We start from the raw sequence: 55,721 nt of genomic DNA, 5'->3' as shown, positions 1-55,721 counted from the left end.
GATAGCGGTCGGGCCGACGAACAGGTCCTCGAGACCCTCGATTCCGGCGTCCGTGGCGGCACGCTGGACAAGGGTGTTCTTCGCGACCCGGTACTTGGCATTGGTGCCGAGAGCGCGGCGCAGCTGGGACAGCTGGGACACGGAGAGGCCGGTGTACTGGGTAACGACTGTGGCCGAGCTGGTGCGGAAGCGCTCCGCGATCTCGGCGACGGCCGCCTCCTTGTCGGGCTTCGCCATGGTCGCCTCCTCTCTTGGCTAGTGGTCCACTGGCCTTGAGAGCCCTGAAACGACGAAACGCCCCAGCGCAGACAGGCGCGGGGCGTCAGGGCGAACGACGGAGTACGTCGCGAGCGAGCCTCGTTCCTCCTGCGCGGGTCGCCCGCCCTAGCGGGGCCTTCGTTCTCCGGGTCAGATGACCAGGAGAAGACCAGCGGTCTTCGGTAGAACCTTGACAAGAATACGTGACCCTGTTTCGCCCCCGGCACGGCCCCCCTCTCAAGTCGCGTTCAGCGGGCTAAACGCGACCGGCGGAGTGCGATGGAGGGCTCGCGAGGCATCATGGTGACGTGGCGGAGCAGCGTGATGACGGAAAGCCGGACAACGAGCCCGGCACGGACATCGAGCCCAAGGCGGGAGGTCAGCCCGCGCCCCGGCTGGACGACGAGCAACTGCGTCAGTTCCAGCAGTTTCAGCAGTTCCAGGACTATCTGAAGTTCACTGAGGCGCAGAAGCAGGGCCTCGTGCCGTCGCAACCCGCGCAAGCCATGACCCAGCACTACGGAGGTCAGCCTCCGGCGCCTCCCGGACCGCCGCCCGGCGAGCTCGTGCCGGCCCCTCGGCCGCGCATGCCGCGCTGGCTGCGACGTCTGGGTGGGAAGCTGCTCGCCTGGATCATCGTGATCTTGCTGATCTGCATCGGCGCGACCATCGCCTACCGGCAGATCTTCCCCAGCGACGCCGGACAGGACACGGCGACGTTCGTCCAAGGCGGCGGCGGCAAGCACCGCACCAACCAGGTGCTGTCGACCAACCCGTGGGAGGCCGTGCGGGCCATCTACGACACGATCGGCAAGCCGTACCCGCCCGCCACCCGCGTCGAGAAGGTCTGCCTGTCGATGAGCGAACAGGCGCAGGCCCAGTTCGCCCGCAACCTCGGCTACCCGGACTGCGCGACCGCCGTCCCGGCTCTGAACGCCAAGGTCACCGACATCACGCCGTACATCTACGCGGTGCGCCCGATGTCGAGCGTCGTCCCGCGGCAGAACCTGACGATCCACTCGTGCTGGTACAGCATCCGCGGTGGTCCCCTGCTGGGCAGCTTCACCCTGCAGGAAGTCGAGATGGGCCAGTGGCTGATCACCGGGCACGCGAACTCCCCCGCCCCCTGCCCCGCCCCGCCCACCGGCAACTGACCTGGGTGTTTCCACCCCCAGCTCGCGATTAGGGGGCTAAACGCACGTGCCCACCGGATCGCGTTTAGCCCGCTAAAGGCGACGCGCCCCCGCATCGCGTTTAGCCCGCGAAACGCGACGCGCGGCCCGGATCGCGATTAGCCCGCGAAACGCAGGTCGCGCGCCGGATCGCGATTAGGGGGCTAAACGCACGTCCGGTCAGAAGTCGTGCGACGTGAGGAAGCCGGTCAGCGCGGAGCCGAAGGCGGGGTGCATGACGGCGGCCATGTGGTCGCCGGGGACGCGGACGAGGCGGGCGCCGGCGATGGCGGCGGCCAGGCGTTCGGGTTCCGCGGCCAGCGGGTCGGTGTCCCCGGCCAGGATCAGGGTCGGCACCGCGATCGCCGTCAGGTCCAGTTTCGGATTCGCGGTCCCGCGTGCGACGGCCGCCAGCGCGATCCGGTCCGCCCGCAGGGCGTCGGCCAGCAGCCGAAAAGGCGCCGAAGACGGCGGAAGGGTCGCGGGGTCCGAAGCGAGCAGTGCCTCGCTGATCGCCTCCGGCGTGACGACGCGGGTGTCGACGCCGCCGAAGTCGACGATCCCCGAACCGACGCCCCCGATCGCGAGACACCGGATCCGCGGGTCGGCGGCCACCGCGCCGAGCGCGATCATCGCGCCCATCGAGTAGCCGACCATCGACACCTGGTCGAGGTTCAGCGTGTCGAGCAGCGCCGAGACGTCACGGACCATCGCGTCGTCCGCGTAACTCGCCTCGTCGTGCGGTTTCGCCGACCGCCCGTGGCCGCGCGCATCGAGGCTGATCACGGTCAGCCCCGCGTCCTGGAGGGTGTCGACGACGCCCGGCGCGATCCAGTTGGCGTTCGTGTCCGCGGCGAAGCCGTGCTGCAGCAGAACCGGACGTCCTCCGCCTTCCCAAACGGTGTAGTTCAGCTGAAGCCCGTCGAACGACGCGAAGGTAGGCATGCCCTCAAGCAAACACGAAAAAGGGGCGGCCCCGCCGTAGCGGGACCGCCCCCTTCTCAGTGATGTCTAACTCAGACTCACGCGTCCTCGGAGAGGAGGTTGCGGGTCCGGGCCGGGTCGACCGGGACACCCGGGCCCATCGTCGTGGAGATCGTGACCTTCTTCAGGTAGCGACCCTTCGCCGACGAGGGCTTGGCGCGGAGGATTTCGTCCAGCGCGGCCGCGTAGTTCTCCACCAGCTTCTCGGTGTCGAACGAGGCCTTGCCGATGACGAAGTGCAGGTTGGCCTGCTTGTCCACGCGGAAGTTGATCTTACCGCCCTTGATGTCCGTCACGGCCTTCGCGACCGCGGGGGTCACGGTGCCGGTCTTCGGGTTCGGCATCAGGCCACGCGGGCCGAGGATGCGGGCGATACGGCCGACCTTCGCCATCTGGTCCGGCGTCGCGATCGCGGCGTCGAACTCGAGCCAGCCACCCTGGATGCGCTCGATCAGTTCGTCGGTGCCGACCACGTCCGCGCCGGCGGCCTCGGCCTCGGCGGCCTTGTCACCAACGGCGAAAACGATGACGCGGGCGGTCTTACCGGTGCCGTGCGGCAGGTTCACGGTGCCGCGGACCATCTGGTCGGCCTTCCGAGGGTCGACACCGAGGCGCATGGCGACCTCAACGGTGGCGTCCATCTTCTTGGAAGAGGTCTCCTTGGCCAGCTTCGCGGCCTCGAGCGGGGCGTAGAGCCGCTCGCGGTCCACCAGCTCAAGAGCCTGACGGTAGGCCTTGCTGTGCTTGGGCATTGCTTCTGTCCTTAACTCTTCAACGGATCAGTGTGGTGTTGGAGCCAGCACTTGGCTCTCCCACGGTGGTGCGGGGTGGAACTCAGTCGACGACCGTGATGCCCATCGAGCGGGCGGTGCCGGCGATGATCTTCGCGGCCTGGTCGATGTCGTGCGCGTTCAGGTCGGATTCCTTGGTCTTCGCGATGTCGCGGACCTGGTCCCAAGTGACCTTGGCGACCTTGGTCTTGTGCGGCTCGCCGGAACCCTTCTCCACGCCCGCGGCCTTCAGCAGCAGCTTCGCGGCCGGCGGCGTCTTGAGCTTGAAGTCGAACGTGCGGTCTTCGTACACGGAGATCTCGACCGGGACGACGTCCCCGCGCTGCGACTCGGTCGCGGCGTTGTAGGCCTTGCAGAACTCCATGATGTTGACGCCGTGCTGACCCAGCGCGGGGCCGACCGGCGGCGCGGGGTTGGCCGCACCCGCCTTGATCTGCAGCTTGATGATCGCCGCAAGCTTCTTCTTCTTGGGTGGCATTTCGTTTGTTCCTTCTTACTGACTTGAGTCCCCCGCACACCTGCCAGTACGCGGGGACTGCCGGCCGTCTGGCGGCCGTCAGATCTTGGAGACCTGGTTGAACGACAGCTCGACCGGGGTCTCCCGGCCGAAGATCGACACCAGGACCTTCAGCTTCTGTCCGTCCACGTTGACCTCGGAGATCGTCGCGGGCAGCGTCGCGAACGGGCCGTCCATGACGGTGACCGACTCGCCGACCTCGAAGTCGACCTCGACCGCGGGCGCACCGAGCTGGGACTCGGCGGAAGCGGACTCACCCTTGCCGGGCTTGGCGGGGGCGGCCGTCTCGACCTTGGGCGCGAGGAACTTGAGCACCTCGTCCACGGTCAGCGGCGACGGACGCGAGGTGGCGCCGACGAACCCGGTGACGCCCGGCGTGTTGCGCACCGCGCTCCACGAGGCGTCGTTCAGGTCCATGCGGACCAGGATGTAGCCGGGCAGCACCTTGCGCTGCACCTGCTTGCGCTGGCCGTTCTTGATCTCGGTGACCTCTTCGGTCGGGACCTCGATCTGGAAGATGTAGTCCTCGACGTCCAGCGTCTGGGTCCGGGTTTCGAGGTTGGTCTTCACCTTGTTCTCGTAACCCGCGTACGAGTGCACGACGTACCACTCACCGGGAGCGGCGTTGAGTTCCGCGCGCATCTTCGCGACCGGGTCGACGTCCTCGTCGGCCTCGGGCTCGGCGGCGGTGTCGTCGGTCTCGGCGGACGCCTCGTCGGCCTCCGCGGCATCTCCGGCTTCGTCGACCTCGTCGCCTGCGGCGGGCACCTCGACGGAGTCCAGGTGCTCGGACTGCTCGTCGCCGAGTGCCGCGTGCACCTGCTCGTCGGAAAGCTCGGTCAGCTCATGACCGGCTGCTGTGCCGTTGTCGGAGGTCACGTTCCGTCCTCTCAGTTGATCGGTTGCCGTGGCGCAGGCCTCCGTACGGTGCCCTCAGGCGCCGCGAACGGCTGCCTCAGCTGCCGAAGACGGCACCGACGACCTCTTTGAAGGCCAGGTCGAGGCCGCTCACCAGCGCCACCATGAACACCACGAAGACCAGCACCACCGCGGTGTAGGTGACCATCTGCTTGCGGTTCGGCCAGATGACCTTGCGCAGCTCGGCCCAGACCTCACGGATGAAGCGCATCAGCCGGGCGAAGATCGACGCCTGCTTCGGCTTGCGGTCGCGCTTCGGGGTCGCCGTGCCTTTGGCGTCCTTGGACTTCTCGGTCTTGTCCCCGGCCTTCGCCTTGCCGGCGGGGCGGGTCTTGTCGTCCGACTTGGCGTCGGCCTTACCGGACGGGCGCGCGGACGCACGGCGCTCACGCCGGGCAGCGGCGGTCACCGGGCGGGACTGCTCGTCGGGCTTCTGCCCGGCGCCGTCCTGCGCCTTCTCACCGCTGGCGTCGCTGTCGCTCACGACCACTCCTCCGCCTTCACCAGTTCGCTAACGCAGGGGTGACAGGACTTGAACCTGCAACCTGCGGTTTTGGAGACCGCTGCTCTGCCAATTGAGCTACACCCCTTTGGAACCCCGATGCTCTGGAGCTCCCGAGGACGCATTCCATCGTCCCCACCGCCGTGGCGGGGATGACCGTAGTGCGTTCCGAGACCAGAAGTCTACGGCAACCCCCGAACAGCTTCGCAACCGCGCCCCTCAAAGCGGCGCGGAGCAGCCTTCCGCGGGGAAACTCCCCCACGGCCGACCCCATGATCGTGCCACGATGTCGCCATGAGCGCTCCCGCACCCTCGCCTTCGACGGCCGACCGCGTCTCGGCTCGCGTCGGCGGCATCACGCCGGCGGTCGACGCGAAGGCCCGGGAGTTCGAGGCGCGGGGCGTCCGGTGATCGGATTCGGCGCCGGGCAGCCGGCCGCGGGCGGACTCCCGGAACGGGCGGTCCACTCGGCGTTCGCGACGCTGCTCGCGCCGTACTGGGCGACGTACTCGGAGTCGATCACCGTCGAGCGGGTCGAGGCGACCGGGCGCCCGGCACACGAAAACGGTCTCTGGGGCATCACCGACGAGATGATCCCGGATGTGGAAACTCTGGTGCCACTCGGTGCTTTTTACGTCTACCCGCCGATGAAAGCCTTGCCAGACAAGGAAATTCGCGGAGTGCGCGCAGCCGATGAAGCGTTCGGGACGCCGGGAGACTTCCGGATTTCCTATGCGCTGGACGAAAACGATCTCGCCGAAGGGATCACCACGATGGATCTTCTGCTCGCGGAAGCACGGTGACCGTGATGCGCCTGGGAATCGCTCTTCCGCAGTACGGCCCCCTCGCGTCGCTGGACGCCGTCACCGGTTTCGCCGCGGCCGCCGAGGAGCTCGGGTACGAGTCCTTGTGGGTCGGGGATCGCGTGCTGGCCCCGGTGTCGCCGTCGGACTTCTACCCCGGCGGCACGCCGGAACGGCCGTACCCGCCCGAGTTCGTCACCTTCGGCGATCCGCTGATCCTGCTGACCGTCGCCGCGAGCGTCACGAACAAGGTCCGGCTGGGCACCAGCACGCTCACCGGAACGGTCTATCCGGCCGTCGTGCTCGCCCGGATGCTCACATCACTGGATCAGGTGAGCGGTGGCCGCCTGGACGTCGGCTTGGGCATCGGCTGGCTTCGCGACGAGTACACGGCGACGGGCACGCCCTGGAAGGGGCGTGGCGCGCAACTGGAGGAGCTTCTCGACGTCCTTCGGAAGTTCTGGACCGGGGATCCGGTCGAGCACGAAGGCGAACGCTGGCGGGTCCCGGCGGCGAAGGTGGGATTGCGACCGGTGCAGAGCCCGCATCCGCCGGTGCTGCTGGGCGGGCTGTCGCCGGTGGCGCTGGACCGCGTGGGCCGCCGCGCGGACGGCTGGCTGCCCGCGGGGCTGCCCGCGCCGTATCTGGCGAAGCTCTGGGAGACCGTGGTGAGCTCGGCCGAGAAGGCGGGCCGCGACCCCGGCACGTTGCGGCGGGTCCTGCGGATCAACCCGAAGCCCGGCACCGATCTCCGAGAGGTCGCCGCGCAGCTGAAGGCGGCCGCCGAGACCGGGATCGCCGAAGCCTTCGTCGACCCGCACTACCTCGCGCGGGACGTGGGCCACGCCCTCGATCTCGCCGCCGAGCTGCGCGACCTCGTCCCCCGCGGCTGAAGGCCCTCCCCGGTCGCCGGGAAGGGCCCTCAACGGGTCAGGATTCGCCGTCGGCGAGCTGGACGAGCGCGTGGGCCTTCGCCGCGTACTTCCAGTTGCCGAGGTCCCGGATGGTCTTGATCTTGAGCTCGGCGAGGAGTTCGTCGTGCTTCTTGGTCAGGCCCTCGAGCGCGGACGGCGGAGCGTCCAGCACCTCGTTGATGCCTTTGTCCTCCCACGCCTTGTCGACCAGCTTGTTCAGGTTCAGGCTCACGTGATTTCGCCTTTCCTCGGGGCAACTACGCGCACCACCTTGAACGTGATCCACGTCTCAGGCAACCGGAGATCACCCGTTAACGCGTCGTTCACCGACGAGCGGACCGATGACAAATGTGACCCAGGTCGCGTACAACGAACGAGTGACGCGGCGAAGAACGGGCGGCGGCTGCCTCTTCCTGGTGATCGTGCTGTCCGTCCTGGGGATCGCGTACCACCTGTGGGAGCGCGGGACGTCGGTGACACCTGCGGGAGTCACCACTTCGGACGGTGCGGGCCGGTACGTGGCGCTGGGCGATTCCTACACGGCTTCGCCGGGCACCGGACGGCCTGTGGGCGAGCCGCCGGGTTGCGACCGCTCGGACAACAACTACCCGAGCCTGCTCGCCGCGAAGCTGCGTCCGGCCGAGTTCGTCGACGCCAGCTGCGGTGGCGCCACGACCGAACACCTCGCCGGCGAGCAGAAGACCCGGGACGGCACGAACGCTCCGCAGCTCGACGTGATCGACGCCGAGACGACTCTGGTGACCGTCGGGATCGGCGGCAACGACGTGGGCTTCGTCGGCTTCGCGAACCAGTGCGCGACGCAGGTGCAGACCGCTTCGCCCTGCAAGACCCAGCTGACCGCTGGCGGGCGCGACCAGCTGGCCGAGCGGATCGCCGCCGCGGCGGGCAGGCTCGGCGGGATTCTGGACCAGATCCGCTCGAAAGCTCCTTCGGCACGCATCGTGGTCGTGGGGTACCCGACGGTACTTCCGGACGACGACGCCGCTTGCTGGCCGGTCCTGCCGGTCGGCGCGGGCGACGTGGCCTACTTCCGCGACTCGCTGAAGCGACTGAACGAGGCGTTGCAGGAGACGGCGAAGGAGCACGACGCGGGCTTCGCCGACATGTCGACAGCGAGCAAGGGGCGGGACATGTGCAGCGCCGCGAACCGGCGCTGGGTCGAAGGCCCCGCTCCTTCCGTGCCCGCGGCGCCGCTGCATCCGAACGCGCGGGGCGCGGAGGGGATGGCGGAAGTCATCGAGAAGCTGCTGAAGCTGGCGTCGTGAGTGGCGATTCGGGTTAGAACCCGAATCGCCACTCACGACCACCTGTACCGAGGTCAGGCGCGGACGATCGCCTGCGCCTTGCCCAGGACGGCCTTGCCCTCGAACTTGGCGGTGATGTCGACGCGGGCGGTGCCGTCGTCGTTGACCACGGCGACCTTCCCGGTGAACTCGATCGTCGCCGCGCCGTCGTTCGGCACGACCACGGGGCGCGTGAAGCGCGCGAAGTAGTCGACGAGACGGCCGGGGTCGCCGAGCCAGTCGGTGACGAGCCGCGCCCCGAGCGCCATCGTCAGCATCCCGTGCGCGATGACGTCGGGCAGCCCGACGTCCTTCGCGAAGGCCTCGTTCCAGTGGATGGGGTTGAAGTCCAGCGACGCGCCGGCGTAGCGCACCAGCTGGTCGCGGGTGACGTCGATGGTCAGCGGGGCCAGTTCTTCCCCGGCGGTGAACGTGCTCACGCGTCCTCCCCTCGGACCACGAGCTGGGCGTTCGTGGTGGCGATCGGGCCGCCGTCGGCGCCGGAGATCTCGGCGCGCAGGTTGATGAAGTCGTTCCCGGCGCGGGTCATGATGTTGTCGATGTACGTGGTGAGCGACAGGACGTCGCCCGCGTGCACCGGCCGCGTGTAGGTGAACCGCTGGTCGCCGTGGACCATCCGCGAATAGTCGAGACCCAGCTCGGGGTCCGAGACGATCGCGTTGATCGAGGCGAGGTTGATGATCGTCAGGAACGTCGGCGGCGCGATGACGTCGGGGTAGCCGGCCGCCTTCGCCGCTTCGGTGTCGCGATAGAGCGGGTTCGCGTCGCCGAGCGCGTCGGCGAACTCCCGGATCTTCTCGCGACTCACTTCATAGGTACTGGTCGGCGGGTACACCCGCCCGGTGAACGACTGGTCCAAGGCCACCCGGGCAGGCTACCGAACCCGGAAAAACCCGAAGCCGCCCTGGTGACCAGGACGGCTTCGGGTGAGACAGGTAGAACCGCTAGACGCTCAGCGGGTCTCTTTGTGAGTCCGGTGCGTACCGCAGTTCGGGCAGAACTTCTTCATCTCCAGGCGATCCGGGTTGTTGCGCCGGTTCTTCTTGGTGATGTAGTTGCGGTGCTTGCACTCCTCACACGCGAGCGTGATCTTCGGTCGCACGTCAGTGGCAGCCACAGCATTTCCTTCTCTACTAGGCCTGGGATACCCAGGATTACCGCGTAGCGGTGGCCGGACTTGAACCGGCGACACAGCGATTATGAGCCGCTTGCTCTGCCAGCTGAGCTACACCGCCTTACATGAACCTGGCCGCGACACGCTTACGTGACGCGGCTGAGGTCGCGAGCCCCTTTACGGAATCGAACCGTAGACCTTCTCCTTACCATGGAGACGCTCTGCCGACTGAGCTAAAGGGGCCTTGCCTCTCGCGAGGACTTGGAAAGATTACCAACTTCGGGGGACCCCGATTTCAGGGGGGTCCCCTTACCGCAAAACCTCAGGTCAGCAGGGTCAGGACGGTCTCGGAGTGCCGTCCCGGCGAGCGGGCCGTCCGGGCCTGCAGCCACGCCTCCAGGCGGTCCTCCGGCAGCGGCCGCGAGATGAGGTAGCCCTGCGCCACGTCACAGCCCATCGCTTCGAGCTGATCCCGCGCGACGTCCTCCTCGACGCCCTCCGCCACGACCGTGAGGCCGAGCGAGTGGCCAAGCTCGACGATGGAGCGCACGACGGCGAGGTCGCCGAGGTCGGTACCCATGCCGAGGACGAAGCTCTTGTCGATCTTGACCTGGTCGACCGGGAGCTGCCGCAGGTACGCCAGCGACGAGTAGCCGGTGCCGAAGTCGTCGACGGCGAGCACGATGCCCAGCGAGTGCAGCTCCCGCAGGATCGGCAGCGCCTTCTGCGGGTCGGACATCACACCGGACTCGGTCAGCTCGAAGGTGAGCAGTTCCGGCGGGATGCCGAAGCGGTCGAGTTCGCGCGCGACCTTCGTCGGGAAGTCCTCGTCGGCCAGGTTCCGCACCGAAAGGTTCACCGCGGCGGAGATGCGCAGGCCTTCGTCGAGCCACTTGCGCACACGCTTCAACGATTCTTCGAGCACGAACGACGTCAGGACGCCGATGAGGCCGGCGGCTTCGATCGCCGGGACGAACTCGTCGGGCCCGAGCCTGCCGAACTCCGGATGCACCCAGCGAACGAGCGCCTCGACGCCTTGGATCTGCCGGTTCGGCAAGGTGATCTTCGGCTGGTAGTGGACGCTCAGCTGGCCTTCTTCCAGCGACTGCCGGAACTGCGTGACCATCTGGAACCGGCGCATGAAGATCTGGCCCATGCTGGCCATGTAGCCGCGGACCTCTTCGCCGCCCTTCGTGGCGCGGACGGCGACGTCGGCGCGCTGCAGGAGCCCGTCGACGTCGACCTGGTCGTCGTCTTCCGCCGACGAAGTGGCGTAGCCGATCATCGCGTTGGCTTCGACGGAGAGCCGGTCCACCGGGTACGGCGCCACGAGCTCGGCGCGCAGCAGTTCCGCGGCGGCCTGGGCGCGTTCCGGCGCGCAGCCGACGAGGAGCGCCGCGAAGGACGCGCCTTCGAGCCTGGCGAGCGGGACGTCGGGGCCGAGCGCGTCGCGGATCCGGCGCCCGGCGGCGATGACCATCCGGTCGGCCCACACGTAACCGAGGGCGTCGCTGACGGTGGAGAAGACGTCGAGGTCGATCCGGAGCACGACCGCGTCGACCTGTTCCCGCAACGGTTCCTTGGCGACCTGGCGGAAGCCCGGCCGGTTGAGCAGTCCGGTCAGCGGGTCGTGGTAGGCGTCGTGGCGCAGGGTCGCGAGGAGGCGCCGGTTGTCCAGCGACGTCGCGAGGTGACTGGCCATCGTGCCGAGCAACTGGACGTCGTACTTGCCGAACCCGCGCCAGCGGGACAGCCTGTCGTGCGCTTCGACGACGCCGAGGAGCTGGTTCGCGCTGCGCAGCGGGACGACCAGCGCCTCCTGCGCGCCGCGGTCGAGCAACGCGGAACGGACGTCGGGGTTGGCTTCGGTGATCCGGAAGTGCCGGACGTGCGCACCGGGCAGGCGCAGCAGCGGGTCGTCGGCGGCCGGGTCGACGGGCGGCAGCTCGTCGCCCGCGACGACCATCCGCATGGTGTCCTTCGGTTCCAGCCGGAGCCTGAGCACGACCCGGCCGGCGGCCAGCTGGTCCTTGATGCGTTCGGCGATGGTCGCCCACTCGCGGACGTCGACACCGCCGACGAGTTCGTCCGCGCGCCCGGCAGGCCGCGCGGCGGCCTGTTGACCGGAGCGCGCGACCATCAGGCTGACGTCGGACAACGCTTCCATGTCGCGCTGCTCGCGCAGGAGATCCGAGTACGCCCAGTACAGCGCGGTGAGCCCGAGGAAGACGGCCAGCACGAGCGGCCAGGCCTTCGGCGTCCCGGAAATGACCAAATATCCCGAAAGACCGACCGAAGCGTTGACGAAGCCGACGACGAGGATGCGGCCGGTCAGCCGGATCGCGGTGCTGACCCGCATGCGGCGGCGCAGCACGCGGACGGCGGCGAGCGCGAGCAGCGTGCTGACCAGCGGCGCGGTCAAAGTGCCCGCCAGCGCGGCGATCCAGGTCATGTCGTGGGCGCCGGAGGCCTGCTTCACCAGTCCTGCCACGGCGAACGCGCCGGTGATCTCCAGCAGGAAGGCGCCGGCGTTGTAGAGCACGCGGCCCGCGACCTTGCGGGCCAGCAGTGTCCCGATGCCCGCCGCGAGATGGGCGGCGAGCACGACTTCGAAGGGAGCGACGAAGAATCCGATGACCAGTGGGATCTCGGTGAACGAGATCGTCCACGAGATGCCGCTGCGGACGTCGACGTTGATGCCGAGCTGTTCGGCGAGCAGGAACGCGAGCGCGAGGATCGGCCCGATCCACAACAGGTCGTCCGAAGCCTCGAAGTCCAGCCAGAGGCTGACCGCGGCCGCGGCGGCGATGCCCATGGTGAGTACCGCGAAGGTGTAGACGCGGAATCGTCGCTCGTCGGTACGAGCCTCCGTAACGGCGCCTCCCTTGCCCGCTGTCGCCTGTGCGGCGCTCCCGGGCCTGCCGTTCGTGTCCGGCATCCGACCTTCCTTCCCGGCTGCCCAACCGGTCTTGTCCTACCGCGACCTCGGGGACGAGGGCAATACAGTACCCCGGAGGGCGTACCCGAGTCCCATTCGAGACAGTATGAGATCACCCCAGGGTTAACAATGGGCGCGTCGCGCTGACCTGCGTGGACCAAGGGGTGAAATGGGAGCGTTATTCGCGTTCCTCCCGACTACCGGAAGTCACCTGACGCCACGCCCCGGCCAATCTCGTGAAGTTCCCGGCGGACCCGTGAGTAGGGGCTTGAATAGCCCTATGAATAGCCACGCCATCGCCGCCGGGCACGCCGAGCGGCTCGCCACCGTGGACGCCCTGCTCCCCGAAATGCCTGCACTGGAGCCTGCGGAGGGCTCCGTGTCACTCTCCGCGACGGATGGCGACTCGGCCGCCGCCGGATTGTCGGTACGGACCGAGGCGGGTCCCGATTCCGTTGACTCTCCGTGGCGGGCCCTCGTCGAGCATCGCCTAGAAGCGCGGCTCACCGGTCCCCGCCCGGAAGCGGCCCTTGACGCATTACTCACCCGATGGGATGAACATCTGAAGACCGTGGCCCCACCTGGGGATGTCGAGACCGCGGCGACCGTCGTGCGGCCGAGCCGGGACTCCCCCGGCTCGGCCGAATTGCTGCGCCGCGGCTTCGCGCCGGTGCTGGTGATCGCGGTCCGCCCAGCCGACCGGCTCGCCGCGACGGGGCCGCCCGCCACGCCCGGGGTGCACATCCGGCCCGCCGAAGCGGATGATCTCGAAACCGCCGTCGGACTCGAACTGGAATTGCAGCGCTACGACGCGCAGTTCGGTTCTGTCACTTTGCGCGAGGGCGCGGAGGAAACGATCAGGGCGGAGCTGTCGAAACACGTCGGCCGCGAAAATCCGACGTTGTGGATCGCCGAACTGTACGGACGGCCGCTGGGCATGGTCCGGGTGCAGTTCCCCGGCGAGACGGGGTGGATCGACGGCCGGGTCGCGGCCGAGCGCGTCGGCTACCTGTCTTCGCTGGCGGTGGCCGAACCGGCGCGGTCGAGCGGGGTGGGGACGGCGCTCGCCGCGCACGCGCACCAGGTCTTCGACGAATGCGGCACCGAAGCCGTGCTGCTGCACCACGCGCTGGCCAACCCGCGCTCGACGCCGTTCTGGTACGCGCAGGGCTACCGGCCGCTCTGGACGTACTGGCAGCGGCGACCGGCGGTGCCCTGATCCCGATAGGCTCGTTTTCGTGAAGAAGGACGAGGACGCGGCCCCGGTGGCGCCGACCGGGGTCGACACCGAGAAGCCGTCCGCGGCGAGGATCTACGACTGGTTCCTCGGCGGGACCCACAACTGGGCGGTCGACCGCGAGTTCGCCCGGGCGCTGGAGAAGCAGTGGCGATGGGTCAAACCAGGCGCGCGGCACAACCGCGAGTTCATGAACCGGGTCGTGCGCGCGGCGCTGGACGCCGGGATCCGGCAGTTCATCGATCTGGGCTCCGGTGTCCCGACCGCCGGGAACGTGCACGAGATCGTCCAGGAGGAACTGGAGCCGGGCGATACGGCGAAGGTCGTGTACGTCGACTACGAGCCGGTGGCGGTGGCGCACGCGGAGCTGATCCTCGAACGGCACGAGGCGACCGAGTGGGCCGGGATCATCCAGGCCGACATGCGGCGGCCGAAGGACGTCCTGCGGCATCCGGAGACGCTGCGGCTGATCGATTTCGATCAGCCCGTCTGCCTGATGATGATGGCCGTCCTGCATTTCGCCGGACCGCACGACGATCCGCCCGCGCTGGTCGCGGCGTACCGGAACGCGCTGGCGCCGGGCAGCTGGCTGGGGTTGTCGCATATGAGCTTCGGCGGCCAGACGGGCGAGGACGCGGACGGGCTGCACTGGATGGTCGAGCAGTACCGGAAGACGAGCAATCCGGTGTGGATGCGGGACCGCGAAGAGATCGAGCCGCTCTTCGGGGACTGGCCGCTGCTGGAGCCCGGCGTCGTCCACCTGCCCGACTGGCGACCGGTGCGGGAGCTGCGGCGGGACGAGGAAGGTGCCCGGCCGTTCGCGTGGTGCGGGGTCGCCGTCCACCCCTGACATCCGACCTATCGCCGCAACGCGTCGCGTTTAGCCCGCTAAACGCGACGCGTGGGCGTTAGAGGTCGGAGGGAAGGGTGATCGCTGACGGCGAACGCGCGGAGGAAACAAACGGGTCGATCGGAGAGTTGAGCTAGACAGACTCAACTAACCGAGGAGTGCACAGATGACCGACAACCGCCTCCTGCCCGTCCTCCCGCTCGATGACGACGTCGTGCTGCCGGGCATGATCGTCCCGCTCGACCTCGCCGACACGGAGACGCGCGCCGCGGTGGAGTCCGCCCAGGCCAACACGCCTGCCCAGGCTTCCTTCCCGGGGATCCGGTCCAGCGCCGCCACCAAGGCCGAAGTGCTGATCGTCCCCCGCGTCCACGGCGAATACGCCGAACTCGGCACCATCGCGACCGTCGAGCGCATCGGGCGCGTGCCCGGCGGCAAGACCGCGGTGCTGCTGCGCGGCACGCGTCGCGCCATCGTCGGCCGCATCGCCGACGGCCCCGGCGCCGCCCGCTGGGTGCACGCCGAGGTCGCCACCGAGACCAGCGACGACAACGCCGCGAAACTCGCGTCGGAGTACAAGTCCGTCGTCATCGCGATCCTCCAGCAGCGTGGCGGCTGGCAGATGATCGACGCCGTCCAGGAGGTCGAAGACCCGTCCGCGGTCGCCGACCTCGCGGGCAACTCGTCCTATCTCAAGACCGAGCAGAAGCTCGAACTGCTGACCACGCTCGACGTCTCCACCCGGCTGGAGAAGGCCCTCGAATGGAGCCGCGAGCAGCTGGCCGAGCTCGAAGTGACCGACACCATCCGCAAGGACGTCCAGGAGGGCATGGAGAAGCAGCAGAAGGAGTTCCTGCTGCGCCGCCAGCTCGAAGCGATCCGCAAGGAGCTGGGCGAACTCGACGGCACGGCCAACGACGACGACTACCGCGCCCGCGTCGAGGCCGCCGAACTGCCGGACGCGGTCAAGAAGGCCGCACTGTCCGAAGTGGACAAACTGGAGCGGACCTCCGACCAGTCCCCCGAGGGCGGCTGGATCCGCACGTGGCTGGACACCGTCCTCGAACTGCCGTGGAACGAGCGCACCACCGACGTCCACGACATCGCCGCCGCGCGTGACATCCTCGACGCCGACCACGCCGGTCTCGACGACGTGAAGGAACGCATCATCGAGTACCTGGCCGTGCGCAAGCGTCGCGCGGAGTCCGGGCTCGGCCCGGTCGGCGGCCGTCGTTCGGGCGCGGTGCTGGCGCTCGCCGGCCCTCCCGGGGTCGGCAAGACGTCGCTTGGCGAGTCCGTGGCGAAGGCGATGGGCCGCAAGTTCGTCCGCGTGGCGCTCGGCGGTATCCGCGACGAGGCCGAGATCCGCGGTCACCGCCGCACCTACGTCGGCGCGCTGCCCGGCCGGATCGTCCGAGCCATCAAGGAAGCGGGCTCGATGAACCCGGTCGTGCTGCTCGACGAGATCGACAAGGTCGGCGCCGACTACCGCGGCGACCCGACGGCCGCGCTGTTGGAGGTGCTGGACCCGGAGCAGAACCACACTTTCCGCGACCACTACCTCGAGGTCGAGCTCGACCTGTCCGACGTCGTGTTCCTGGCGACGGCGAACGCGCTCGAGACCATCCCCGGCCCGCTGCTGGACCGGATGGAGCTGGTCACCCTCGACGGCTACACCGAGCACGAGAAGGTCACCATCGCCCGCGACCACCTGCTCCCCCGCGAGCTGGAGCGCGCCGGGCTCGGCAAGGACGACGTCACGCTGACCGACGGCGCGTTCAGCCGCATCGCCGCCGAGTACACGCGGGAAGCCGGGGTGCGCAACGCGAACCGGACGATCGCGAAGGTTCTGCGGAAGGTGGCGACCAAGGTCGCGCTGGACGAGGTCGAGCTGCCGCTGACGATCGACGCCGATGGGCTCGAGACCTACCTCGGCCGTCCGCGGCACCTGCCGGAGTCCTCACTGCCCGCGTCGACGCAGCGCACGTCGACCCCGGGCGTGGCGACGGGGCTGGCGGTGACCGGCGCCGGCGGTGACGTCCTCTACATCGAGGCGTCGCTGGCGGATCCGGAGTCCGGCTCGACCGGGCTGTCGCTGACCGGCCAGCTGGGTGACGTGATGAAGGAGTCGGTGCAGATCGCGTTGTCGTACCTGCGTTCGCGCGGCGCCGAGCTGGAACTGCCGGTCGGAGACCTGAAGGACCGCGGCATCCACGTGCACGTCCCCGCGGGCGCGGTGCCCAAGGACGGGCCGAGCGCCGGCATCACGATGACGACCGCGCTGGCGTCCCTGCTTTCGGGCCGGGTCGTGAAGTCGGACGTCGCGATGACCGGTGAGGTGTCGCTGACCGGGCGGGTCCTGCCGATCGGCGGGGTCAAGCAGAAGCTGCTGGCCGCGCACCGGGCGGGGATGAAGACGGTGATCATCCCGCAGCGCAACGAGCCCGACCTGGACGACGTCCCGGCCGAGGTGCTGGCACAGCTGGACGTCCACGCCGTGGCGAACGTCCGCGAGGTGCTGGACATCGCGCTGGCCCCGGCGACGGCCCCGGTCGCCCAGGCGGCGTAACGACGTGAGCCCTGAAGCCCCGGATCCTGCCAAGGATCCGGGGCTTTCGGCTTTCCGAGATCCGGACGAACCCGGACATTGCTCAGCCTTAAACTCCCTATCACGTTTTGATAACGTGTATTGCGTGCCACCCAGCCGGGGTGCGTGATCCTTGAGAGGGCAAGGTCATGAGTCAAGAAATTCTTTCCCCGTTGCGGCCGAGGCGCAGGTGCGTTTCGGCCGGTCAGATCGTCTGTCTGAGCATTCTCGCCGGTTTCACCGCGGCGCTGACCTTCGCCGGCACCAGCGCCTCGATCGCCGCGGGCATCGCCATCGCCCTGTTCGGCGCCGTTCTCCGCCACCCCGTGCCCGCCAGGGCACACCGATGAACACCGAATCCGAGTTCATGGCGCGACTGCGTGAACTGCGCGACCGAAGCGGCCTCAGCATCCGCGCGCTGGCCGCCGCGACCGGCTGGTCCCGCAGCACCTTGGCCGACACGCTGGCCCGGAACACCTTGCCTAGCAACGAAAAACAGCTGCGGGCGCTGTTGTGCGCCCTACTCCGGGTGGTTCCCGGAGAGCCGGAAGTCGACGAGTATCTCGCCGACTGGCGTCACCTGATCGGACGTCGTCACCACCGCAATGGCGGATACGCGCCGATCGATCGGATACTGCTCGCGTTGGCCGTCGCGGAACAACGCGGCGGGGCCGACGCCCCGGGACTCCGCAAAGCCCGGGAAATTGTGCTGAGCGAGGGTTCCCTACGAAAGTTCCCTTCTCGCGCTGAATATGCCGCGAATTCACCTGGAAGTCCCGTTCCGCCCGTACTCTCCGACCCGCTCCTTCCCGCACCACCACATCAGCGGATGTCTCGGAGGCATGAGTGAAGCGACGGAATTTCCTGCGCGCGGCCGTGGTCGGCGCCGGTGTCACGGCGTTCGGAAACAGGCTCTCGGGAGCGGCCCTCGCCGCGCCCGCCCAGAACGGACCCAGCCCGTACGGCGCGCTGCAGGCGGCCGACGCGAACGGGATCCAGCTGCCGGCGGGATTCACCAGCCGCGTGATCGCGCGGTCCGGCCAGAAGGTCGCGAACACCGGGTACACCTGGCACAGCGCCCCGGACGGCGGCGCGGTGTTCGCCGACGGCAGCGGCTGGATCTACGTGTCGAATTCGGAGATCACGCCCGGCGGCGGGGCGAGCGCGATCAAATTCGACGCGAGCGGGAACATCACCGGCGCCCATCGCATCCTCTCGAACACGCGCCAGAACTGCGCGGGCGGCAAGACTCCTTGGAACACCTGGCTTTCCTGCGAGGAGATCGACCTCGGGTTCGTCTACGAGTGCCAGCCGAACGGCCCGGCCACGGCCGCCGTCCAGCGGCCCGCGATGGGGAAGTTCAAGCACGAGGCCGCGGCGGCCGACCCGGTGCGCAAGGTCGTCTACCTGACCGAGGACACCTCGGACGGCTGTTTCTATCGCTTCGTCCCGACGACCTGGGGCAATCTTTCCGCCGGGACATTGCAGGTGCTCAAGGCGGGCACGGCGACCTCGGGCAGCTTCACCTGGGCGAACGTGCCCGACCCCGACGGCTCCCCCACCGCCACCCGCAACCAGGTGTCCGGCGCGAAGCGGTTCAGCGGCGGCGAAGGACTGCACTATGCCAACGACACCGCGTGGTTCACCACCAAGGGTGACAACCGCGTCTGGCAGCTCAACCTGACGAACAACACCTACGAGCTCGCCTACGACGACTCGCTGGTCAGCCCCGGCTCGGCCCCGCTGACCGGCGTCGACAACGTCACGGGGACCTCCTCGGGTGATCTGTTCGTCGCCGAAGACGGCGGCAACATGGAGATCTGCATCATCACGCCGAACGACATCGTGGCGCCGTTCCTGCGGATCAACGGCCAGAGCTCGTCGGAGATCTGCGGCCCGGCGTTCACCCCGGCGGGGAACCGGCTGTACTTCTCGTCGCAACGCGGTACCTCCGGTTCGTCCTCGGGCGGGATCACCTACGAGGTGACCGGCCCCTTCCGGTCCTGAGTGCCTGGTGGTGAACCCGCACCACGATCGACGTCGGCAGGGCGACCTGGTCAACCCTCTCCCGTTGACCGGCAAGGGCGCCCTGCCACCGCGATGGCGGGCGGGTTCACACAGTCGTGTCTCTTTTCCGAGTCCAACGTCGGCTCCGCCAACAGGCTCCGACACCGCGTGCGGGGCGCCCGGCCGGGCGCCCCGCACCGGCTCAGGCGTTGGTGCGGTTCTTCTCACGCAGCCTGTTCACCACGAAGAGCGTCAACGCGACCGCGACGGCGGCGATCACGAAGTACTGGAAGAACCCGGCGTACTTCTCGACCAGGTGCCAGCTCTCGCCGAGGCCGTAGCCGGCCAGCACGAACACCGTGTTCCAGATCAGGCTGCCCGCCGTGGTCAGGGCCAGGAACCGCCAGAACGGCATGCGCTCGATCCCGGCGGGCAGGGAGATGAGGCTGCGGAAGATCGGCACCATCCGGCCGAAGAACACCGCCTTGGTGCCGTGTTTCTGGAACCAGGCCTCGGTCTTGTCGAAGTCGGAGGTCTTGACCAGCGGGATCTTCGCCATCCAACGGCGGGTGCGGTCGCGGCCAAGCAGCAGTCCGAGGTAGTACACGATGATCGCGCCCGCGACCGAGCCGAACGTCGTCCACACCAGCGCTTCCACCAGGGTGAACGTGCCCTGGCTGGCGGAGAACCCGGCGAGCGGGAGCACCAGCTCACTGGGGATCGGCGGGAACAGGTTGTCCAGGCCGACGATGATCGCGGCACCCGGACCACCCAGCGCGTCCATCAGTGACACCGCCCAGCCGGCGAGTCCTCCCATCGGTTCACTGGCGGTTTGGGCGAGCAGGAGGTTCATGGCGGCCTTTCGTGGTCGTCTGCAGTTGCCAACGAACGTACGAATCACCCGGGTTCCGCACCCTGGGGTTAAGCGGCACAGATCACTGAGGAAAACCGCAGTACCCGTTTTCGGATACCCCGCTAACCTGGCGTTATGCCTGTCCCGGCAGCGATGCGCCGCTATCTGCGCAAGAGTCTCCGCGGCACGCTGGGCCTGGCGATCGGCGCCACGACAGCGGTCGCGGAGTTCTTCTACGTGCTCTTCGGCGGAATCGCGCTCGCCGTCCCCGCGCTGCGGCGACCTGTTTTCGCCGGCGCGCGGACACTGTCCGAAGTGGAACGACGGAGACTGGAGAAGTACTTCGGCGAAGAGAACGCCGCGGACTACACCGATCGGCGCGCGATGGCCTATCTCGTCCCGCGGTGCGTCATCGGCCTGCTCTGCGCCGCGATCTTCCTCATCGTCCTGCTGGGCGGTGGATCCGGGTTGATCATCGCCGCCCAGCTCCTCGACGGTCAGTCCCCCGGTGGGGGAGCGCCCGCCGACTGGTACGACCCGGTCACCACTCTCCTCTTCGGCGGGATCCTCGTTTTTCTGTGCCTGCAAGGACTGATCGGAGCCGCGACGCTGGATGCCAGGCTGGCGAGGCGGTTTTTCGGTCCCAGCACGAACGAACAGTTGCGCCGGCGGCTCTCCGAACTCACGACCAGCCGGGCAGAGGTGGTCGAGGCGGTCAACGGCGAGCGCCGCCGGATCGAGCGGGACCTGCACGACGGCGTCCAGCAGCGGCTCGTCGCGCTCGGCATGCTGCTCGGCCGGGCACGGCGGGCCACCGACCCGGACCGCGCGTCGGATCTGCTGCGGCAAGCGCACGAGGAATCCCAGCGCGCCCTCGTCGACCTGCGCGAGGTGTCGTGGCGGGTGTATCCGATCGCGCTGGACGCGGACGGGCTACATCCCGCGCTCGAAGCACTCGCGGAACGCTCGGGGATACCGGTCCACCTGCGGGTCGACCTGCCGGAACGACCACCGGCGGCCGTCGAGACCGTCATCTACTTCGTCGCGTCCGAAGCGGTCACCAATACGATCAAGCACGCCGCGGCGACGCGGATCGACATCGAGGCCGAGCGAGAGGGGGACAGCGTGCGGGTGCGGATCACCGATGACGGCACAGGTGGGGCGCGGGAGTCCGGCGGCGGTCTTTCCGGCCTCGCGCGGCGCGTCGCGGCCGCGGACGGGCAGTTCACTGTGGACAGTCCCATCGGCGGCCCGACCGTGGTGACGGCGGTGCTGCCGTGCGAGTGATCCTCGCCGAGGATTCGACGCTCCTGCGAGAGGGGCTGGTCCGGCTACTGGTCGAAGAGGGGCACGATGTCGTCGCGTCGGTCGGCGACGGCGACGCGCTCCTCTCGACGACGGCCGCCTACCGGCCGGACGTGATCGTCACCGACGTCCGCATGCCGCCGACCCATACCGACGAGGGTCTGCGCGCGGCGCTCGAGATCCGGAACCGCTGGCCGGAGATCGGGGTACTGGTGCTCTCGCAGTACGTCGAGAAGCGCTACGCCGCCGAGTTGATCACCGGTGACGTCGAACGCGTCGGCTATCTCCTCAAGGACAGGGTCGCCCAAGTGGGCGAATTCCTGGACGCGCTCGACCGTGTCGCCGCGGGCGGGGCGGCGTTCGATCCGGAGGTCGTCCGGCGGCTGCTCGCGCGGACCACCCATACCGATCCGCTCGGGAAACTGACCGTCCGCGAGCGCGAAGTACTGGAGAAAATGGCGCAGGGCCACACGAACGCCGGGATCGCCGGCTCGCTGTTCGTGTCGCTGAGCGCCGTCGAGAAGCACGTGAACGCCATTTTCGACAAGCTCGGGCTGGCCAGCACCGCCGGATACAGCCGCCGAGTCCTCGCGGTCCTGCGCTACCTCGGTTCCTGAGCCCAAGTTGACAGGCAAGTGACGACTTGCCTATAACGGAGTCGTGGACGGCGACCTGTTCAAGGCGATCGGCGACGCGACGCGACGCACCATCCTGGACGAGCTGACCGAAAAGGACGGTCAGACCCTGTTCGAGATCTGCGGCAGGCTGACCATGAAACACGGCCTCACCTCGTCACGGCAGGCCATCTCGCAGCATCTCGCGATGCTCGAACAGGCGGGCCTGGTGCACACCCGGCGGCAGGGCCGCTACAAGTTCCACCACATCGACACGAGCCCGCTGCGGTCGATCGTCGAGCGGTGGCCCATCGACCGAGAGGAATCCAACCCGTGATCCGGATCAACATCACCAGCGTCTTCGTGGACGACCAGGCCAAGGCACTGGAGTTCTACACCGAGAAACTGGGATTCATCAAGAAAACCGACGTACCCGCCGGCGAGGCCCGCTGGCTCACCGTGGTCTCACCAGCCAACCCCGACGGTGTCGAACTGCTGCTGGAACCGGACGGTCACCCCGCGGCGAAGCCGTTCAAGAAAGCGCTGACCGACGACGGCATCCCGTTCACCCAGTTCGCCGTCGACGACGTGTACGCCGAGGTCGACCGGCTCAAGGGCCTGGGCGTCGAGTTCACACAGGACGCCGTCGACATGGGGCCCGTGGTCACCGCCGTCTTCGACGACACCTGCGGCAACCTGATCCAGCTCGCCACGATGAAGTAGCGACGAAAAGCGGCGCTTGGTCCACTGTGGACCAAGCGCCGCCGTGAGAACTTCCTACTGCTGCACCCATTCCACGAGTTCCACGGGCACGCCGTTCGGGTCGGTGACCATGAGGAGGCGCTCTCCCCATGGCTCTTCCCGCAGCGGCAACGTGATCTCGACACCTTCGTCGCGCAGGCGCTTCTCCTCGGCTTCGAGGTTCTCGACCGTGAAGGCCACGATCACACCGGACGCGCGCTGCTGCCGCAGGTTCTCCGGCAGGACCTCGATTCCCGCCTGAAGCAGGACGATGGTCATCTTCGCGGTCTCATGCCCGAGGGAGACGAAACCCTCCGCGGCCATCTGCTCGGTGAAACCGAAGTGCTCGGTGAAGAAACGGCTGGATGCGGCGACGTCGTCGACGGTCAGCGAGACGGTGGAGGCAAGGACGTTCATGGGCTATCCCCTTCGGGTCGGCGGGTGGGTTTCCGGAGAAGCGGGCCGGTCAGTACGACCGGCGGCGCGGGACGCCGGTCGAGCGGCGCACCGGCATCGAGCGGCCCGGGAACGGCTGCTGGTGGCGGCGGTCGTTCCGGCGGACCTGGGCGCGGTTGGTGCCTTCGTTGCCTTGGGGGATTCGAGCGGTCAAGGAGCCTCTTCTCTCGCTGTTCGGTAGTACGGACGTAAGTTTACATCCGTCGCACCGTAAGTCAAGGATATTTTTACGACGGTGGTAAACTTCGCGCATGACCAGCACGGATGTGGGTTTGCGGGAGCTCAAGAAGCAGGAGACACGACAGCTGATCTCCGACCAGGCGACGCTGCTCTTCATCGAGAAGGGCTTCGAGGAGACCACGATCGCCGAGATCGCCGCGGCGGCGAGAGTCGCGAAGAAGACCGTCACGAACTACTTCGCACGCAAGGAGGACCTGGCACTCGACCAGCACGAGGAGTTCACGAACGGGCTGGCGAACGCCGTCCGGGACCGGAAGCCGGGTGAGTCGGCGCTGGCCGCGCTACGGCGCACCTTCCTGGACGCGGTGGCCGAGCACTCGCCCGTGATCGGCTTCACCGGGCCGGTCTTCGCCAAAATGGTCCTGGAGAGCCCGACCCTGACCGCCCGGCTGCGTGAACTGCACGAACTGCGGGAAGCGGCGCTCGCCGAACTGCTCGCGAGCGAGACCGGAGCCGACGCGGACGACGTCACCCCGGTCATGGCCGCCGCCGAGCTCAACGCGATCGACCGCGTCCTCTTCCGCGAGGTCCTCCGGCGCTCGCACGCCGGCGAAAGCAACGAAGAAATCGCCGCCGCGCTGACGAAGGCGACCCAACGGGCTTTCGAGTTGCTGGAACCGGCCTTCGGGGACTACGCGATCCGCGAATAGCCCTGGGCTTTGTCGGGGGTTCCCGCTAGGTTCCGCTGCATGTCTGAGGGGACCTTGCTGGACGTCGTCTATTGCGAAGGCTGGGATCCGGCCGCCCGCGCGGTGATCGGGAGGCTCTCCTCCGGCACAGCGCGCGGGCGCGACGCCGCCGGAGAGCAGTACGCCGTCGCCCTGATGCGCCCTGGCACCGGAATGCCGCTGGTTCTGCTCGAAATCGCGTGGAAGCACTGCTTCGCCCGCACGGTGCAGTTCGATGAACTGGGCAGGCGCAGAGGTTTCTTCGAGTTCCGGGTGCTGGAGGACGGCTCGCTCTTCCTCATGAAGATCGAGCAGTGGACCTACCGGTTCGAAGATCAGGAAGAGTTCGACAAGAAGAGCGCCGGCCATCTGGAGATGTCCTTCGGCCCGGATGGTAAGGGCTGGATGCATCAGGCGCCCCAGGGTTACGGCGGCGGCTCCAGCAGCGGTCAGGTGAGTAAGCAGGTGTCGGAGCTGGCCATGCCGAAGCCCGCCTTCGGCGACTGGGAGCCTCTCGCGAATTCGGGGCCGCTGACCCTCCAGACACCGGATTCTCCCGATGCCGATCCGCCGCTGCCCGCCGACGAACGTCCCTGGCGGCCGTCCGTTCCGCTGCGCCCTTCCGGCATGGACGAGATGTTCACCTCGGGCACGCGCTTCTCGCTGAGCGGCGACCACGGCCTCGTCGAGGTCGAGCTCCGGGACGCCGGCAAGCTCCGCATGCCCAGCGGCAGACTCGTCGCGGCGGACCCGGCGTTCCTGGACGCCGACGCGGAGTACTTCACGGTCACCGTGCCGCCCGGTGAACACCGGGTCGAAATCTCCGTGATCCGGTTCGTCGACGAACCCGCCCACGAACGGGTCGCGGCCGCCAAACTCGTCGTCGCCGACGAGCCCGTCGTCACCTGGGAAACCGCGCTCTGGCCCGGACAGAACGCGCTTTTCCTGGGGGACGGGGAGTTCTACGGCTACGGCGTGGACAGCGGCACGGGCTGCTTCGCCGACGCGGCCGCCCTCCCCGAGGAGATGAGCGACGACCTTTTGGAGAAGTTCGAGGAGGTGGACCCGTACATCGACGTCACTCCGGACGGAGCCGAAGGCAACATCATCGCGTTCACCACCGGCTGGGGCGACGGCAGCTACCCGACGTGGATCGGCCGGGCGGCCGACGGCACGCCGGTCTGCTTCGTCACCGACATGCTGGTCCTCAACCGCGCCCGGATGATGGCGTCATGACCTTTACCGACGAGGAGATCGCGTACCTGCGCTCGCAGCCTTTGGCCCGCTTCGCGACCCTCTCCGAGGACGGCGAGCAGCCCGATGTCGTCCCGCTGGCGTTCGAGTTCGACGGCACGCATTTCTGGGTCGGTGGAGTGGGCGCTTCGGTTCTCGCGACCCGGAAGTTCCGCAACATCCGGGCAGGACGGCGCAAAGTGGCACTGGTCATCGACGACACGGTCTCGTTCGACCCGTTCATCGCCTGCGGTATCCGCGTCTACGGCGAGGCCGCCGATCCGATCGAACGGGTCGGCATGGTCGGACCGGGCATCTACGCGCGCGTGACGCCGAAGGTGTCGTGGAGCTGGAACATGGCGGGCGAACCCGCCGGCGAGACGTGGTATCCGTCGAGGCGAGCGGTGCACGGCGAGGCGTGACGCGCCGTTTTTGTCGGTGGGCGGCGGTACGGTCTGGTCCATGCGTGAGCTGATCGTCACGGAGAACTGCACGATCGACGGCGTGATCGAACTGGCGGGTGACTGGTTCAGTCCGGGCGACACCGATCCGGACGTGGACCGGTCGGACGTCCTGGCCGTGCTCGAAGAACAACGTGAGAACGCCGACGCGTTCCTCCTCGGACGCGTCACCTTCGAAGACATGCGCGGATATTGGCCGAAGCAAACCGACGACACGACTGGGATTTCGGCCTATCTCGACTCAGTGGACAAATACGTGGTCTCGCGGACGCTGACCGAGCCGGAGTGGCGGAACACGACGGTGCTCTCCGGTGAGCTGCGTTCCGAGATCGAGAACCTGAAGGCCGCCGAAGGCAAGGACATCGTGACGACCGGCAGCATCTCGCTGGTGCGGGCACTCATCGCCGAGGGCCTCGTCGACGAGTACCGGCTGTTCGTCTATCCCGTCGTGGCCGGGGAAGGCCGCCGGTTGTTCGAGGGTGCCACCGGCGTCCCGAAGCTTCGGCTGGTGGAGGAGCGGACGTTCGCGTCGGGCATCGTGCTGCTGCGTTATCGGGCCGCGTCGAGCTGACGCCACCGAAAACGGGATGAGGAGCGCACGGTCGCGGGCGTAGCGTCGGCGGCCGTGATCAGTGAGACGGATACGGGAGACGACCCGGCGGACGGCTGGTTCCCCGAGAGTGTGGCCGCGGGCTATGACGAGCCGGGCGGCGCGAACGCGCCCGAAGTGGTGACGCCGGCGGTGGACGTCCTCGAAGACCTGGCCGACGGTCCGGTGTTCGAGTTCGCCGTCGGGACCGGAAGGATCGCGATCCCGCTCGCGGCGCGCGGTGTGCCGGTGAGCGGTATCGAACTGAGCCGCGCGATGGCGGACCGAATCATGAACAAGCCGGGCGGTGACGCCGTAGAGGTCACGATCGGCGACATGACGAAGACACGAGTGGAGGGCGAATTCTCGCTGGTTTACCTGGTGTACAACACGATCGGCAACGTGACCACGCAGGACGGTCAGGTCGACGTCTTCCGCAACGCGGCCGCGCACCTGCGGCCGGGCGGGCTGTTCGTCGTCGAGGTCGGCTTGCCGGATCTGCGCCGCTTGCCGCCCGGGCAGGACATCGTGCCGTTCGCGATGGAGAGCGGTTACGTCGGGTTCGACCAGTACAACGTCGTTACGCAGGAGTTCACTTCGAACCATGTCACGGTGTCGCCGGATGGGCAGGGGCGCTTCCGCCGCATTCCCTTCCGGTACGCGTGGCCGGCTGAAATGGACCTCATGGCGCGCATCGCCGGGATGCGCCTGAAGTACCGCTGGGCGGACTGGGACCGTTCGGAGTTCACCGCCGAGAGTACGAAGCACGTGTCCGTGTGGGAACGCGCCCGTCCGTGAAGATGATGATCGCGCCGACGGCGAGCAGGGGCAGTGCCCACAATGCCGTTGTGAGATAGCCGTTGCGGGTGGGGAGGAGGGCGCCGTCCGGGGTGGCCGCGGCGAGCAGCAACCCGGCGAGGGCGCTGCCCACGGCCATGCCGATACTGCGCGCGATCTGGTTGATCGAGAGCACGCTGGCCGTTTCCCCTTGCGGCACACCGACGAGCACGAGTCTGGGCATCACCGCGAAGATGCCGCCGACGGCGAACCCGAGCAGGGCGATAGACAGGAGGACGAGAACGAACGACTGACTTCCGACGGCGAACACCAGCGCGCCCGCGACCGCGATCACGGTCGAAACCAGGTACGTCCACCGCTCGTCCATACGCGGAACCGCTTTCCCCGCAACGAATCCGAGCAGGGAGAACGGGATCAACGCCGCGCCCGCGGCGACACCGGGCAGCGCGAATCCGTACGGGGCGTCCGCGGGTGTCTGCACGTAGCGGGTGAAGAGACTGAACAGCAGGTACAGACCCGCCCCGGCCACGAGAATCGCCAGGTTCGCACGGAAGACGGGTCCTCGGCCGAGCAGCCGAAGGTCCACCAGCGGCTCCGTGGTGCGCAGTTCGACGAAGGCCCACGCGGCCAGGACCGCGGCGGTACCGGCGAGCAGACCACCGGCGAGCCACACGGTCGACCACACGGAGGGCACGGCAATGACCAGGAGAACCCCGAGTGTGCCGAGCGCGAGAAGCAGCGCGCCGCGGACATCGATCCGTGGCGGCTCGCCGGGCGCCTCGGCAGGCAGCATCCGCCAGGCGATGAGGAAGGCGACAGTCGAGAGGAGGAATCCGAACCCGTACGCGACGCGCAGTCCCGCGAGCTGATCGAGGAGGCTGACCACCGGGTAGCCGACCCCGATGCCGACGGTCGACGCGACCGACAGCGCGGCGATCGTCGAGGTCGAGCGCTCGGGCGGCAGGTGCGCGCGGGCGACGCTCATCAACAGTGCCCCGGCCGCGACCCCGAGCCCCTGTAAGCCACGTCCGATCAGCAACGCCACGTACGGAAGCGGAAGCACCGTCAGCAACCCGCCCGTCGTGACCATGGCCAGGGTGATCAGGATCGTGGTGCGGCGGTACGGGCCGCCGCCGAGCCTGCCAAGGACCGGTCCCGCGATCGCGCCGCTGAACAGCGTCACCGTCAACGTCCACTGTGCCGCGTCGAGGGATACGTGCAGTCCCGTGGCGACCGGGGTGATCAGCGGCGCGCCGACGCTGCCGATCACGGCGCCCGCCAACGCCGTGCACACGAGCGCGGCGCTCAGTCGCCCGTCCCGCCGGACGGGGGCGCTCATCGGTTCGTCTCGGTGGTGACGTGCGTGAACAGACCCGGCTGGATCCGGGTGCGAACCCCCTCGGCCCAGAGCTCGTCGACCTGCTCGACGTCCATCGCGGCGCCGGCGTTCAGCAGCATCCCGAAGGCGAGGAACGTCTTCACGGTCACCGGGTCGAGTCCGGTGCCGTTCTCGGTGGTGTCCCACATCCGCGCGAAACACGACCGCACCACGTCCCGCACTTCCGGGTCGCCGCACGCGGCGAAGCCCTGAAGCTGCAGCAACAACCCGGTCCGGTCGGTCAGCAGGTCGAAATACTGTGCGCCCATCGCCGAGAGCGCCTTCAGCCCGGTCTCGCCCGCGCCCGCGTCCCGCATCGCGTCGCTGAGCCGCTCGAACGCGGCCTGGACCAGTTCGAGGAACAGGGCCTTCTTCGTCCCGAACATCCGGAAGACGTACGCCTGCGTGATCCCCGCCGTCTTCGCGATCGCCTCCGTCGACGCCCCGTGCAGCCCGTGCTCCGCGAACTCCTCCGCGGCGATGGCCAGCACCTGGGCACGTCGCTCGGGTCCGCTCATCCGTCCAGCCATGCCCTCAAGTTACTAGTTACTAACCACTAACTAAAGACCGGAACACACGAAAAAGGAGCGGCCCCGTGACTGGGTCACGGGGCCGCTCCTGTGTGGCGAGTGAGGGATTCGAACCCCCGAAGGCAGTGCCGTCTGATTTACAGTCAGATCCCTTTGGCCGCTCGGGCAACTCGCCGTGGCCGGGTGTCCCCGGCCGAGACGAAAGAATACCCAATGCCGTGGCGGGCCGGTCAACCGGGTTCCACAGGGCTAGGGTGGAAGCTCCTGACAAGCGAGTACGAGGTGTGAGAACACGTGGCGGATCCCTCTTTCGACGTGGTGAGCAAGGTCGATCGCCAGGAGGTGGACAACGCCCTGAACCAGGCCAGCAAGGAACTCGGTACACGGTTCGACTTCCGGGGTACCGGGACCAAGATCGACTGGTCCGGCGAGGAGGCGATCGCGATCGAGTCCGAGACCGAGGAGCGGGCGCTGGCGGCGGTCGAGGTGTTCAAGGAGAAGCTGATCAAGCGAGGCATCTCCCTGAAGGCCTTCGAGGCGGGCGAGCCGGCCCTGTCCGGCAAGATCTACAAGATCGGCGGCAAGATCCTCCAGGGGATCGCGTCGGACAAGGCGAAGCAGATCGCCAAGTTCATCCGCGACGAGGGCCCCAAGGGGGTCCAGGCGCAGATCCAGGGCGACCAGCTGCGCGTGTCCGGCAAGAAGAAGGACCAGCTGCAGGACGTGATCGCCTTGCTGAAGGGCAAGGACTTCGAGATCGCGCTGCAGTTCACGAACTACCGCTGAGCACGGCGACGACAAGGCCACCTTCCGCGGAAGGTGGCCTTCGTCATGTCTAGGACGCGGTGACCGTCCAGCTCCCGTCGCCTTCCACCGAGACGAAGGCCGGGCCGGACACGGGCACGCTGCCCGTGTAGTCGCCGAGCTGGTTCACCGGAAGTTCCGAGTAGTCGCCGCTGTGCACCCACACCGCGGTGCGCCCGCTGTTCTTGGTGGCGACGGCGACCGACGTGACGGCGTCGGGCACGGCGAACACCGCTTCGCTCTTGCCCGACAGGGGCTTGCCCGGTTCCAGGGCGGGCAGGCCGCTTTCGTCGGTGATGGTCAGGGTCCAGGCGGCGTTTGCCTTGATGGTGAAGGTCTTCGCCTGGCGGCCGGGCATGTCGTTGATCCACTGCGTGCCCTTGTACGGGCCGACGTCGTTCACGATCAGCTCGTTCTCGGTGTTCACCGCGACGTGGCCGGAGCACTTCGGACAGTCGAAGGTCACGAAGCCGAGGCGCGCCGGCCAGGCCATGGGGACCGACGCGTTCCCCTTACCCGAGTGCTTCTCCTCCGGCTGAGGACCGGGGCTCGGCTTGGTCGTGGGGGCCGGCGAGGGTGCCAGCCCTTCCGGGGCGGCCGCCTGCGGGACGACACGGCCCAGATTCGGCGACGAGCAGGCCACCAGGCCCACGGTCAGCAGCACAGCCGCGCACAAGCGCCCGATCACGTGTTTCCCCCTAGTCGAACCGTCAACGGATCTTCGCCGGCCGATAGCCCAGCGTTACCAGACCACTCGGCCGAGCGATTCAGGCCACTCGGAAGTGGGTTTCCGTCGCAAACGCCTTCGCGGGAGTCCGAAAGGGACAAAAGCCCGTGTTGTAATCCGGCGATCGCGTTCGAGGAAGGTCACGATGAAGCGCCGTTTCAGCTCCGCACTAGCCTTCGCGCTGTCACTCACGGTGATCGCGTCCCTGTTCACCCCCGCGCAGGCCGCCGAGCGCCAGCAGCTCGTTCCGGGCTACGGCTCGTACCCGCGGCTCATCCGGCTGGAGCACTCCCCGATCGGCCGCGGCCGTATCATCGCGTCGCTGACCAGCGAGGACGCGAACGGCAAGTTCACCCCGATCATGGAGAGCACCGACGAGGGCCAGAGCTTCCACAAGATCGGCGAGATCCGCGACCGCGACGGCCGCCGCGGCATGTGCTGCGGAACGCTGTACGAACTGCCGCAACGGGTCGGCAGGCTCCGCGCGGGCACCCTGCTGTGGGCCGCGAGCTACCGGCAGAACGCCGGTCCGGAGCGGCGCATCGGCATCCGGATCTGGTCCAGCCGCGACGCCGGCCGCACATGGGGCTTCCTGTCCGAGGCTGCGCGTTCGCACAACCACGACGGCATCTGGGAGCCGGAGTTCGTCGTCGACGCGGGCGGCACGCTGTGGCTGCACTACGCCGACGAGACCGAGGCGCCGCAGCACGCGCAGGTGATGAACCGGGTAGCTTCCACCGACGGGGTGAACTGGGGCACCAAGCAGCGCACGATGGCCATCCCGCCGCATCGGGTGCGGCCGGGGATGCCGATCATCCGCCGCCTCCCCGACCGCCGGTACTACCTGGCCTACGAGATCTGCAACTACCGCGACCGCTTCTGCGACCCGTACTTCAAGATCTCCTCCGACGGCGCCAACTGGGGCGACCCCCTCGACCCCGGTACCCGCGTCACCACCGCGAACGGCAACTACTTCCAGCACGCCCAGACGATCACGTTGTTCCCCGGCGGCCCGAACGGCGTGCGGCTGGTGATGGTCGGGCAGATCTACACCAACGCCGCCGGGGTGCCGCAGAGCAAGAACGGCAAGGTGCTGCTGGCCAACGACAACTTCGGCGCCGGGCACTGGTACGAACTTCCGGCGCCGGTTCACATCACCGGGATCCACGACAACTTCTGCCCCAACTACAGCTCGACGCTGCTGCCGGTCGACGGCGGCAAGAACGTGTTGCAGATCTCCACCGAGAACAACGCCGGCTGCAAGGCGTACTTCGCGAAGGGCCCGGCGTTCTGAGCCACCCGGTAGTGTGAGGTCCCGAGCGATCGGCTACGAAGCGGGGGCATCGCATGAAGGGCATCGTGCTGGCGGGGGGCAGTGGGACGCGTCTGCATCCCATCACCCAGGCGATATCGAAACAGCTGCTACCGGTCTACGACAAACCGATGATCTACTACCCGATCTCGGTGCTGATGTTCGCCGGGATCCGCGAGATCCTGATCATCTCGACCCCCGTCGACCTGCCGCATTTCCGGCGGTTGCTCGGCGACGGCAGCCAGTTCGGGCTCAGTTTCAGCTACGCCGAGCAGGCCGCTCCGAACGGGCTGGCCGAGGCGTTCGTCATCGGCGCGGACTTCATCGGCGACGACGACGTCGCGCTCGTGCTCGGCGACAACATCTTCTACGGCCAGGGGTTCTCCAGCAGATTGCAGGCCGCGGCGACCTCGCTCGACGGCTGCGTGCTGTTCGGCTACCCGGTCAAGGACCCGCAGCGGTACGGCGTCGGCGAGATCGACGCCGACGGCAAGCTCCTCTCCATCGAGGAGAAACCCGAGAAGCCGAAGTCGAACAAGGCCATCACCGGCCTGTACTTCTACGACAACCAGGTCGTCGAGATCGCCCGTGCCCTCAAGCCCTCGCCACGCGGGGAGCTGGAGATCACGGACGTCAACCTCACGTACCTGCGCCAAGACCGCGCGACCCTGATCGACCTCGGCCGCGGGTTCGCCTGGCTCGACACCGGTACGCACGACTCGCTGCTGGAGGCGGGCCAGTTCGTGCAGGTCCTCGAACACCGGACGGGTGTCCGGATCGCCTGTCTCGAAGAAGTCGCGCTGCGTATGGGCTTCATCGACGCGGAGCAGTGCTACGCGCTCGGCGCGAAGCTGGCGAAGTCCGGCTACGGCGAATATCTGATGAACGTCGCGCGCACGCAGGGTGCTACCGGCTGAACAGGTGCTCGCGCAGGGTGTCGCCGGTGTAGTCGGTCCGGAAGACACCCCGTTCCTGCAGCCGCGGCACGACGTCGTCGACGAACGCGTCCAGCCCACCCGGGGTCAGATGCGGTACGAGCACGAACCCGTCGGCGGCGTCGTTCTGGACGTACTCGTCGATCGACTCCGCGACCTGCCGGGCGGTGCCGACGAACTGCTGGCGCGCGGTCACCTCGATGACGAGTTCGCGGATGGAGAGCTTCTTCTCCTCCGCGATCGCCCGCCATTTCGCGGCCACGGCGAGAGGATCCTTCTCGTGCCGGACGCGGCCCCAGGTCAGCGGCTCGGCGTCGGGGTCCGGGTCGATCTCGGGGAGCGGGCCGTCGGCGTCGTAGGCGGAGAGGTCGCGACTCCAGATCTGTTCGAGAAACTGGATCGCGGTCGCCGGGCGTACCTGCTGGTAGCGGATTTCGCGAGCGTACTCGTGCGCCTCCTCCTCGGTGTCGCCGAGAACGAAGGTCGCCGCGGGCATGATCAGCAGTTCGCCGGGCTCGCGGCCGTAGGCGGGTAGCCGCCGCTTGACGTCGGCGAAGAACTCCTTGCCGCTTTCCAGTGAACCGTGGCGGCTGAAGATGACATCGGCGGTCTTGGCGGCGAACTCCCTGCCTTCGTCGGAATCGCCCGCCTGGATGACGATCGGCTGCCCCTGCGGGGTCCTCGGCACGGTGAACTCACCGCGGATGTCGAACTGCGGTCCACTGTGGACGAAGCGCTCGATGCCGCGGGCGAAGACGCCGTTCTCCTTGTCCCCCACCAGCGCGTCGGGCGCCCAGCTGTCCCAGAGCTCGCGCACGGTGGCGAGGAATTCCTCCGCGCGGCGGTAGCGGTCCTCGCGTTTCAGGAAGCCACCGCGGCGGAAGTTCTGTCCCGTCCACGCGTCCGGTGAGGTGACGACGTTCCAGGCGGCGCGGCCGCCGGAGAGATGGTCGATGCTCGCGACCTGCCGCGCGACCTCGTAAGGCTCGTTGAAGGTCGACGACAGCGTGCCCGCGAGCCCGAGCCTGGTGGTGACCGCCGACAGCGCGGCCAGCACGGTGGTGGTGTTCGGCCGCCCGACGACGTCCGAGTCGAGGATCTTGCCCGCGTGTTCGCGCAGGCGCAGGCCCTCGGCGAGGAAGAGGAAGTCGAACTTGCCCCGCTCGGCCGTGCGCGCGAGATGTTCGAAGGACGAAAAGTCGATTTGGCTACCCGAACGCGGGTCGCTCCACACGGTCGTGTTGTTGACGCCCGGGAAGTGTGCGGCGAGTTTGACCTGCTTGGGCATCTGTCACGCCTCCGCGTACTGGTTGGCGGCGACCCCGAGGCCGAGATGGTCGCGCAGGGTGGTGCCGGTGTAGGTCCGCCGGAACGCGCCCGCGGCCTGTAGCGCGGGGACGGTCTCGGCGGTGAAGAGCGCCAGATCGTCGGGCAGGACCGCGGGCAGGATGTGGAAGCCGTCGAGACCGTTGGCCGCCGCCAGGCGGGGCAGTTCGGTGGCGAGGTCGGCTGGAGTACCGGTGAAACTCAGGCCGGGCGGGAAAGGCGCGTAGGTCTCCAGCGTCCGGCGGCGGTCGAGGGCGGCCTGCTCGGTCTCGGCGAGCACGATCGACAGGCCCGTCAGGAGCTTGGCGTCCGGGAAACGCTCGCGGGGCTCGTCGATCAGGACGACGTCGGCGCCGTGCGCGTACGGCGAGTCGCCGTACACCGCGACGACGGGGTGGCCCTGCGGTGGGCGCGGCGTGATCGAAGGTCCCTTGATGCTGAAAAAGCGGCCCTCGAAGTCGACGTAATGGAGCTTCTCGCGGTCGATGAAGCGGCCGGTCGGCTCGTCGCGGATGATCGCGTCGTCCTCCCAGCTGTCCCAGAGGCGTGCCATGACGTCGACGACCTCGGCGTTCTCCGCTTCGGCGTCGGCCTCGGACGGGAGGGCGCGCCTGCCGAAGTGCGCGGCCTCGGCTTCGGTGCGCGAAGGCACCGCGAGGACGCCTGCGCGGCCGCGGCTCGCGAAGTCGAGCGATGCGACGGCCGTCGAGATGTGGAACGGCTCGGTGTGCGTGGTGGTGACCGTCGGGACCAGGCCGATTCGGCTGGTCAGCGGAGCTATCGCGGCGAAGGTCAGCAGGGCGTCGAGCCGGCCGCGGACGACCTCCTCGCCGCCGGGCTGGAGCGCGAGGGTGTCGTCGAGGGTGACGAAGTCGAGCGAAGCCGCTTCGGCGAGCTTCGCGTGGGCTAGGTAGTGGGCGGCGGTGAACAAGGCGGCCGGGCGGACGTCGGAGACCCGCCAGGCGGCCGGATGCCGGCCGGCCCCGTCGAGCGCGACCCCGAGGTGCAACTGCTGTGCGGAACCCATGCCCGGGGAACTCGCGCCCTCGTCCCCCGATTCCCGCTCCCACGGGGTGGGACATCCGGGCCGACCTGCGTTTAGCGGGCTAATCGCGATCCGGCGGGCGACCTGCGTTTAGCGGGCTAAACGCGATCCGGCGGGCGACCTGCGTTTAGCGGGCTAAACGCGATCCGGCGGGCGACCTGCGTTTAGCGGGCTAAACGCGATCCGGCGGGCGACCTGCGTTTAGCGGGCTAAACGCGATCCGGCGGGCGACCTGCGTTTAGCGGGCTAAACGGCGATCCGGCTGGTCAGTGGGGGTGGCGCGCCATCTCTTCCAGGCGCCGGATGCGTTCGGCCATGGGCGGGTGGGTCGCGAAGAGCTTCGTGAGGCCGCCGCCCGGCCGGAACGGGTTCGCGATCATCAGGTGCGACTGCGAGACCAGCTTCGGCTCCGGCACGAGCGGCGCCGCGCGCGTCCCTTCGTCGAGCTTCCGCAGCGCCGACGCCAGGCCGAGCGGGTCTCCGGTGAGCTCCGCGCCCGACGCGTCGGCCTGGAACTCCCGCGAGCGGCTCACCCCGAGCTTCACCACCGCTGCCGCAATCGGCCCGATCACGACCAGGAGCAGCCCGACCAGCGGACTGTCGCCGTCCTCGCGGTTGCCGCCGCCGAAGACGCTGGTGAACATCGCGATGTTGGCGATCACGCTGATCACGCTCGCCAGCGCGCCCGCGACGCACGAGATCAGGATGTCGCGGTTGTAGACATGGGACAGCTCGTGCCCGAGCACCGCCCGCAGTTCGCGCTCGTCGAGCAGGTCGAGGATGCCGGTGGTGCAGCACACCGCCGCGTGCCGGGGGCTGCGGCCGGTGGCGAAGGCGTTCGGCGCCTGCGTGGGGCTGACGTAGAGCCGCGGCATCGGCTGCCGCGCGGTGGTGGCCAGCTCCCGCACGATCCGGTACATCGCCGGGTGCTCGGCCTCCGAAATCGGACGGGCGTGCATGGCCCGCAGCGCCAGCTTGCCGGAGTTGAAGTACGCGTACGCGTTGACCCCGAGCGCCACCACCAGCCCGATGACCAGGGCGCCCCGCCCGAAGAAACCGCTGATCCCGACGATGAGCGCGGACAGCAGGCCGAGCAGGACGACGGTCTTGAGCCCGTTCTGGTGTTTGTGCACGGCGTCCTGCTCCTTCCTTTCTCCGGGGTGGGGTTACTCATCGGAAACAACGCGATCGGGGGACGCGAAGTTCCTTCGCGTGCCCGGCTCGCGGGTTATCGTCGAACCTCGGAACGATCATCGGGAGGCGCCTGTGCGAGGACCCGAACTGAGCCGCCGAGCCCTGCTCACCCTGGCCGCGGCCGGCGCCTCCGCGGTCGCCTTCGCGCCGGCGGCCCGAGCCGAAAAAGTACTTCTCGTCGAGGTCGGAGGCACCCCGGAGGCGGTCGCGGTGAATTCCGTCACCGGTTTCGCGTACGTCTCCGACCCGTCCACCGGCACGATCGTCGTCCTCGACTCGCGGTCCGGCACGATCGGCGACGTGATCCCGGTCGGCGGCGAACCGGCCGGGCTGGCCGTCGACACCGTGACGAACAGGGTCTTCGTCGCGAACCCGCCCGGCGGGACCGTCCTCGTCCTGGACGGGCGGACCAACGACGTCGTCAGCGTGGTGCCCGCCGGCCCCGGCGCGTCCAGTGTCGACGTCGACGAGCAGGCGAACCGCATCTACGCGGCCAGCGCCCTCACCGGGACGCTGGCCGTCATCGACGGCGTCGGCTGCCGTCTGCTGGACCTCGTCCCCGGCCCCACGCGGGGGTTGTCGTCGACGGCGGTCGACAGCGGGCGCAAGCTCGCGTACTGCACCAGCACGGCCACCGACTCGCTCGAGGTCTTCGACATCGGCGCGGGCAGGTTCACCGGCGGGATCCCGGTCGGCAAGTCACCGACCGGGGTCGCCGTGCACAGCGCCTCCGGGACCGTGTTCGTCGCGAATTCGGCGATCCACCATCTGTCCATCGTGGACACGGGCGCGCGCAAGGAGAAGGCGACCGTGCTGCTGCGCTCGGAATCTTCGGCGCTCGCGGTCCACGAAGGATCGAACACCGTCTACGCCAACGGCGGACCGAACGGACTCGCCAGGATCGACGGCAGGACGAGCCTGCTCACCGGCGACCTGTCACTCGGCGTGAACCCCGGCGCCGTCGCGATCGACCAGCGAACCAGGACGGTGTACGTCGCGGATCCGTTGCGCGGCAGGGTTTCCCTCATCCGGGACTTCTGACGCCGGAGCGGGCATGATGGCGGGGTGAGCGAGTACGAATTGCGCGGCGGGCTGCAACCGGACGTCTCGGCCGTGGCCGCCGTACTGGCGCATCACGGCGTCGAAGGGCCGGACGGGAAGGCGCCCGGCGAAGCGCTGGTCTTCGCCGTGTCCGGCGGGATCGGGGCAGGCTACATCCTGTGGGATTTCGCGCACGAAACGACGTCGACGATCGTGTTCGGTTTCCGCGCGCGCTGGCAGTACCCGCAGGAATGGCTAAAGTCCACAGTGGACCGTCTCGGGCTCGGCCTCGATCTCCACACCACCGGCGGCAAACGCGCCGCCGCCAAACGGCTCACCACCGATCTCGAAGCGGGGCGGCCGGTGATCGTCCTCCCGGACCGCGAGTCGCTCGGCTACTGGCACCTGCCGCCGGAGATGTCCGGCGGTGGCGGCCACTTCGTCGTCGCGTACGGCGAAGAGGACGGCCGGGTGCTGGTCGACGACCGGAACCTCGCCCCGCTGACGGTCGATCGGAAGACGTTCGACGCCGCGCGCGGCCGGGTCGGCTCGTACAAGAACCTGCTCGCGACGCCTCAGCCCGGCGAGGTCCCCGACTGGCGGAAGGCCGTGCGCGACGGGCTGACGGACTGCGTCCGGAACCTCTCGGCGCCGTCGAAGTCGTTCTCGCTGCCCGCCTGGGGGCGCTGGGCGAAGGCGATGACCGACGAACGTGACCCGAAGGGCTGGCCGCGCGCGTTCGGTGAACGGCGCGGGCTGGTCGGGGCGCTGTTCAACGTCTGGGAGAGCGTCACCCCCGCCGGGATGGAGGGCGGGCACCTGCGAGGGCTGTTCGCCGATGCGCTCACCGAAGCCGCGGGTCTGCTCGAACTGCCGGCACTGGCCGAACAGGCGGAGACGTGGCGCGGCATCGGCGAACGCTGGGCCGAACTGGCCGAGACAGCCGTCCCGGCGTCGAACGCGGAGTTCGCCTGGGTGCGCGGGCTGGTGAGCGCGGTGTCGGCGGGTGTCCGGGACGGCGACGCGGGGCACGACGCCGCCGCGGCGGCCGGTGCCGAAATGTGGAAACTGCGCGCACACTACAACGACGAAACACCGTTCACCGATGGCGAAGCCCGTGAACTCTTCGGCACGATGGGCGATCTGATCCGGGACATCCACACCGCCGAGACGGCCGCGATCCGGGAGCTCTCTGAAGCCCTGATGGAGTGAACCGGGCCGGTGTCCGTTGCGCCGCGCGGCCGGAACACCGCGCGATCGTTGAAGATCCACTTCGTGCACGCACATCCGCTGGGGACGACCAGTGCGCGTCCCGCTCCCGAAATCCACCTCCACCGCCATCGCCTGCGTGTCGCCGACCTGGACTGTCTCGGCCACGTCGGGAACGTGCGGCTGCTGGAGTACTTCCAGGAAGCCCAGACCGCGCTGCTCGACCCGCGGCGTGAGCACCTTTTCCAGGCCAAGGGACCGGCGTACCTGATCGCGAAGCACAACGTCAGCTACCTGCGCAGGCTGACGTTCCGCGACCACCCGGTCGAGGTGGAGACCGTGGTCGGCCGGATCGGTACCTGCGACGTCGTGGTGAACAGCAGACTGCGCGACGATCGGGCGGTGTACGCGCGCTGCCGCACCATCTGGGTCGCGTGCACCCTGCCCGAAGGCAGTACCCGGCGGCTCGACATAGAGGAACGTGATCGGCTGACGCGGTTCAGCGGGGCGATCGACGAGATCTCCTGAATCGGTTTTTAACCGTTTATGCTCCATTTCCCGCAATACCGGAAAACGGCTGGGCCGTTCAGCGGCTGATCATCACGCTTTTCGGCCGGTACCTTCGAAAGACCTCTCCCCTGCAGAGCTCCCCGGAGGTATTTCATGCCACGGCCGAAGTCTGTCCGCTTCCTCGCGCCCTTAGTCGGCGCGATGCTACTGACGAGCGGGGCGGCCGTCGCCGCCCCTGCCGCCGAAGACCCCCAGTTCATCCGTCTGGCCAGCAGGACGTTCGATCCGCTGAGCCAGCGCACGGCGGCGAGCCAGGACTGGAAGGGCGCGTACCTGCTACAGGTCCGAAGCGCGCTGACCGACGCGCAGCGCGGGAAATTGCGTTCACTCGGCGTGCGGATCGGGACCTACATTCCCGATTTCGCCTACGTGGTCCGGCTGAAGCCGGAGAACCGCGAATCGGTGGCGGGATTGGCTTTCGTCCGCTGGCTCGGCGAATACCGGCCGGACGACAAGATGGAGATGTCGACGGCCGCCACCGGCAGCCATCTGGTGACACTGGTCGAGCCGGACGCGCGGGACCAGCGCGCTGTGGCCGAGCGGATCCTGCGGCTCGGCGGCGGTATCGAGGCGATTTCGCAGAGTGGGCAGCACATCGTCGCGAAACTCGGCTCCGGGCAGGCCGCCGCCGTGGCGCAGGGGGCGGAGGTGCTCGCGGTCGGCGCGATCACCGCCCCCGAAACCGACATGGCCAACGCCAGGGAGAGCGGGGGCGCGAACTACATCGAGAGTGTCGGCGGCTACCGCGGTCAGGGCGTCCGCGGCGAGGTGATGGACGGCGGGCTACGCGTCACGCACCAGGAGTTCAAGGCGCGGCCGACGGTGATGCACGGCTCGAACTCCACCAGCACCAGCCACGGGACCTCGACCTACGGCCAGATCTTCGCGTCGGGCGTGAGCGCGCCGCAGCGTGGCCTGCTGCCCGAGGCGCAGGGGATCTTCGCCACCTACAACAAGCCGGACCGCTACGCCCACACCAAGGAACTGGTCGACCCGGCGGGCAAGTACCGCGCGGTGTTCCAGAGCAACAGCTGGGGCGGCGGGCTGACCACGGCCTACAACTCCGTCTCGGCCGAGCTCGACAAGATCGTCTTCGACCACGACCTGCTGATCTGCCAGTCGCAGAGCAACGCGGGCACCCAGCAGTCGCGGCCGCAGGCCTGGTCGAAGAACGTGCTCTCGGTGGGCGGGCAGTACCACTACAACACGCTTGGCCGCACCGACGACAAGTGGAGCGGTGGCGCCAGCATCGGCCCTGCCGCCGACGGGCGGATCAAACCGGAACTGTCGAACTACTACGACCGGATCGACACCACGTCTTCGAGCAGTGACACCTCGTACACGACTTCGTTCGGCGGCACGAGCGGCGCGACCCCGATCACCTGCGGGAACGCCGGGTTGCTGTTCCAGATGTGGGCCGACGGCGTGTTCGACGGCGGCCCCGGCAAGGCCCGCGACGTCTTCACGAGCCGCCCGCACGCGGCGACCGCGAAGGCGCTGCTGGTCAACGGGGCCGACCAGTTCGCGTTCAGCGGCACGGCGCACGACATGACCAGGACGCACCAGGGCTGGGGCACCGCGAACGTGCGGTACCTGCACGACCAGGCCAAGGCGAACGGGTGGAAGCTGCCGGTGCTGGTGAACGAGACCGACCTGCTGGGCACCGGGCAGTCGAAGAAGTACACGGTCGCGGTGAACGGGACCAAGCAGTTCAAGGCGACGCTGGCCTACACCGACCCGGCGGGTTCGCCGAGCGCGTCGGTCGCGAGGGTCAACGACCTGACCCTGAAGGTCACCGCGCCGAACGGGACCGTCTACTACGGCAACAACGGGCTGAAGGCGGGCAACTTCTCGACCGCGGGCGGGTCGCCGAACACGGTCGACACGGTGGAGAACGTCATCCTGGAGAAGCCGGCCGCGGGTACCTGGACGGTGGAGGTCGTGGCGACGCAGGTGAACGCCGACGGTCACCCGGAGACTTCGGCGACCGATGCGGACTACGCGCTGGTGGTTTCTTGACGGTTTGACGGACTCGGCCGGTGGGTCGGCTCCGGGAAGTCCGTGAAGGCCCCCTTCCCTCGGCTCAGCCGAGGGAAGGGGGCCTTCACGCGGAGTCGGGCGATCGGGAGGGGATCGCGTTTAGCCCGCTAAACGCGGGTCGGCCGGGGCGCGAGGGTGCTTGCGGATCGCGTTTAGCCCGCTAAACGCGATCCGGCCGGGCGCGGCGATGGGGTGCCGGTGCCGCGAAAGCCACTTTCGGGACATCAGACGTCGCGAAAGTGGCTTTCGCGACGTCCGGGCCGGAATCGCGGGTCGCGTTTAGCCCGCTAAACGCGATGCGGGTGGGCAGGGGGAACGCGATCCGGCCGGTTGCCCGCGCCCGGATGGCGGAGGGGTCTGCGCCGATGGCCGAGACGACAGGTTTCGGTTGTGAGACGGAAGCGTGAGACCCCTGGAAGCATGTAACGAGGCGACCCGAGGTGCCGACGTCTGGGATACGTGACGCGAGCCAAGGAGCCTCTCGATGACCACCTGCCGACTCTGCGGCTCGGCCCATCTCGCCAGTGTCGTCGACCTCGGGGCGACGCCGCCGTGCGAACGGTTCCTGACCGCGGAGCAGCTCGCGGAGCCGGAGCCGACGTACCCCTTGCACCTGCGGGTCTGCACCGAATGCTGGCTCGCCCAGATCCCGCCGCTCATCACCCCTGAAGAGACTTTCACCGAATACGCGTACTTCTCGTCATATTCCGCTTCCTGGGTCGAGCACGCGAAGACGTTCGTCGACGGCGCGGTCGAGCGGCTCGGGCTCGACGATTCGTCGTTCGTCGTCGAGGTCGCCAGCAACGACGGATATCTGCTCAAACACGTTGTGGCGCAGCGCATCCGCTGTCTCGGCGTGGAACCTTCGGTGAACGTGGGCCAAGCCGCGCGTGACGCCGGGGTGCCGACGAAGACCGCTTTCCTCAGCCCCGAGACCGGGCGCGAGGTCCGCGACGAACACGGTCCCGCCGACCTCGTCGTGGCGAACAACGTCTACGCGCACATCCCGGACATCATCGGTTTCACGCACGGGCTCCGCGCCCTGGTCGCCGACGACGGCTGGGTCAGCATCGAGGTCCAGCACCTGCTGACACTGATCCAGGACAACCAGTACGACACGATCTATCACGAGCATTTCCAGTACTACACGGTGGAATCCGCGCGCCGGGCCCTCGCGCGCGGCGGATTGTCCGTTGTGGACGTCGAACTCCTGCCCACCCACGGCGGTTCGATCCGGCTGTGGGCGCGTCCGGAGGCCGTCGCCGGTGAGCCGAGCGAGCGGATGACTCAGGTCCTCGACGCCGAGAAAGCCGCCGGGCTGCACGAAATGTCCGGCTACACCGAATTCTCCGAGCGGGTCACCAAGGTCCGGCTCGACCTGAACAAGTTCCTCACCGACGCGGCGCTCGAAGGCAAGACCGTCGTCGGTTACGGCGCCCCCGGCAAGGGCAACACGCTCCTGAACCACTGCGGTATCCGCCCGGACGTCCTGCGGTACACCGTCGACCGGAACCCGTACAAGCACGGCCGGTTCACCCCCGGCACCCGGATCCCGATCCTGCCGCCGGAACGCATCGCGGCGGACAAACCCGATTACGTGCTCGTCCTTCCGTGGAACCTCCGGAAGGAGCTGACCGCCCAATTGTCCTATGTGGACGAATGGGGCGGGAAACTGGTCTTCCCCATCCCGCACCTGGAAATCGTCGAGGTGAAGTCGTGAAGGTAGTCCTCTTCTGCGGCGGCTACGGCATGCGGATGCGCAACGGTGACGCGTCCGACGTGCCGAAGCCGATGGCCATGGTCGGCCCCAGACCCCTGATCTGGCACGTGATGCGCTACTACGCGCATTTCGGGCACACCGAGTTCGTCCTCTGCCTCGGTTACGGCGCGCACCACATCAAGGAATTCTTCCTCAACTACGAGGAGACCACCTCCAACGATTTCGTCCTGCGCAACGGCAAGGCGGAACTGCTGTCGACCGACATCGCGGACTGGTCGATCACCTTCGTGCAGACCGGTCTCGAATCGGCCATCGGCGAGCGCCTGCGCCGGGTGCGCCCATACCTCCAAGGCGACGAGATGTTCCTCGCCAACTACGCCGACGTCCTCACCGACGCCCCGCTGCCGGACATGATCGAACGCTTCACGGTCTCCGACGCCGGCGCGTCGATGATGGTCGTGCCGCCGCAGTCGTCGTTCCATTGCGTCGAGATGGGCGAGGACGGCCGCATCGGCGCGCTGACCCCGGTCAGCGAGATGCCGCTGTGGGAGAACGGCGGGTACTTCGTGCTGCGCCAGGAGATCTTCGACCACATCCCCGAGGGCGGCGACCTGGTGGCCGACGGCTGCGGTGAGCTCGCCAAGCGGGGCAAGCTGCTCGCGTACCCGTACCGCGGGTTCTGGAAGCCGACGGACACCGTCAAGGAACGCGTCCAGCTGGACGACGCCTACGCGCACGGCGACCGTCCGTGGGCGCGCTGGGAACGCGAACCCGCGAGCACGGCGTGATCGGACTCGGCACGGGCGGCGTCCAGCGGGTCGTCGCGCTCGGCGCGCATTGTGACGACATCGCCATCGGGGCGGGCGGCACACTGCTCACCCTCTGCGCCGCCAACCCGGGTCTCCGCGTGGACGTGCTCGTCCTTTCCGGCGGCGGCACCGAACGCGAGGCCGAGGAGCACGCCGCGCTCGCGGCCTTCTGCCCCGGCGCCGACGTCGAGGTCACCGTGCTCAAACTGCCCGACGGCCGGTTCCCCTCGCACTGGGAAGAGGCCAAGAACGCCCTCGAAGAGCTGCGCCGCCGCACCGACCCGGACCTCGTCCTCTCCCCGCGCACTGCCGACGCGCACCAAGACCACCGCGGGCTGGCGACCCTGGTTCCGACGGTGTTCCGCACCCATCTCCAGCTGGAGTACGAGATCGCGAAATGGGACGGCGACCTCGCCAAACCCACCGCGTACGTGCCGCTCACCCCCGAGATCGCCGAAGAAAAGGTCCGGCTGCTGCAGGAGCACTACGCCTCTCAACGGCACCGGCCCTGGTACGACCGGGAAGCCTTCCTCGGCCTCGCCCGCATTCGCGGAATCGAATGCGGGCAGCGCTACGCGGAGGCCTTCGACCTCAAGAAACTGACGCTCGACCTCACTCCGAAAGGCTGAAAGCCATGCGTGTGCTGCTGACCGGGCACAAGGGTTACCTGGGCACGGTGATGGCCCCGGTGCTGGCCGCCGAAGGCCACGAGGTCGTCGGCCTCGACTCCGGTCTCTTCGACATCTGCGTGCTGGGCCCGAAACCCGACGACCCCAAGGGCTACGAAGTCGACCTCCGCGACGTCACGGCCGAGCACGTGACCGGCGTGGACGCGGTGATCCACCTCGCCGCGCTGTCCAACGACCCGCTGGGATCGCTGGCGCCGGAGCTCACCTACGACATCAACCACCACGCTTCGGTCAAGCTCGCGAAGCTGGCGAAGGAGGCCGGGGTCAAGCGGTTCCTCTACGCCTCGACGTGCTCGGTCTACGGCGCTTCGGGCGGAGACGGCCTGGTCGACGAGGACGCGCCGCTGCGCCCGGTGACGCCGTACGCCGAGTCGAAGGTGCGGGTCGAGGACGACCTCCACGAGCTCGCCGACGACGATTTCACCCCGGTGTACATGCGCAACGCCACCGCGTTCGGCTTCTCGCCGCGGCTGCGGTCGGACATCGTGCTCAACAACCTCACCGCGCACGCGCACGTCTCGGGCGAGATCCTGGTGCTGTCGGACGGGACGCCGTGGCGGCCGCTGGTGCACGCCAAGGACATCGCGCGCGCCTTCGAGGCCGCACTGGTCGCCCCCAAGGAGGCCGTCCATGACAAGGCGTTCAACATCGGCACCGAACGCAACAACGTGACCGTGGCCGAGATCGCGCAGCAGGTCGTCGAGGCCGTCCCCAGCGCGAAGCTGCGGATCACCGGCGAGTCCGCGGGCGATCCGCGTTCCTACCGCGTCGACTTCTCCCGTTTCCGCGAGGCGATCCCCGGTTTCGAATGCGACTGGTCGGTCAAGGACGGCGCGCTCGACCTGATCTACGCCTACCGCACGCACGGCCTGACCGCGCACGACTTCAAGAACACCTTCACCAGGCTGGCCACGCTCAACGCGCGGACCGCCGCGGGCGAGATCGACGAAACCCTGCGGCGACGGTGATGACGCGCAAGCCACTGGACACGGGCACCGATCTCCGGGAGCTGGTCGAGCGCCTGTATCCGCTCTGCCGCAGCATCACCGGCGACGGCGTCCGCGCCACGCTGGAGATCCTCGGCGAGCACCTCCCGCTCGACGTCCACGAGGTGCCGACCGGGACCCAGGTGCTCGACTGGACCGTTCCCCAGGAGTGGAACATCCGCGACGCCTGGGTGAAGGACCCGGCGGGCCGGAAGGTCGTCGACTTCCGGGAGTCGAACCTGCACGTCGTCGGCTACAGCGTCCCGGTGGCCGAGACGATGCCGCTGGCGGAGCTGCGCGAGCATCTCCACACGCTGCCCGAGCAGCCGTCGCTGGTGCCGTACCGCACGAGTTACTACGCGCCGACGTGGGGTTTCTGCCTGGCGCAGGACACCCTCGACGCGTTGCCGGACGGCGACTACGAGGTCCGCATCGAGTCCACTTTGGACGACGGGCACCTGACCTACGCCGAACACGTGGTCCCCGGCGAGGTCACCGACGAGGTGCTGGTGTCGTGCCACACCTGCCATCCGTCGCTGGCGAACGACAACCTCGCGGGAATCGCCGTCGCCGCGGCGCTCGCGCAGCGGCTCGCCGCGGGGAAACCGCACTTCACGTACCGGTTCCTCTTCATGCCCGGCACGATCGGCGCGATCACCTGGCTCGCGCGCAACACCGAACGGCTCGGCAAGGTCAAGGCCGGGATCGTGCTCGCCTGCGCGGGCGACCCCGGATCGCTGACCTACAAGCGAAGCCGCCGCGGGGACGCCGAGATCGACAAGGTGCTCGAATTCGTCCTCGCCGGCAAACCGCACAAGATCCTGGACTTCTCGCCGTACGGCTACGACGAGCGGCAGTTCTGCTCGCCAGGGTTCAACCTCGGCGTCGGCTCCCTGACCAGGACGCCGTACGCCGGCTATCCCGAGTACCACACCTCGGCGGACAACCTGGAGTTCGTGTCCACCGAGGCGATGGAGGACACCCTCGCGACCTTGGGCGAGGCGTTCTCCGTGCTGGACCGGAACCGCCGTTACGTCAACCTGAGCCCGTACGGCGAGCCGCAGCTCGGCAAACGCGGGCTCTACGACTCCCTCGGCGGCCGCAGTGACGCCAAGGCGGCCCAGATGGCGATGCTCTGGGTGCTCAACCTTTCGGACGGCGAGCACAGCCTGCTCGACGTCGCACAGCGATCCGGTCTCCCCTTCGATTCCGTCGTCGCCGCCGCTCACGCGCTGCAGGGCGCCGGATTGCTGAAGGAGTGACGCGGGTGGCGGGCGGGAGACATCGGGCGACACTGGCCTCCGGGGCCGTACGCGCCATGGCGGGCAGGCTCAGCTGGGGCCTCGGCGACCAGGCGGTTTCGAGCTTGACCAACTTCGCGGTCGGGCTGTTCGTCGCGCGTTCGCTCGGGACTTTCGCCTTCGGCATGTTCAGTCTCGCGTGGGTGACCTACGGCGTGGTGCTCAACCTCTCGCGCGGGATGGCCACCGACCCGATGATGGTGCGCTTCTCCGCGGTGTCGGAGGACGCCTGGCGCCGGGCGGTGGCGAGGGCGGCGGGGACGGCGATCGGTGTCGGCCTGGCGACCGGTCTGATCAGCGTGATCGTCGGCTTCCTCGCCGTGCAGCCGCTGGGCGGGGTGTTCGTGGCGCTCGGCGCCGTGCTCCCCGGCCTGATGCTGCAGGACGCGTGGCGGTTCGCGCTGTTCGCCAAGGGCGACGGCAAGAAGGCCTTCGTCAACGACACGGTGTGGGGTGTCGCGCTGATCCCGGCGCTGGCCATCGCCTCGCATTTCGGCACCGTGGTCGCCTTCGTCCTGGCCTGGGGCTTGGCCGGCGCGGTCGCGGCGGTCTACGGGCTGTTCCAGACCGGCATCGTGCCGAGGATCTCCGCGATGACGGGCTGGGTGAAGGAGCAGCGCGACCTGAGCGTGCGCTACCTGATCGAGAACGTCAGCAACGCCGGCTCGTCGCAGCTGCGCGCGTACGGACTCGGGGCGATCGCGGGGATCACCGCGGTCGGTGCGGTCCGCGGCGCGGAACAGCTGCTCGGGCCGTTCCTCGCGCTGTTGATGGGGCTTTCGCTCACCACGGTGGCCGAAGGCGCCCGTGTCCTGCACCGCGCCCCGCACCGGCTGAAGCATTTCTGCGTGGTGCTCGGCGGCGGACAGGCGGGGGCGGCCCTGCTGTGGGGGCTCGGGTTGCTGATCCTGGTGCCGCACGACGTCGGCCGCTGGATCATGGGGTCGGTCTGGGACGCGGCCGAGCCGCTGATCCTGCCGGTCACTTTGTCGGTCACCGCTGCCGGCTTCACCGCGGGCGCGGCCGCCGGGTTGCGTGCCCTCGGCAACGCCAAACGCAGCCTCCGTGCCCAGCTGGTCGCTTCGGTGGGCTACGTGGTCTTCGGGATCATCGGCGCCTACATCGACGGCGCCGAAGGTGCCGCGTGGGGCTCGATGCTCTCGGTCTGGCTGGGCGCCGCGATGTGGTGGTACCAGCTCCGTGTCGCGTATCGCGAGTACCGGCCGGCCGCGCCACGCACCAACGACGAAGAGGTGGGAATGGTATGACCAGGATTCCGCGGCTCAGCATCGGTCTGCCCGTCTACAACGGCGAGGAGTACCTGTCCGAATCGCTCGACGCCCTGCTGGGCCAGAGCCACGAGGACTTCGAGCTGATCATTTCGGACAACGCTTCGACGGACGGCACCGAGGAGATCTGCCGGGACTACGAGCGCCGCGACGCCCGGATCCGGTACCTGCGGCTGCCGAAGAACGTCGGTGCGTCCCCGAACCACAACCGCGTCCTCGACGAGGCCCGCGGCGAGCTGTTCAAATGGGCGTCACATGACGACCTCTATGGCCGTGACCTGCTGAAACTGTGTATCGAGGCGCTCGACGAGCGGCCGGAGATGATCGTCGCGCACAGCTGGCAGGCCATCATCGACGACCACGGCGCGGTGACCCACAAACTCGACTACCCGCTGGCGACGGACTCGCCGCACGCGCCGACGCGGTTCCGCAGCCTGCTGTTCGAAACGGGCGGCGACGACTTCTACGGCGTGATGCGCACGAACGTGCTCCGCCGGGTCAAACCGCTCGACAGCTACCACCACGCCGACCGCACCTATGTCGCCGAACTGAGCCTCCACGGCCCGTTCCACCAGGTCCCCGAGGTGCAGTACTTCCGCCGCGACCACCCCGGCCGCGCCGAGCGGGCGAACCCGAGCATCCGGAAGCGCTGCTCGAACCTCGACCCGCGGCGCGCCGACCCGGTGCGGAACCCGATGCCGCGGCTGATCGGCGAGTACATCGGCGGCTTCATCGGCGGTATCCGCCGGGCGCCGCTCTCGTCGGCCGACCGGCGCGAGTGCTACCGGCACCTCGCGGCCTGGCTGGCCGACCGGTCCCGCGGCCGGAACGAAGACCGCGCCGAGGACGCCGAACCCGAAATCGACGGAATGAACATCGACGCCGTGGTCCCTGGACGGCAGAGGAGGACGTCGTGACCTCTCGCTCCGGAGCGAGAAAACGAAGACATCCCCGGGTCGGCTTCTTCGGGCTGCTGGGGGCGGGGAACATCGGCAATGACGGATCACTCGAAGTGGTACTCGAGTACGTACGGCGACGACATCCGGAGGCGGAACTCAGCTGCCTCTGCTCCGGACCGGAACTGGTCGAGGCACGCTACGGCGTCAAAGCGGAGTCATTGCTCTGGTACTACTCGCGCAACCGCGACACGACGGGGGTGCTCGCGGCCCTGCTGAAGGCCGTCGGCAAGGTCGCGGACACGCTCAAGATCCTCTCCTGGACCCGGCGGTGCGACGTGGTGATCGTCCCCGGCGCCGGCGTCCTCGAAACAACGCTTCCCTTGCGGCCCTGGGGTTTTCCGTACGCGATGGCACTACTGGGGGTGTCGGGCAGGCTGTGGGGGACCCGGGTCGCGCTGCTCAACGTCGGCTCGAACGTCATCCGCCAGCGGACCACGCGGCGGCTCTACCGGATCGCCGCCCGCTCCGCGCACTACCGCTCCTTCCGCGACGAGCTGTCCCGCGACGCCTGGCGCGAGATGGGCCTCGACACCACGAAGGACGACCTGTACCCGGACCTCGCGTTCGCCCTCCCGATCCCCGCCGGGCGGCCGTCGGACGTCGTCGGGGTCGGCGTCATGGAATTCCACGGGGGCAACGACGACCGGCGCCGCGGCGAGCAGATCCGTTCGTCCTATGTGGACGCTATGAAACGCTTCGTGCGCAGGCTGGTCGACGACGGGCGCGAGATCCGGCTGCTCACCGGCGACGAGATCGACGACCCCGTGGTCGAGGAGATCTTCGCCGATCTGCGCGAACACCGGCCCGGCCTCGACCCGAACCGGGTGACCGCGGCGAAACTGCCCACGCTCGGCGACCTCATCACCGAGATCGCCGCACTCGGCGCCGTCGTCGGGACCCGCTACCACAACGTGCTGTGCTCGCTGAAGCTCGCGAAGCCGACGATCTCGATCAGCTACTCGCAGAAGATGGACAGCATCATGGCGAACATGGGGCTGGCGGAGTACTGCCAGTCCGCGCGCGCGGTCGACGTCGACCTGCTCGTCCGGCAACTCGCCGAACTCGAGGCCAAACCGGAGGAATTCTGGCAGCGCCTGCGGGATCGGAGCGCCGCCAAGGGGAAGCTGTTGGAGAAGCAGTACGACGTCCTCGACAGGACGCTGTTCCGCGAGTCCGAGGAGATCCGATGAAGGTCGAAGCGGTTCCCGAAATCGAAGGCGCCTACCTCTTCACGCCGACACCGTTCGCCGACGAGCGCGGCTTCTTCAGCCGCACCTTCGACAGCGAGGTCGTCGCGTCGGTCGGCATCGACCCCGGCGGCTTCGCGCAGGACAGCCTTTCGCGGTCGCGCAAGGGAGTCGTGCGCGGGATGCATCTGCGCGGCGGACGCGGCGAGGCCAAGCTGGTCCGCTGCTCGGCCGGGGCCATCTTCGACGTCATCGTGGACCTGCGGCCGGACTCCCCCACCTTCCGCACCGTGAAAGGGTTCGAACTGTCCGGGGAGACCCAGGTCTCCCTGTACATCCCGGCGGGTTGCGCGCACGGGTTCCAGGCGCTCACCGACCCCGCCGACATCTCCTACCGCATCGACCGGCCGCACGATCCGGCCGAGGACATCGCGATCTCGTACGCCGATCCGGAGCTGGCCATCCCGTGGCCGCTCCCGGTCAGCGCGGTGTCCGAACGTGACGCTCACGCTCCCCCTCTAGCCGCCGCACTGACGACCACGAGGTGATTCCGTGAACCGCCCCTTGCCGCGCTCCGACCAGGCGAACGAACGACTGCACCGGGCGATCCCCGGTGGTGCGCACACCTATGCCAAGGGCCAGGACCAGTACCCCGACGACTACTCGCCCGTCATCGCGCGCGGCCTCGCCGGCCACGTGTGGGACGTCGACGGCAACGAATACATCGAATACGGTTCGGGGCTTCGCGCGGTCAGCCTCGGGCACGCGCACCCGCGGGTCCTGGAGGCCGTCCGCACCGAAATCGAGAAGGGCGGCAACTTCGTCCGGCCGTCCATCATCGAGGCCGAAGCCGCGGAACGGTTCCTCGCCGCCGTGCCGACCGCGGAGATGGTGAAATTCGCGAAGAACGGCTCGGACGCGACCACGGCCGCGATCCGGCTGGCGCGGGCGGCGACCGGGCGGACGCTCGTGGCGATCTGCCGCGATCACGCGTTCTTCTCCACCGACGACTGGTTCATCGGGACCACGCCGATGTCCGCCGGGATCCCGGGCGAGACGACGGAATTGACGGTCTCCTTCCCCTACGGCGATCTCGTGGCCACGGAAGAGCTGCTGCGGGAGCACGAGGTCGCCTGTCTCGTCCTCGAACCCGCGACCCAGACCGAGCCGCCTCCGGGGTATCTCGCCGGGCTGCGGGACCTGTGTGACCGGTATGGCTGTCTGCTGGTGTTCGACGAGATGATCACCGGGTTCCGCTGGTCTGACGCCGGGGCGCAGGGGCTGTACGGCGTCACCCCGGATCTCTCGGCGTTCGGCAAGGCACTGGGGAACGGGTTCGCGGTCTCGGCGCTGGCGGGCAAACGGGAGTACATGGAACTCGGCGGGCTGCGCGATCACCGCGAACGGGTCTTCCTGCTTTCGACCACACACGGCGCCGAGACGCATTCCCTCGCCGCGGCGATCGCCGTCTTCGACACCTACGCCGAAGAAGGGATCACCGCGCGGCTGCACGCGTTGGGCGACCGGCTCGCGGCCGGGGTCCGCGAGGTCGCCGCGAGCGCCGGGGTCGGCGACCACGTGCTCGTGCGCGGCAGGGCGAGCAACCTGGTCTTCGCCACGCTCGACGAACAGGGCGAGCCGTCGCAGCCGTACCGGACGCTGTTCCTGCGGGAACTGATCATCGGCGGGGTGATCGGGCCGTCGTTCGTGGTCAGTGCCGGGCTGACCGAAGCCGACATCGACAAGACGATCGACGTCGTCTCGCGGGCCTGCACCACGTACCGGAAGGCCCTCGAATTCCAGGACCCGGCGCAATGGACGGGTGGCCGTCCGGTGAAACCGGTTTTCCGCAAGTACGTCTGAGGACCACTCGTTCGTGTCCCTCCTCTGCAGTGCGCGGTGACTTACCTTGAATCGTATGAATTGGGCGAGAACGACGGCGTTCGCGCTGTCGGTGGTCCTGACGGCCGGCTCCTTCACCGCCGTGGCATCGGCGGCCGAGGCGCCGGCCGTCTGCGCGTCCGGACCGGCGAGTTTCCCGAAGCCGGAGAACGCCGTCGTCGTCGATCCGGGCGAACACCTGGCGATCGAGACCTCGGCGCATCCGCCGGGGACGACGTTCTGGCTCAGCACCGGGACGCACACCCTCGCCGACGACGTGTACAGCCAGGTGATCCCGAAGGACGGCAACGTCTACATCGGCGCGCCCGGCGCGGTGCTGGACGGTCGCGGCATCAACCGGACGGCGTTCACCCAGCACGCCAAGGACGTCGTGATCCGCGGGCTGACGATCCGCCGCTTCGCCGCGCCGCAGGACCAGGGCGTGGTGAACCACGATTCCGGCGAGCACTGGGTGATCGAGGGCAACGTCATCGAGGACAACCGCGGTGCCGCGATGATGGCCGGGCCGCGGCAGGAGGTGCTCGGGAACTGCCTGCGGAACAACGGGCAGTACGGGATCAACGCCTACCGCGCGGGCGGCGGCATCACCGGGCTCGTGGTGGAGGGCAACGAGATCGCCGGGAACAACACCGAAGACTGGGAGAAGAAACAGCCCGGCTGCGGCTGCAGCGGCGGGGCGAAGTTCTGGGCCGTGGACGGGGCGGACATCCGGGGGAACTGGGTGCACCACAACCACGGCGCCGGGCTCTGGGCGGACACGAACAACAACGACTTCATCGTCGAAGACAACCTGATCGAGGACAACGACGCCGAGGGACTGTTCTACGAGATCAGCTACAACCTCATCATCCGCAGCAACATGTTCCGCCGCAACGCCCTGAAACTGGGCCGCGATTTCGCCGCGCGGGGGAACAACTTCCCGATCTCCGCGGTGTATCTGAGCGAATCCGGCGGCGAGCCGCGGATCTGGGCGCGGACCGACATGATCGAGATCGCGGAGAACGAGTTCGTGGACAACTGGGGCGGCCTGACGCTGTGGGAGAACGCCGACCGGTTCTGCAACAGCCCCTCGAACACCTCGACCGGGACCTGCACCCGGGTGGTCGCCTCGCCGTCGGACTGCGCGCCCGAGACGATCGCGGAGCCACCGGCGTACGACGACTGCCGGTGGAAGACTCAGCGGGTCAACGTGCACGACAACGTCTTCCGCAGCGCTCCCGACTGCACGGGGCTGTGCGGGCGCATGGCGGTGCTGTCGAATTACGGTACTTATCCGTCGTGGTCGCCGTACCGGGGGAACGTCGTGTCCGAGGCGGTGACGTTCCATCAGGACAACGAGTGGTTCTCGAACACCTACGTCGGGCATTGGTCGTTCGTGGCGCATGACGCGTCGCGGTCGCTGGACGTGGCCGCTTGGCGGGCGGCTCCATACGGGCAGGACCCATGCAGCACCTTCGACGGTGCCGGCGGCTGCCCGGCCCGGTGACTCGCGCGACTCGCGTGATCAAGCGCCGCACTCACGTGATCAGAGACGTAACTCGCGTGCTTGAAGGCGTAACTCGCGTGCTTGGAGGCGTAACTCGCGTGCTTGGAGGCGCAACTCGCGTGCTTGGAGGCGCAACTCGCGTGCTTGGAGGCGCAACTCGCGTGATTGGACGGACGACGCGTGTGATCCGATGGACGACACGCGTGTCCAGACTGCCGACTCGTGGTGGCCCGGGCCGTGTGCACGTGTCGTCCGTCTGATCACGCGTGTCGTCCATCTGATCACGTGAGTTACGCCTCGGATCACGTGAGTTACGGGCCTGATCACGCGAGTTACGTCCTCAATCACGCGAGTTACGTCCTCAATCACGCGAGTTGCGTTTTCGGTCACGCAGTTAGTCGGCTGAACGCGGTCCTAGGCGGTGTCGCGAAAGCCACTTTCGGGACATCAGACGTCGCGAAAGTGGCTTTCGCGACGCCGGGCCCGGCACCAAAGCGACGCAGTTAGTCGGCTGAACGCGGAAGTCAGGGCTTCGTCAGGAAGAAGTAGGCGTAGCGCTCGTCCAGTTCGTTCTTCGGCACCAGCTGGATCGCCTGGGGCGTGAAGCCGCACCGCTCCGCCAGCTGCCAGAAGGCGTCGACGCGATAGGTCGTCATCGCCGCCAGCCCCGAGCGGTACGAGCGGCGGCGCGGCCGGGTCCGCCACGTGCCGGGGTCGTACTTGACCTGGATCAGCGCGAGCCCGCCGGGGACGAGCAGTTCCCGCGCGATGCGGAGCAGGCGTTCACCGTATTCCGGCGTCGGGATCAGCTCGAAAACGTAGAAACTCACGTAGACGTCGCAGGGTTCCTTCACCATCGAGAGCGCGGCTTCCGGATTCGCGACGTCGATGTCGACGGCCTGGAAGGAGGTGTCGCAGACGTTCGCGACCTGCTTCTCGCATTCGGCGAGTGTCTCGGCGGAGATGTCGACGCCGATGAATTCCTGGGCACGCGGGGCGAAGTGGATGGCGTTCGCGCCACCACCGCAGCCCCATTCGACGACGCGGTTCCACGGCCGGTCGAAGCCCGCCAACCGGGCGCCGCCCTCGAACATGTCGAGGTGCCGCTTGCCGATTTCCGACCAGAGATCGTTGCCGTCGAAGGTGTCGGACTCGCGCCAGTGCGAATTGTCCTTCCATCTCTTCTCGTCCGGCGAGTTCCAATAACCCTGTGCGTCGGCCGAGATGGCGGATTCGGACTGTTTGGCGCCGACCGTCGCCAGCGCGCGCTGGCCGAGGTCTTCCACCCGTGCGGCGATCTTCTTGGCGGTATCGATGAGGGGCATGGGAACCGTTCCTTTCGCTATGCGGTGTTCGAGGACCGGGTCGCCCCTTCGTCGATGAGCAGCGCGGTCGCCGGAACCACCGCGAGCGCCACACCGAGGCCGCCCAGCGTGTCAGTCGGGTAGTGCGCGCCCATCGTTACCTGCGCCCAGCCCATCGCGGCCCCGGCGACGACGACCGCGACAACCAGCACCACCGACGCCGGGAAGCGCCGGAGCCCGCCGAGCACGCCCAGCGCGGCGGTGAAGGTCAACGCGGCGGCGAAACCGGTGTGCCCGCTGGGATACGCGAGGAATTCGCCGTGGATGTACCGGCCGGTGAGCGGTTTCAGCCCGCTCGTCAGGCCGACGGTGACCAACGCGGCCACCACTCCGGTGACGGCGGTGCGCGGCCGCCGCGAAAACCAGCACCAGCCGAGGAACACGACCATGGTGACGATGGCGCCGACCGGTTCACCGACGAAGTCGATCACCGTCGCGATCGTCCACCAGGGGTCGCCGGACCAGGCGAGCGCGTGCACGAGCGTCGCGTCCAAGCCGGTCGGCGCGGAGGTGCCGGCGTAGACCAGGCCCAGCACCAGCGCGCCGAGCCCGCCTGCCACGGCCAGGACGAACGCGGCCGGGCGGAGCACCGGCGGCAGGGCCGGTTTCACTCCGCGGCCACCCGCCCGATCGCGTCCCGATAGCCGCCGATCAGCCGCTCCAGCCCCACTTCCGGGGTGAATTCCTGTTCGTAGACCAGCCGCGCCGCCTTGCCGAATTCGAGGTTCCGGCCGGGATCGCCGACGACCTCCCGCAGCCGCCGCGCCAGCGACTCGGCGTCCCCGGGTTCGTGCAGCAGCCCGGTCACGCCGTCCTCGACCAGTTCGCGGAACGCGCCGTGCGCGGCCGCGACGGTCGGGACCCCGGCGGCCATCGCCTCGACGACCACCAGCCCGAACGTCTCCAGCCATTCCGACGGCGCCACGGCCACCGCCGCGCGAGTGACCAGCTCGGCGCATTCCGCCTTGCTCCGCAGTCCTTCGTAGCGGACGTCGTCGCGGCCTTCCGCCCAGCGCGCGACCTCGTCCTGCATCGGGCCGGTG

The 55,721-nt window shown here is 68.4% G+C and carries 59 protein-coding genes, 4 tRNA genes and 1 pseudogene (2 of these 64 running past the window's edge); 37 read left to right on the top strand and 27 right to left on the bottom strand.

What is annotated here, in order from left to right; all coding sequences use genetic code 11:
- On the bottom strand, positions 1-237 hold the start of the coding sequence (gene rplJ, locus ACZ1DY_RS03780) for a 50S ribosomal protein L10 (protein WP_192747811.1). The gene continues 315 nt to the left of window position 1, outside the view; only the first 237 of its 552 coding nucleotides appear in the window; its start codon is at positions 235-237; its stop codon lies beyond the left edge, outside the window.
- Positions 238-566: 329 nt separating this feature from the next.
- On the opposite strand from rplJ, the gene ACZ1DY_RS03775 reads away from it, so the two are divergent.
- Entirely contained in the window at positions 567-1,412 is an 846-nt protein-coding gene (locus ACZ1DY_RS03775; RefSeq protein WP_465483623.1) for a hypothetical protein, read from the top strand.
- Positions 1,413-1,610: 198 nt separating this feature from the next.
- On the opposite strand, the gene ACZ1DY_RS03770 is transcribed toward ACZ1DY_RS03775, so the two are convergent.
- The 6 genes from ACZ1DY_RS03770 to ACZ1DY_RS03745 form a co-directional block, all read right to left on the bottom strand.
- The gene (locus ACZ1DY_RS03770; protein WP_465483622.1) at positions 1,611-2,375 is read right to left on the bottom strand and encodes an alpha/beta fold hydrolase; all 765 of its coding nucleotides are present in this window, start codon (positions 2,373-2,375) and stop codon (positions 1,611-1,613) included.
- Positions 2,376-2,452: 77 nt separating this feature from the next.
- Complete coding sequence (rplA, locus tag ACZ1DY_RS03765; RefSeq protein WP_126733323.1) at positions 2,453-3,166, bottom strand: 50S ribosomal protein L1; 714 nt, start codon at positions 3,164-3,166, stop codon at positions 2,453-2,455.
- A gap of 82 nt (positions 3,167-3,248) precedes the next feature.
- Positions 3,249-3,683: a 50S ribosomal protein L11 gene (rplK, locus tag ACZ1DY_RS03760; RefSeq protein WP_005152062.1), complete on the bottom strand. Its 435-nt coding sequence runs from the start codon at positions 3,681-3,683 to the stop codon at positions 3,249-3,251.
- A 78-nt stretch (positions 3,684-3,761) separates the two neighbouring features.
- The gene (nusG, locus tag ACZ1DY_RS03755; protein ID WP_257489283.1) at positions 3,762-4,601 is read right to left on the bottom strand and encodes a transcription termination/antitermination protein NusG; all 840 of its coding nucleotides are present in this window, start codon (positions 4,599-4,601) and stop codon (positions 3,762-3,764) included.
- A 76-nt stretch (positions 4,602-4,677) separates the two neighbouring features.
- Complete coding sequence (secE, locus tag ACZ1DY_RS03750) at positions 4,678-5,130, bottom strand: preprotein translocase subunit SecE (protein WP_007031001.1); 453 nt, start codon at positions 5,128-5,130, stop codon at positions 4,678-4,680.
- Between the two features lie 27 nt (positions 5,131-5,157).
- A tRNA-Trp gene (locus ACZ1DY_RS03745) sits at positions 5,158-5,230 on the bottom strand.
- Positions 5,231-5,436: 206 nt separating this feature from the next.
- Between ACZ1DY_RS03745 and ACZ1DY_RS03740 the strand changes: the two are divergent.
- Both ACZ1DY_RS03740 and ACZ1DY_RS03735 read left to right on the top strand, forming a co-directional pair.
- Positions 5,437-5,945 (top strand): annotated as a pseudogene (locus ACZ1DY_RS03740) (PLP-dependent aminotransferase family protein).
- Positions 5,942-6,838: a TIGR03619 family F420-dependent LLM class oxidoreductase gene (locus ACZ1DY_RS03735; protein ID WP_465483621.1), complete on the top strand. Its 897-nt coding sequence runs from the start codon at positions 5,942-5,944 to the stop codon at positions 6,836-6,838. The pseudogene ACZ1DY_RS03740 and the gene ACZ1DY_RS03735 overlap by 4 nt, the downstream one beginning before the upstream one ends.
- 37 nt (positions 6,839-6,875) lie before the next feature.
- Here the strand turns inward: ACZ1DY_RS03735 and ACZ1DY_RS03730 are convergent, their stop codons facing one another.
- Positions 6,876-7,091 (bottom strand): hypothetical protein, encoded by a 216-nt coding sequence (locus ACZ1DY_RS03730; RefSeq protein WP_126733319.1) that lies wholly within the window; start codon positions 7,089-7,091, stop codon positions 6,876-6,878.
- 118 nt (positions 7,092-7,209) lie between these two features.
- Here ACZ1DY_RS03730 and ACZ1DY_RS03725 point away from each other — a divergent pair, with 118 nt between their 5' ends.
- A complete protein-coding gene (locus ACZ1DY_RS03725) occupies positions 7,210-8,145 on the top strand; it encodes an SGNH/GDSL hydrolase family protein (RefSeq protein WP_465485817.1) in 936 nt (311 codons plus the stop codon).
- Positions 8,146-8,198: 53 nt separating this feature from the next.
- Here the strand turns inward: ACZ1DY_RS03725 and ACZ1DY_RS03720 are convergent, their stop codons facing one another.
- The 6 genes from ACZ1DY_RS03720 to ACZ1DY_RS03695 form a co-directional block, all read right to left on the bottom strand.
- Positions 8,199-8,603, bottom strand: a complete 405-nt coding sequence (locus ACZ1DY_RS03720) for a MaoC family dehydratase (RefSeq protein WP_465483620.1) — start codon at positions 8,601-8,603, stop codon at positions 8,199-8,201.
- The gene (locus ACZ1DY_RS03715) at positions 8,600-9,049 is read right to left on the bottom strand and encodes a MaoC family dehydratase N-terminal domain-containing protein (RefSeq protein ID WP_034304171.1); all 450 of its coding nucleotides are present in this window, start codon (positions 9,047-9,049) and stop codon (positions 8,600-8,602) included. Before ACZ1DY_RS03715 ends, ACZ1DY_RS03720 begins: the two co-directional genes overlap by 4 nt.
- 87 nt (positions 9,050-9,136) lie before the next feature.
- Positions 9,137-9,301: a 50S ribosomal protein L33 gene (gene rpmG, locus ACZ1DY_RS03710; RefSeq protein ID WP_005152047.1), complete on the bottom strand. Its 165-nt coding sequence runs from the start codon at positions 9,299-9,301 to the stop codon at positions 9,137-9,139.
- A 45-nt stretch (positions 9,302-9,346) separates the two neighbouring features.
- Positions 9,347-9,419: transfer RNA gene (locus ACZ1DY_RS03705), tRNA-Met, on the bottom strand.
- Between the two features lie 49 nt (positions 9,420-9,468).
- Positions 9,469-9,541: transfer RNA gene (locus ACZ1DY_RS03700), tRNA-Thr, on the bottom strand.
- Positions 9,542-9,620: 79 nt separating this feature from the next.
- Complete coding sequence (locus ACZ1DY_RS03695) at positions 9,621-12,236, bottom strand: putative bifunctional diguanylate cyclase/phosphodiesterase (RefSeq protein ID WP_126733316.1); 2,616 nt, start codon at positions 12,234-12,236, stop codon at positions 9,621-9,623.
- A 280-nt stretch (positions 12,237-12,516) separates the two neighbouring features.
- On the opposite strand from ACZ1DY_RS03695, the gene ACZ1DY_RS03690 reads away from it, so the two are divergent.
- The 6 genes from ACZ1DY_RS03690 (at position 12,517) to ACZ1DY_RS03665 (ending at position 18,917) form a co-directional block, all read left to right on the top strand.
- On the top strand, positions 12,517-13,455 hold the full coding sequence (locus ACZ1DY_RS03690) for a GNAT family N-acetyltransferase (RefSeq protein WP_257489287.1): 939 nt from the start codon (positions 12,517-12,519) through the stop codon (positions 13,453-13,455).
- A gap of 19 nt (positions 13,456-13,474) precedes the next feature.
- On the top strand, positions 13,475-14,323 hold the full coding sequence (locus ACZ1DY_RS03685) for an SAM-dependent methyltransferase (protein ID WP_126733314.1): 849 nt from the start codon (positions 13,475-13,477) through the stop codon (positions 14,321-14,323).
- A gap of 166 nt (positions 14,324-14,489) precedes the next feature.
- Positions 14,490-16,892 (top strand): endopeptidase La, encoded by a 2,403-nt coding sequence (gene lon, locus ACZ1DY_RS03680; protein ID WP_465483619.1) that lies wholly within the window; start codon positions 14,490-14,492, stop codon positions 16,890-16,892.
- 167 nt (positions 16,893-17,059) lie between these two features.
- The gene (locus ACZ1DY_RS03675; protein ID WP_465483618.1) at positions 17,060-17,260 is read left to right on the top strand and encodes a hypothetical protein; all 201 of its coding nucleotides are present in this window, start codon (positions 17,060-17,062) and stop codon (positions 17,258-17,260) included.
- A complete protein-coding gene (locus ACZ1DY_RS03670) occupies positions 17,257-17,760 on the top strand; it encodes a helix-turn-helix domain-containing protein (RefSeq protein ID WP_257489289.1) in 504 nt (167 codons plus the stop codon). Before ACZ1DY_RS03675 ends, ACZ1DY_RS03670 begins: the two co-directional genes overlap by 4 nt.
- Positions 17,757-18,917 carry a PhoX family protein gene (locus ACZ1DY_RS03665; RefSeq protein WP_257489290.1) on the top strand — a complete coding sequence of 387 codons (1,161 nt, stop codon included), beginning with the start codon at positions 17,757-17,759 and terminating at the stop codon, positions 18,915-18,917. Before ACZ1DY_RS03670 ends, ACZ1DY_RS03665 begins: the two co-directional genes overlap by 4 nt.
- Positions 18,918-19,119: 202 nt before the next feature.
- Here the strand turns inward: ACZ1DY_RS03665 and ACZ1DY_RS03660 are convergent, their stop codons facing one another.
- Entirely contained in the window at positions 19,120-19,770 is a 651-nt protein-coding gene (locus ACZ1DY_RS03660; protein WP_257489291.1) for a DedA family protein, read from the bottom strand.
- Positions 19,771-19,905: 135 nt separating this feature from the next.
- Between ACZ1DY_RS03660 and ACZ1DY_RS03655 the strand changes: the two genes are divergently transcribed.
- The 4 genes from ACZ1DY_RS03655 to ACZ1DY_RS03640 are packed head-to-tail and all read left to right on the top strand — an operon-like array spanning position 19,906 to position 22,412.
- A complete protein-coding gene (locus tag ACZ1DY_RS03655; protein WP_465483617.1) occupies positions 19,906-21,057 on the top strand; it encodes a sensor histidine kinase in 1,152 nt (383 codons plus the stop codon).
- Positions 21,048-21,692, top strand: coding sequence for a response regulator (locus ACZ1DY_RS03650; RefSeq protein ID WP_465483616.1), 645 nt, complete (start codon positions 21,048-21,050; stop codon positions 21,690-21,692). The genes ACZ1DY_RS03655 and ACZ1DY_RS03650 overlap by 10 nt, the downstream gene beginning before the upstream one ends.
- 43 nt (positions 21,693-21,735) lie before the next feature.
- Positions 21,736-22,026 (top strand): ArsR/SmtB family transcription factor, encoded by a 291-nt coding sequence (locus ACZ1DY_RS03645; RefSeq protein ID WP_465483615.1) that lies wholly within the window; start codon positions 21,736-21,738, stop codon positions 22,024-22,026.
- Positions 22,023-22,412 (top strand): VOC family protein, encoded by a 390-nt coding sequence (locus tag ACZ1DY_RS03640; RefSeq protein ID WP_306856048.1) that lies wholly within the window; start codon positions 22,023-22,025, stop codon positions 22,410-22,412. The genes ACZ1DY_RS03645 and ACZ1DY_RS03640 overlap by 4 nt, the downstream gene beginning before the upstream one ends.
- A gap of 54 nt (positions 22,413-22,466) precedes the next feature.
- Here the strand turns inward: ACZ1DY_RS03640 and ACZ1DY_RS03635 are convergent, their stop codons facing one another.
- Both ACZ1DY_RS03635 and ACZ1DY_RS03630 read right to left on the bottom strand, forming a co-directional pair.
- Positions 22,467-22,847, bottom strand: coding sequence for a VOC family protein (locus tag ACZ1DY_RS03635; protein WP_126733305.1), 381 nt, complete (start codon positions 22,845-22,847; stop codon positions 22,467-22,469).
- A gap of 49 nt (positions 22,848-22,896) precedes the next feature.
- Complete coding sequence (locus tag ACZ1DY_RS03630; protein ID WP_240595860.1) at positions 22,897-23,040, bottom strand: hypothetical protein; 144 nt, start codon at positions 23,038-23,040, stop codon at positions 22,897-22,899.
- Positions 23,041-23,137: 97 nt separating this feature from the next.
- On the opposite strand from ACZ1DY_RS03630, the gene ACZ1DY_RS03625 reads away from it, so the two are divergent.
- Genes ACZ1DY_RS03625 through ACZ1DY_RS03605 form a run of 5 tightly spaced genes read left to right on the top strand, consistent with a single transcriptional unit; the run spans position 23,138 to position 26,875 of the window.
- Positions 23,138-23,776: a TetR/AcrR family transcriptional regulator gene (locus tag ACZ1DY_RS03625; protein ID WP_192747797.1), complete on the top strand. Its 639-nt coding sequence runs from the start codon at positions 23,138-23,140 to the stop codon at positions 23,774-23,776.
- 39 nt (positions 23,777-23,815) lie between these two features.
- The gene (locus ACZ1DY_RS03620; protein WP_465483614.1) at positions 23,816-25,030 is read left to right on the top strand and encodes a DUF4241 domain-containing protein; all 1,215 of its coding nucleotides are present in this window, start codon (positions 23,816-23,818) and stop codon (positions 25,028-25,030) included.
- Entirely contained in the window at positions 25,027-25,449 is a 423-nt protein-coding gene (locus ACZ1DY_RS03615; protein WP_465483613.1) for a PPOX class F420-dependent oxidoreductase, read from the top strand. The genes ACZ1DY_RS03620 and ACZ1DY_RS03615 overlap by 4 nt, the downstream gene beginning before the upstream one ends.
- A 40-nt stretch (positions 25,450-25,489) precedes the next feature.
- Positions 25,490-26,059 (top strand): dihydrofolate reductase family protein, encoded by a 570-nt coding sequence (locus tag ACZ1DY_RS03610; RefSeq protein WP_257489299.1) that lies wholly within the window; start codon positions 25,490-25,492, stop codon positions 26,057-26,059.
- A gap of 54 nt (positions 26,060-26,113) precedes the next feature.
- On the top strand, positions 26,114-26,875 hold the full coding sequence (locus ACZ1DY_RS03605; protein ID WP_465483612.1) for a class I SAM-dependent DNA methyltransferase: 762 nt from the start codon (positions 26,114-26,116) through the stop codon (positions 26,873-26,875).
- On the opposite strand, the gene ACZ1DY_RS03600 is transcribed toward ACZ1DY_RS03605, so the two are convergent.
- The 3 genes from ACZ1DY_RS03600 to ACZ1DY_RS03590 form a co-directional block, all read right to left on the bottom strand.
- A complete protein-coding gene (locus tag ACZ1DY_RS03600) occupies positions 26,823-28,214 on the bottom strand; it encodes an MFS transporter (RefSeq protein ID WP_465483611.1) in 1,392 nt (463 codons plus the stop codon). The genes ACZ1DY_RS03605 and ACZ1DY_RS03600 overlap by 53 nt on opposite strands.
- Positions 28,211-28,783: a TetR/AcrR family transcriptional regulator gene (locus ACZ1DY_RS03595; protein ID WP_465483610.1), complete on the bottom strand. Its 573-nt coding sequence runs from the start codon at positions 28,781-28,783 to the stop codon at positions 28,211-28,213. The genes ACZ1DY_RS03600 and ACZ1DY_RS03595 overlap by 4 nt, the downstream gene beginning before the upstream one ends.
- A gap of 93 nt (positions 28,784-28,876) precedes the next feature.
- Positions 28,877-28,958, bottom strand: a tRNA-Tyr gene (locus tag ACZ1DY_RS03590).
- Between the two features lie 119 nt (positions 28,959-29,077).
- Here ACZ1DY_RS03590 and ACZ1DY_RS03585 point away from each other — a divergent pair.
- Positions 29,078-29,569, top strand: coding sequence for a YajQ family cyclic di-GMP-binding protein (locus ACZ1DY_RS03585; RefSeq protein WP_016331028.1), 492 nt, complete (start codon positions 29,078-29,080; stop codon positions 29,567-29,569).
- Positions 29,570-29,618: 49 nt separating this feature from the next.
- Here ACZ1DY_RS03585 and ACZ1DY_RS03580 read toward each other — a convergent pair whose 3' ends face one another.
- Positions 29,619-30,275 (bottom strand): hypothetical protein, encoded by a 657-nt coding sequence (locus tag ACZ1DY_RS03580; protein ID WP_465483609.1) that lies wholly within the window; start codon positions 30,273-30,275, stop codon positions 29,619-29,621.
- 184 nt (positions 30,276-30,459) lie between these two features.
- On the opposite strand from ACZ1DY_RS03580, the gene ACZ1DY_RS03575 reads away from it, so the two are divergent.
- Positions 30,460-31,608 carry a sialidase family protein gene (locus tag ACZ1DY_RS03575; protein ID WP_465483608.1) on the top strand — a complete coding sequence of 383 codons (1,149 nt, stop codon included), beginning with the start codon at positions 30,460-30,462 and terminating at the stop codon, positions 31,606-31,608.
- Between the two features lie 53 nt (positions 31,609-31,661).
- Positions 31,662-32,543 carry a glucose-1-phosphate thymidylyltransferase RfbA gene (gene rfbA / locus ACZ1DY_RS03570; protein WP_192747789.1) on the top strand — a complete coding sequence of 294 codons (882 nt, stop codon included), beginning with the start codon at positions 31,662-31,664 and terminating at the stop codon, positions 32,541-32,543.
- Here rfbA and ACZ1DY_RS03565 read toward each other — a convergent pair.
- The 3 genes from ACZ1DY_RS03565 to htpX form a co-directional block, all read right to left on the bottom strand.
- Positions 32,533-33,849: an NtaA/DmoA family FMN-dependent monooxygenase gene (locus ACZ1DY_RS03565; protein WP_465483607.1), complete on the bottom strand. Its 1,317-nt coding sequence runs from the start codon at positions 33,847-33,849 to the stop codon at positions 32,533-32,535. The genes rfbA and ACZ1DY_RS03565 overlap by 11 nt on opposite strands.
- Before the next feature lie 3 nt (positions 33,850-33,852).
- Positions 33,853-34,914, bottom strand: a complete 1,062-nt coding sequence (locus ACZ1DY_RS03560) for an LLM class flavin-dependent oxidoreductase (protein ID WP_465483606.1) — start codon at positions 34,912-34,914, stop codon at positions 33,853-33,855.
- 284 nt (positions 34,915-35,198) lie between these two features.
- A complete protein-coding gene (htpX, locus tag ACZ1DY_RS03555) occupies positions 35,199-36,065 on the bottom strand; it encodes a zinc metalloprotease HtpX (RefSeq protein WP_257489307.1) in 867 nt (288 codons plus the stop codon).
- Between the two features lie 133 nt (positions 36,066-36,198).
- On the opposite strand from htpX, the gene ACZ1DY_RS03550 reads away from it, so the two are divergent.
- The 15 genes from ACZ1DY_RS03550 to ACZ1DY_RS03480 all read left to right on the top strand — a co-directional run bounded on the left by ACZ1DY_RS03550 (position 36,199) and on the right by ACZ1DY_RS03480 (position 53,314).
- Positions 36,199-37,167 (top strand): YncE family protein, encoded by a 969-nt coding sequence (locus ACZ1DY_RS03550; protein WP_465483605.1) that lies wholly within the window; start codon positions 36,199-36,201, stop codon positions 37,165-37,167.
- A gap of 24 nt (positions 37,168-37,191) precedes the next feature.
- Positions 37,192-38,379: a BtrH N-terminal domain-containing protein gene (locus ACZ1DY_RS03545; protein ID WP_465483604.1), complete on the top strand. Its 1,188-nt coding sequence runs from the start codon at positions 37,192-37,194 to the stop codon at positions 38,377-38,379.
- A gap of 9 nt (positions 38,380-38,388) precedes the next feature.
- Positions 38,389-38,904, top strand: a complete 516-nt coding sequence (locus tag ACZ1DY_RS03540; RefSeq protein ID WP_465483603.1) for an acyl-CoA thioesterase — start codon at positions 38,389-38,391, stop codon at positions 38,902-38,904.
- Between the two features lie 183 nt (positions 38,905-39,087).
- Positions 39,088-40,965 (top strand): S8 family serine peptidase, encoded by a 1,878-nt coding sequence (locus ACZ1DY_RS03535; protein ID WP_465483602.1) that lies wholly within the window; start codon positions 39,088-39,090, stop codon positions 40,963-40,965.
- A 505-nt stretch (positions 40,966-41,470) separates the two neighbouring features.
- Positions 41,471-42,706, top strand: coding sequence for a class I SAM-dependent methyltransferase (locus ACZ1DY_RS03530; protein ID WP_257489312.1), 1,236 nt, complete (start codon positions 41,471-41,473; stop codon positions 42,704-42,706).
- Positions 42,703-43,494 carry a glycosyltransferase family protein gene (locus ACZ1DY_RS03525; protein WP_465483601.1) on the top strand — a complete coding sequence of 264 codons (792 nt, stop codon included), beginning with the start codon at positions 42,703-42,705 and terminating at the stop codon, positions 43,492-43,494. Before ACZ1DY_RS03530 ends, ACZ1DY_RS03525 begins: the two co-directional genes overlap by 4 nt.
- On the top strand, positions 43,491-44,144 hold the full coding sequence (locus ACZ1DY_RS03520; protein ID WP_465485816.1) for a PIG-L deacetylase family protein: 654 nt from the start codon (positions 43,491-43,493) through the stop codon (positions 44,142-44,144). Before ACZ1DY_RS03525 ends, ACZ1DY_RS03520 begins: the two co-directional genes overlap by 4 nt.
- A 5-nt stretch (positions 44,145-44,149) precedes the next feature.
- The gene (locus ACZ1DY_RS03515; RefSeq protein WP_465483600.1) at positions 44,150-45,172 is read left to right on the top strand and encodes an NAD-dependent epimerase/dehydratase family protein; all 1,023 of its coding nucleotides are present in this window, start codon (positions 44,150-44,152) and stop codon (positions 45,170-45,172) included.
- Positions 45,172-46,452 (top strand): DUF4910 domain-containing protein, encoded by a 1,281-nt coding sequence (locus ACZ1DY_RS03510; protein WP_465483599.1) that lies wholly within the window; start codon positions 45,172-45,174, stop codon positions 46,450-46,452. The genes ACZ1DY_RS03515 and ACZ1DY_RS03510 overlap by 1 nt, the downstream gene beginning before the upstream one ends.
- Before the next feature lie 56 nt (positions 46,453-46,508).
- Complete coding sequence (locus ACZ1DY_RS03505; protein WP_257489797.1) at positions 46,509-47,759, top strand: MATE family efflux transporter; 1,251 nt, start codon at positions 46,509-46,511, stop codon at positions 47,757-47,759.
- Positions 47,756-48,697 (top strand): glycosyltransferase family 2 protein, encoded by a 942-nt coding sequence (locus tag ACZ1DY_RS03500; RefSeq protein ID WP_465483598.1) that lies wholly within the window; start codon positions 47,756-47,758, stop codon positions 48,695-48,697. Before ACZ1DY_RS03505 ends, ACZ1DY_RS03500 begins: the two co-directional genes overlap by 4 nt.
- Entirely contained in the window at positions 48,694-49,929 is a 1,236-nt protein-coding gene (locus ACZ1DY_RS03495) for a polysaccharide pyruvyl transferase family protein (RefSeq protein WP_465483597.1), read from the top strand. The genes ACZ1DY_RS03500 and ACZ1DY_RS03495 overlap by 4 nt, the downstream gene beginning before the upstream one ends.
- Positions 49,926-50,474 carry a dTDP-4-dehydrorhamnose 3,5-epimerase family protein gene (locus ACZ1DY_RS03490; protein ID WP_257489318.1) on the top strand — a complete coding sequence of 183 codons (549 nt, stop codon included), beginning with the start codon at positions 49,926-49,928 and terminating at the stop codon, positions 50,472-50,474. Before ACZ1DY_RS03495 ends, ACZ1DY_RS03490 begins: the two co-directional genes overlap by 4 nt.
- A gap of 4 nt (positions 50,475-50,478) precedes the next feature.
- Entirely contained in the window at positions 50,479-51,789 is a 1,311-nt protein-coding gene (locus ACZ1DY_RS03485; protein ID WP_465483596.1) for a glutamate-1-semialdehyde 2,1-aminomutase, read from the top strand.
- A 55-nt stretch (positions 51,790-51,844) separates the two neighbouring features.
- Positions 51,845-53,314 (top strand): right-handed parallel beta-helix repeat-containing protein, encoded by a 1,470-nt coding sequence (locus ACZ1DY_RS03480; protein ID WP_126733281.1) that lies wholly within the window; start codon positions 51,845-51,847, stop codon positions 53,312-53,314.
- 524 nt (positions 53,315-53,838) lie between these two features.
- On the opposite strand, the gene ACZ1DY_RS03475 is transcribed toward ACZ1DY_RS03480, so the two are convergent.
- The 3 genes in view from ACZ1DY_RS03475 to ACZ1DY_RS03465 are tightly spaced (at most 17 nt apart) and all read right to left on the bottom strand, a layout consistent with a single transcriptional unit that may run on beyond the window.
- The gene (locus ACZ1DY_RS03475) at positions 53,839-54,639 is read right to left on the bottom strand and encodes a class I SAM-dependent methyltransferase (protein ID WP_465483595.1); all 801 of its coding nucleotides are present in this window, start codon (positions 54,637-54,639) and stop codon (positions 53,839-53,841) included.
- A 17-nt stretch (positions 54,640-54,656) separates the two neighbouring features.
- Positions 54,657-55,289, bottom strand: coding sequence for a phosphatase PAP2 family protein (locus ACZ1DY_RS03470; protein ID WP_465483594.1), 633 nt, complete (start codon positions 55,287-55,289; stop codon positions 54,657-54,659).
- Positions 55,286-55,721, bottom strand: partial view of a glycosyltransferase gene (locus ACZ1DY_RS03465; protein WP_465483593.1) — the 3' end only. It continues 758 nt past the right edge of the window; the window shows 436 of its 1,194 coding nt (coding positions 759-1,194); its start codon lies beyond the right edge, outside the window — the gene reads right to left on this strand; its stop codon occupies positions 55,286-55,288. The genes ACZ1DY_RS03470 and ACZ1DY_RS03465 overlap by 4 nt, the downstream gene beginning before the upstream one ends.

This window comes from Amycolatopsis sp. PSD-21 (genome assembly GCF_055561455.1).
The sequence above is the reverse complement of the archived record's forward strand: the minus strand, read 5'-3'. Positions and strand labels throughout refer to the sequence as shown.

Bases quoted from the DNA above. Each gene is read 5' to 3' on its own strand.
- rplK (WP_005152062.1), bottom strand. From the start codon at position 3,683: ATGCCACCCAAGAAGAAGAAGCTTGCGGCGATCATCAAGCTGCAGATC.
- ACZ1DY_RS03610 (WP_257489299.1), top strand. From the start codon at position 25,490: ATGCGTGAGCTGATCGTCACGGAGAACTGCACGATCGACGGCGTGATC.
- ACZ1DY_RS03595 (WP_465483610.1), bottom strand. From the start codon at position 28,783: ATGGCTGGACGGATGAGCGGACCCGAGCGACGTGCCCAGGTGCTGGCC.
- ACZ1DY_RS03600 (WP_465483611.1), bottom strand. From the start codon at position 28,214: ATGAGCGCCCCCGTCCGGCGGGACGGGCGACTGAGCGCCGCGCTCGTG.
- ACZ1DY_RS03560 (WP_465483606.1), bottom strand. From the start codon at position 34,914: ATGGGTTCCGCACAGCAGTTGCACCTCGGGGTCGCGCTCGACGGGGCC.
- ACZ1DY_RS03515 (WP_465483600.1), top strand. From the start codon at position 44,150: ATGCGTGTGCTGCTGACCGGGCACAAGGGTTACCTGGGCACGGTGATG.
- ACZ1DY_RS03475 (WP_465483595.1), bottom strand. From the start codon at position 54,639: ATGCCCCTCATCGATACCGCCAAGAAGATCGCCGCACGGGTGGAAGAC.
- ACZ1DY_RS03480 (WP_126733281.1), top strand. From the start codon at position 51,845: ATGAATTGGGCGAGAACGACGGCGTTCGCGCTGTCGGTGGTCCTGACG.
- ACZ1DY_RS03535 (WP_465483602.1), top strand. From the start codon at position 39,088: ATGCTACTGACGAGCGGGGCGGCCGTCGCCGCCCCTGCCGCCGAAGAC.
- ACZ1DY_RS03695 (WP_126733316.1), bottom strand. From the start codon at position 12,236: ATGCCGGACACGAACGGCAGGCCCGGGAGCGCCGCACAGGCGACAGCG.
- ACZ1DY_RS03635 (WP_126733305.1), bottom strand. From the start codon at position 22,847: ATGAACGTCCTTGCCTCCACCGTCTCGCTGACCGTCGACGACGTCGCC.
- ACZ1DY_RS03620 (WP_465483614.1), top strand. From the start codon at position 23,816: ATGTCTGAGGGGACCTTGCTGGACGTCGTCTATTGCGAAGGCTGGGAT.
- ACZ1DY_RS03655 (WP_465483617.1), top strand. From the start codon at position 19,906: ATGCCTGTCCCGGCAGCGATGCGCCGCTATCTGCGCAAGAGTCTCCGC.
- ACZ1DY_RS03505 (WP_257489797.1), top strand. From the start codon at position 46,509: ATGGCGGGCAGGCTCAGCTGGGGCCTCGGCGACCAGGCGGTTTCGAGC.
- ACZ1DY_RS03770 (WP_465483622.1), bottom strand. From the start codon at position 2,375: ATGCCTACCTTCGCGTCGTTCGACGGGCTTCAGCTGAACTACACCGTT.
- lon (WP_465483619.1), top strand. From the start codon at position 14,490: ATGACCGACAACCGCCTCCTGCCCGTCCTCCCGCTCGATGACGACGTC.
- ACZ1DY_RS03690 (WP_257489287.1), top strand. From the start codon at position 12,517: ATGAATAGCCACGCCATCGCCGCCGGGCACGCCGAGCGGCTCGCCACC.
- ACZ1DY_RS03510 (WP_465483599.1), top strand. From the start codon at position 45,172: ATGACGCGCAAGCCACTGGACACGGGCACCGATCTCCGGGAGCTGGTC.
- ACZ1DY_RS03565 (WP_465483607.1), bottom strand. From the start codon at position 33,849: ATGCCCAAGCAGGTCAAACTCGCCGCACACTTCCCGGGCGTCAACAAC.
- ACZ1DY_RS03575 (WP_465483608.1), top strand. From the start codon at position 30,460: ATGAAGCGCCGTTTCAGCTCCGCACTAGCCTTCGCGCTGTCACTCACG.
- ACZ1DY_RS03625 (WP_192747797.1), top strand. From the start codon at position 23,138: ATGACCAGCACGGATGTGGGTTTGCGGGAGCTCAAGAAGCAGGAGACA.
- ACZ1DY_RS03500 (WP_465483598.1), top strand. From the start codon at position 47,756: ATGACCAGGATTCCGCGGCTCAGCATCGGTCTGCCCGTCTACAACGGC.
- ACZ1DY_RS03660 (WP_257489291.1), bottom strand. From the start codon at position 19,770: ATGAACCTCCTGCTCGCCCAAACCGCCAGTGAACCGATGGGAGGACTC.
- ACZ1DY_RS03530 (WP_257489312.1), top strand. From the start codon at position 41,471: ATGACCACCTGCCGACTCTGCGGCTCGGCCCATCTCGCCAGTGTCGTC.
- rfbA (WP_192747789.1), top strand. From the start codon at position 31,662: ATGAAGGGCATCGTGCTGGCGGGGGGCAGTGGGACGCGTCTGCATCCC.
- ACZ1DY_RS03490 (WP_257489318.1), top strand. From the start codon at position 49,926: ATGAAGGTCGAAGCGGTTCCCGAAATCGAAGGCGCCTACCTCTTCACG.
- ACZ1DY_RS03675 (WP_465483618.1), top strand. From the start codon at position 17,060: ATGAGTCAAGAAATTCTTTCCCCGTTGCGGCCGAGGCGCAGGTGCGTT.
- ACZ1DY_RS03670 (WP_257489289.1), top strand. From the start codon at position 17,257: ATGAACACCGAATCCGAGTTCATGGCGCGACTGCGTGAACTGCGCGAC.
- ACZ1DY_RS03615 (WP_465483613.1), top strand. From the start codon at position 25,027: ATGACCTTTACCGACGAGGAGATCGCGTACCTGCGCTCGCAGCCTTTG.
- rplA (WP_126733323.1), bottom strand. From the start codon at position 3,166: ATGCCCAAGCACAGCAAGGCCTACCGTCAGGCTCTTGAGCTGGTGGAC.